The sequence below is a fragment of the Streptomyces sp. NRRL B-1347 genome, assembly GCF_000720325.1.
GTDB lineage: Bacteria > Actinomycetota > Actinomycetes > Streptomycetales > Streptomycetaceae > Streptomyces.
This window is the reverse complement of record NZ_JOJM01000004.1, coordinates 223,076-277,500: the sequence shown is the minus strand read 5'-3', so window position 1 is coordinate 277,500 and position 54,425 is coordinate 223,076. Positions and strand designations below refer to the sequence as shown.

Here is a 54,425-nt window from a genome sequence, read left to right as displayed (position 1 = left end):
CGGTCGGGGAATCGGTCCGGGACGTGCTTCGATGCGGTCGAGCCTGGCGTCGCGCTCGGGGTCAGCTCGTGTCCGGGCCGGTGCCCGTTCGCGGAGCGAGCGGAGCGAAGGGTCCGTCCAGGGCGGCCCACTGCAGGAGCAGGATCGTCTTGCCGTCGGTGATGCGTCCGTCGCGGACCATGGCGAGGGCGTCGGCGAAGGGCAGTTCGAGGACTTCGATGTCCTCGCCGTCCTCCTCGAGTCCGCCACCGGTGCCGGTGCGGTCGGCCGGGGTGTAGGGGGCGGCGTAGAAGTACAGGCGCTCGGTGACCGAGCCGGGGCTCATATAGGCGTCGAGGACGCGGGTGAGCGGGCCGAGCGTGACGCCGAGTTCCTCGGCGCTCTCGCGCCGGACGGCGGAGGACGGGTCGTCGCCGTCGAGCAGCCCGGCCGCGGCCTCGACGAGCATGCCGTCCGGGTGGCCGTTGACGTAGGCCGGGTAGCGGAACTGACGGGTGAGCAGCACCCGTCCGCGCTCCGTGTCGTACGGCAGGACGACCGCGCCGTTGCCGCGGTCGTACGTCTCGCGCTGCTGGGTGACCCAGCGTCCGTCGCGGCGCCGGTAGTCGTAGGTGGTGCGGCGCAGGACGTGCCAGCCCTGGGAGGTGAGCTCCACGTCGCGGATCACGACGTCGGGGTTGCGGTCCAGGTCGCGTCCGGCCCGGTCGAGGCCGGTGCGCCCGCGGTGGTCGGGGACGTCGACGCCGGGGCGGGGATTCACGCGGCCTCCTGCGGAGTGCGACGGGGGATCTCGGCCACGTCGTGGTAAACGGGCAGGCCGCGCCGGTGGGCGGTGGCGACGTCCTGGTCGGCTCCGGCCGAGTCGCCGGGGAGCCGGAGCGCGGCGTCGCAGTGGGCGAGCAGGCGCTCGGCGGTCGGGTAGAGCACCTGGTCGGCGAGGGGGTCGGTAGGGCCCGCGCCAGCCGAGCGCAGGACGGGCAGGGCCACCCACTCCCCGATCACCGGGAGGTGACCGGCGGCGAAGACCGGCCACGCCGCCGCTTCGAGGCGGGTGAGGTTCGCGGCCATGGCCTGCGGGTCGCCGTCCGTGCCGGAGCGGTAGGGCCCGGCGATGAGGATGAGCATCGGCTTGTCGGTCATGGCGCGCTACAGTACACGCAGAAACGTGCAAGAACAGGAGAGAGAGTGCATGCTGGCTGCTGAACGACGCGACCACCTCCTCGGTCTGCTCGCCCGCGAGCGCAAGATCGTCGCCAAGGACGTCGCCGCCGAACTCGGGATCTCTGAGGACAGCGTGCGGCGCGACCTGCGCGATCTGGCCGCCGATGGGCTGTGCCAGCGGGTCTACGGGGGCGCCCTGCCCGTGTCGCCCGCGGTGGTGGACTACGCCGCGCGGCAGACCGTGGCCCCGGACGGCAAGCGCAAGGTCGCCGCGGTGGCGGCCGGCCTCGTGCGGCCGGGTGGCGCGCTGATCCTCGACGGGGGAACCACCGCCCTCGCCGTCGCCCGCGCGCTGCCGCAGGACCTCGCCTGCACCGTGATCACCCACAGCCCGACGATCGCCGGAGCCCTGCTCGACCATCCGCAGGTGGAGCTCTTCCTGCTCGGGGGCCGCGTCTTCAAGCACTCGGCGGTCACGTGTGGTGCCACCGCGGTCGAGGCGGCGCAGAACGTCTCCGCCGACCTCTGTCTGCTCGGCGTCACCGGTGTGCATCCGGAGTCGGGGCTGACCACCGGAGACGTCGAGGAGGCAGCGATGAAACGCGCCCTGGCCGCACGGGCCGCCGACACCTACGTCCTCGCCTCGTCCGAGAAGATCGGCACGGCCTCACGGTTCCGCGTCCTGCCCTGGGAGGAGGTCAGCGGACTGATCACCGACGCCGATCCCCGCGGCGCGGTCGTCGAGCAGCTGAAGGCACTCGGCGTGGAGGTCCTGGCCGCGAGCTGAGACTACGGGCCGAACGAACGCAGGAAGACAGGAAGGCAGAATGGGAATCATGAACACTCCTACGCAGAACCGGGTTTCGGCCTACGCCGTCGTGGTGGAGGACGGGCGGATGCTGCTGGCCCGCCTGTCCGACGCGTCACCTGTCTTCGCCCCGGGGCTCTGGCACCTGCCCGGCGGCGGGATCGACCCGGGTGAGCAGCCCGTGCAGGGGCTCGCGCGGGAGCTGCTTGAGGAGACCGGGCGTGAACTCCTCGACGCCAGGCTGCTGGACGCCCGCTCGTACGCCGTGCGGCGCCACGGCATCGACTGGCACCTCGTGGGGATCTTCTACGCCGTCACCCTGAAGCCGGGGGCCACGACGGTCACGGAGGTCGACGGGTCGACCGACGCCGCGCGCTGGATGCCCCTGTCCGACCTGCACGTCTCCATGCTGTCACCGGCGGCCGCGGACGCGCTGCGGCTGGTGGACGGGGCGACGGCCCCCTCGTCTTCGTAGGCGCCCGCGCGGTCCGCTTCCTAGGCGCCCGCGCGGTCCGCTGAGCGGAACTCTCCCTTGTCCCCCGAGCACGACTGATGGGGGACGTATGCGTACACGACGATCGGCGCGGCCACCACGGCACTTCTCGGCGGCCTCGCCGCGGTGCCGGTGTCGGCCGCTTCGCCGACCGGTGCGCAGGACTCGCCGGCCGCCGGACCGGAGCGGACGGCCGTCCGGACGGATGCCGAGCGCGCGAGCTGGCGTTACGTGTGGGGCCCTTCGACGATCAGCAAGGCTTCGCCGAGCACAACCGCAAGTGGAACTCCCGCGCTACGCCGGGGCCGGCATCCCGCAGGTGAAGGTCGGCGCGGTGGAGAAGCGGTGACCGTCCGCTGAAGCCGTCTGATCCGCCGGGCACACGCCGGGCACGGGCGCAGCGCCCGTGCCCGGCGTGTGCGCCCCCCTCACGGTGCGCCGGTCGGCCTCCACCCGGTCGGGTTGCTCCGCGCGCACCGTACCGATGTGCCAACCCCCGTCCGGGCAGCATGAGTCTTCCTGGTGAGAGGGAGGTTCCCATGGTGAGACGCACGGGACGCACAGCACGGATCACACTGGCCGCCGTGGCGGTGGCGTCGATGGTCACGGCGAGCGGGCTCGCCGCCCCCTCCGCGGGGGCGGCGGCACCCGACGCGCCGGACCCAGGGCACGTACAGACCCGGGCCGCCGTGGACGCCGCCGTCGCGGGCGGCGTGCCCGGCGTCCTGGCGCAGGCGCACGACGCGCGCGGGACCTGGCACGGCACCGCCGGGGTCGCCGACCTCACCACGCGCCGCCCACCGCTGCCGGGCGACCGGTTCCGGACGGGCAGCATCTCCAAGACGTTCATCGCGACGGTCCTCCTCCAACTGGAGGCGGAGGGCAGGCTGAGCCTGTCCGACCCCGTGGAGAAGTGGCTGCCCGGCGTGGTCCGCGGCCACGGGCACGACGGCCGCAGGATCAGCCTCCGGCAGCTCCTCAACCACACCAGCGGCGTCTACGACTACACCGAGGACCCGGACCTGCACCTCCAGGGCAAGGAGTATCTGGCCCACCGCTACGACACCTGGCGGCCCGAGCAGCTCGTGGCGCTCGCCATGAAGCACGAGCCGACGTTCGCACCCGGGACGAGCTGGGGCTACACCACCACCGAGTACGTCCTCGCGGCGATGGTCGTCGAACGGGCCACGGGCCGCTCCTACGCGGCCGAGGCCGAGCGGCGGATCTTCAGGCCGCTCGGTCTGCACGCCACCACCCTGCCGGGCACGCACTCCAGGATTCCCGCGCCGAGCGGGCGGATGTACACGAAGTTCGCCGACGACCCCGAGCACGAGGTCCACGACATCACGGAGTTCAACCCCTCCTGGGGCTGGTCCGCCGGGGAAGTCATCACCAGCACCGGCGACCTCGACCGCTTCCTCGCGGCCCTGATGCGCGGAGAGCTGCTCCCGGCGGCGCAGCTCAAGGAGATGACGACCACCGTCCCCTCCCCCGACTTCGGCGACGGCCAGGACGACGGCCTGGGGATCTTCCGCGCCGAGCTGCCCTGCGGCAAGGTGATCTGGGGCCACACCGGCTTCATGCCCGGCTCGCAGAGCCTGGCCTACACCACCCGGGACGGCCGGCACCGCCTGGTGGCCAACTTCAACACCGACTGGGCGGGAGACACCGACGCCGCCGGACATCTGCTCCTGGCGGAATTCTGCGGTACCGCCCCGCCTTCTCCGACCACGGCGGCGTCCGCTGTGGTTCCGTAAGCCCGTCGGCCGCACCACGGCCGGCCGACCCCACCGCGGAAGGACGTACGCCATGGCAGATCACGTCTCCGGTACCTCACGCCGAAGGGTTCTCGGCGCCGGCGCGGCCCTGGGCGCGCTCGCCGCGCTCGGGCCGCTCACGACGGCGGCCGACGCCGCACCCGCAGGGGCCCCCTGGCCCACGGAGTTCCCGCTTCCGGACGGCTTCAGGCCCGAGGGCATCGCCATCGGGCCCGGTCCGTACGCCTGGTTCGGCTCGCTGGGCGGCGGGTCCCTCTACCGCGCGAACCTCGCCACCGGGCGCGGCGAGAGAATCGAGACCGGGACCGACGCGATGAGCATCGGCCTCAAGAGCGACCGGCGCGGCCGGCTGTTCATCGCCGGCGGCGGTTCGCGCGAGCTGCGCGTCGTCGACGGGCGCAGCGGCCGCGTCCTCGCCGCGTACGACGTCGGCAAACCCACCGTTCTCGTCAACGACGTCGTCCTCACGCCCCGGGCCGCCTGGTTCACCGACTCCACCCAGCAGCAGCTGTACGGTCTGCCGCTGGGGCCCAAGGGCGAGTTGCCTCCCGCCCGGGACGTGGTGACGCTGCCGCTGTCGGGCGAGTGGATCCAGGCTCCGGCCGGGGGCTTCACCACCAACGGCCTGGAGCGCACGCCGGACGGCCGCGGGCTGCTCGTCATCAACGTCCACGCGCACGGCGGCAGTCTCTACCGCGTCGACGTGCGCAGCGGCGACGCCCGCCGCGTCGACCTCGGTGGCAGCAAGCTCCCCGACGGCGACGGCGCCCTCCTCCTCGGCCGTACGCTCTACGTCGTCCAGCAGATCCAGAACGCCGTGGACGTGTTCCACCTGGACGCCTCGGGTCTGCGCGGCCGGGCGATCGCGCGGATCACCGACCCCCGCTTCCGCATCCCCACCACCGTCGCCGCGTACGGCAACCGCCTCTACCTGCCCAACTCCCGCTTCACCGACGAACCCACACCGACGACCAAGTACAACGCGGTGGCGGTGCGCCAAGTGCGCTAGCCGACGGGACTCACCCGGTCAGCGACGCCGGGGTCGGGCCGTCGGGGCGGACGGTGATGCTGTAGGCGGCCCTATCGGGGACCGAGTGGAAGCGCGGGGTGTGGGCGGGCAGCAGGTGTTCGAGGAGCGCGGTCGACTCCCGGAGGGCGAACTGCAGGCCCAGACAGGCCCGGCCGCCGAGGCCGAAGGGGTAGTAGCTCCCCGGGTGGGTGGGGCGTCGTCCGGGGGTGGTGAAGCGCCCCGGGTCGAACCGCTCGGGGTCCTCCCAGAGCCCGGGGTCCCGGTGTGTGAGGTAGGGGCAGACCAGGATGTCGGTGTCGGCCTCCACCTCGTACCCGGCGACGACGTCGTCCTCCGTCGCGCAGCGCGGCAGGATCCAGGCGGACGGGTAGAAGCGCAGCGTCTCGTGGACGAGTGCCTGGACGGCCTCGCGCCGCTCGGGAGAGCCCGCCGCGCCCGCGGCGAGGGCCTGCTCCCGCGCTTCCGGATTGCGGTCCAGGAGGAGGTAGAGCCAGGTCAGAGTGGTGGCGGTGGTCTCGTGGCCTGCGACGAGGAGGGTGACGAGCTCGTCGCGGATCAGTCGGTCGGTGTACTCCGGGCGCGTTCCGGCCACTTCGACGAGGACGTGCAGCAGGCCCGGCCCCGCGGGCCCGGGCTCGTCGTCGCGGGCGGCGGCGATGGCACGGCTCGCCACGGCGTCGATGCGGGCGAGGTCCGCGGCGACGGCCCCCTGGGCGGCGGCGGTGTCGGCGGGCAGGCTGGGCAGTGCGGCCACCACGGCGGGCACGGACATCAGTTCGCGCTCCGTCCCGGGGTCGAGGGGGTGCCCGGTCAGGGAGCGCCAGATGGTGTCCAGGGCGAAGCGGCGCATCTCCTCGCCCACGTCGAGGACTTCCCCGGTGCGGGCGTACTCGGTCCAGCGGGCCGCGGTGGTCCGGGCGGCCTCGGTGATCCGCGCTTCGTAGCGGCGCATGCCCCGGCCGGTGAACTGGCTCTGCAGCAACCGCCGTTGCCGCTGCCACGCCTCGCCCGTCGCGGCCAGGACGCCGTCGCCGATCAGCAGTCGGGCGCGGTGCGAGCGCTTCACGTACCGGTCGGGGTGGAGCGCGAGCACGTGCTGCACGGCCTGGGGCTCGGTGACCAGGACGGTCGGGCGCGGGCCGAGCCGGAACGCGGCGACGCCGCCGAGCTGTTCGCGCGCCCGGGTGAAGAGGTCGACGAGTTCCCCTCCCCCGGCCTGCCACTCCCGGACGACGGCGGGTTCGAGCTCGGGGATCCGGCGGCCGGTCGGGGACGGTCCTGGGCGGGCGTGGGTGGCCACGTGGCTGCTCCTGTTCAGCGGCTGTACGTCGGCACGGCGGGTGCGGGCTTCACGCACTGTAGGGGAGCGCGAGCGGTGGGCGACAGCCCGCCCCCGCGCACCCGCCACGTGCCCGGCCCTATGAACCCGCCTCGTCCCACAGGTCGGTGGCGCGCGCCCGGACGACCGCACCGACGCGGGCGAGTACGTCGTCCTCCGGCCGCGCGTCGATGCGGCGTCCGTCGCGCAGCCGCAGGGCGACCCGGTCGTCGGCGGATTCCTTGGGGCCGATGACGGCTTGGTACGGAACGAGCCTGGCCTGCCGGACGCGGGCGCCGAGGCTGCCCTGCTCCGGGCCGAGGACCTCGGCGCGCAGGCCCTGTTCGGCGCAGCGTCCGGCGAACGCGCGGGCGTTGGCCGACTCGGCGCCGGTGAGGGGCAGGACCGCAAGCTGGGTGGGGGCGAGCCAGGCGGGGAACGCGCCGCCGTGCTGTTCGATGAGGTGGGCGACGGCCCGCTCCACGCTGCCGATGATGCTGCGGTGGACCATGACCGGTCGGTGCTTGGCGCCGTCCGGGCCGATGTAGTGCAGGTCGAACTGCTCGGGCTGGTGGAAGTCGACCTGCACGGTGGACAGGGTGGACTCGCGTCCCGCGCTGTCGGTGACCTGGACGTCGATCTTGGGGCCGTAGAACGCGGCTTCCCCCTCGACCGCTTCGTAGGACAGCCCCGAGCGGTCGAGCACGTCGGTCAGCAGGGCGGTGGCGCGCTCCCACTTCTCGGGGGCGGCCACGTACTTGCCTCCGGCGCCGGGGAGGGAGAGGCGGAAGCGGGTCGGGGTGATCCCGAGCGCCTCGTACGCCCGGCGGATCATGTCCAGGGCCGCGTGCGCCTCCTCCGCGACCTGGTCGAGGGTGCAGAAGATGTGCGCGTCGTTGAGCTGGATGGCGCGCACCCGGGTCAGTCCGCCGAGCACACCGGAGAGCTCCGAGCGGTACATGCCGCCGAGCTCCGCCATCCGCAGCGGCAGTTCGCGGTAGCTGTGGGAGCGGGACCGGTAGATCACCGCGTGGTGCGGGCACAGGCTCGGCCGGAGCACGACCTGCTCGCCGCCGAGGTCCATCGGCGGGAACATGTCGTCGCTGTAGTGCGCCCAGTGCCCGGAGATCTCGTACAGCTCGCGTTTGCCGAGCACGGGTGAGTACACGTGCCGGTAGCCCGCGCGCCGTTCGGCGTCGCGGATGTACTCCTCCAAGGTGTGCCGGAGGACCGCGCCGTCGGGCAGCCAGTACGGAAGTCCCGCGCCGATGAGCGGGTCGGTGTCGAACAGGCCGAGCTCGCGGCCGAGTCTGCGGTGGTCGGGCATGGCGGTCTCCTCGCGGACGGGAGGGCGGGCGACCACAGGACGAAGCCCCGGGGCACTCACCCCGGGGCTTCGGATCAGGACGTCTGTCAGCGCGCCGGGACACTCTCCGGCGTCGTCGTCAGGTCAGCGGCGCGCTTCATGCGGGGACCGTAGCAAGCCGAGGCAGCGCCCGCACCGCGTTTTCCCGGCGGGCGCGGCCACCGCGCTCAGCGTGTCGCGATGCGTACGCGCTCGCTGTCGTGGTCCGAGAGGAACGCCGACAGGGCGCTGCCCTCCTCGGTGACGGCGGTGTGTTCGGCGCGCGAGAGGCGGCGCAGCGGGGCGACCGTCACGGTGTCGTCGTCCACGGTCCACGTCGCCGCGACCCGGCCGTCGAGCAGGACGACGCGGGCACCGGCGACCGAAAGACCGCGGTGGTCGTCGTCGATGATCCGGCCGCGGTCCTGGTAGCCGAGGATCGCGTTGTCGAACGCGGGCAGGAACCGCACCGGCGCGGGCGTGTCGGGGTCCGGGCGCGGCGCGTCGGGCAGGTCGAGCAGTTCGCGGCCCCGCTCGTCGCGGAAGGCGACGAGTTCCCCGCGGACGGCGGCCACCGCGGCCGGAAGGCCCGCGACGCCGCTCCAGGCGCGCAGGTCGGCCGTGGCGGCCGGGCCGAAGGCGGCGAGATAGCGTCGTACGAGGCTCTGGCCGACCGGATCGGAGCCCGCCGGGGACGGCGGGGCGATCTCGCGTCCCAGCCAGGTGGCGAGCGGGAGGTTGCGCACGCCGCCCTTGGTGCGCCACAGGCCGCGCGGCGGCACCTGGACCATCGGCACGAGTCCGGCGATCAGCATCTCCCCCAGCGCGCGCGGCGGTGTGTCCGGCCAGCGGTCGGCGACCGCGCGCGTGAGCTCGGCCATGGTGCGGGGCTCGCCGTCGGCCAGCGTTTTCCGGCCCGCCGCGGCGAGTTCGTCGAGGTCCACCCCGTCGAGCTCGGCGCGGTAGACGCCGAGCACCTTCTGGCGCAGCATCGCGTCGTGCCGGGACCGCCAGGCCAGGGCGTCGTCGGCGGTGACGAGGTGGACTGTGCGGCGCATGAGGTGGGTGCGCACCACGCGCCGCTCGACGAGCAGGTCCGACAGTTCCCCCGGCTCGAAGGCGCGAAGGCGTGACCAGAGTCCGACGAACGGCTCCTGCGGCTCCTGCGCCTGGAGGCCGCCGAGGTGCGCGACGGCGTCGAGGGCCGGCAGGCCGGCGCGGTCCAGGAGCAGCTGCCGGGCGAGCGTCGCGCGGCCCAGGGCGCGGGTGTCGAGCACGGTCACAGGACCACCTCCGGGCGCCGGTGTGCGGCATGGCCGTGCGCATACGACTTCACTGCTTCGCCCTCGCTTCGGATCGCGCGTCCTGCGGTCGGTGATCACAGTGCCAGGGGTTGCGGTCAGGTGGTGTCCGCTACTCGGGGGTCTCGTGCCTCCGCTCCTCACGGGCGTCTTCCGGGCGGGCCGCCGCCTTCGGCCCGGCCCGGGCCTTCGACGCGCACCCGCCCGGATCCGGCTCAGCGCACCCGGTACACCTGCCCTGTCTGCGCCCCTTCGACCGCGCGGACGTACGCCGTCGCCACGCGCGCCGCGGGGACGGGCTCCATGCCCGCGAAGAACGGCCCGTAGGCGGGCAGGGACTCCTCGGCCACCGTCGGGCTCACCGCGTTGATCCGCTGTGGCGGCAGCTCGACGGCGGCGGCGCGCACGAAGGCCTCGACCGCGCCGTTGGCCGCGGACGCGGCGGCCCCCGCCACGATCGGCTCCTCCGTGAGGATCCCGCTGACCAGCGTGAACGAGCCGGTCGCGGCCACGTGCCGGGCGCCTTGGCGGACCAGCTCCAGCTGGCCGAAGGCCTTGCCGCGGAGCGTCGCCGCGATGTCGTCCGCGGCCAGCTCGGCCAGCGGCTTGAACACGGCGTCGCCCGCCGCGACGGCCACCGCGTCCAGCGGGCCGGCCTGCGCGTACAGCCGTGCCACCGCCGTCGGATCGGTGACGTCGCAGATCAGGTCACCGCTCGTGCGGCCCACGCCGATCACCTCGTGGCCGCGCTCCGCGAGCGCCGCGCGTACCGCGGAGCCCAGCGTGCCGCCCGCGCCGACCAGAAGAATCCTCATAGCTCACCATCCGATGCTTCGAAGACGTACCCCTCGGGGAGAAACCGGAGGGGTATCCCTGGGAGTGCCCCAGAGGGAAGCCGGGTGACTCACCCGGCGCAGCCGACGCTACGGATCGCGCTCCGCGCCCGGAAATGCCGTCTGGGCAGTGACTATGCTTCGTACGCATGGATGTGGAGCTGCGTCACCTCAAGGCCCTGGCCGCCATCGCCGAGGCAGGCACCGTCACCGCCGCGGCCGCGCTGCTGCACATGACGCAGCCCGCCCTCTCCCGCACGCTCGCCCAGCTGGAGGCGCGCGTGGGGGTGTGCCTCGTGGACCGCTCGTCCCGGCATCTGGACCTCACCCCGGCGGGGGCGACCCTCCTGGGGCACGGGCGCGCCATCCTCGCCCATCTGGACGCGGCCCTCGCCGACACCCGGGCCGTCGACCGGCCGCTGCGGCTCGGCTACACGTGCGCGGTCCTCGGGCAGCAGACCGTCCCGCTGCTGCGCTCCTGGCGGCGGGGGCAGCCGCACGCCCCGCTCGAAGTCGTCCGGCAGGACAACAGCACCGCGGGCCTGGCCACCGGCGACACCGACGTGGCGGTGCTGCGCACCGTGCCCGCCGACCCGCGCATCCGCACCGAGGCCCTCTACACCGAGGACCGGGTAGCCGCGCTGCCCGACGACCATCCGCTCGCGGCCCGCGACCGGGTGCGTCTCGCGGAGCTCACCTCGGGCCCTGCGCTGCCGCTGGCCCTGTGGCCGGACACCGGCACCGCGTCGGTGGACCTCTGGCCTCCGGCGCAGCGTCCGCACCGCACGGTCGAGGTGCGCAACGTCGACGAGTGGCTGAACCTCATCGCCACGGGCGGCGCGTTCGGCGTCGGCGCCGCGGGCACGGCGGAGAGCCACAGCCACCCCGGGGTGCGCTTCGTCCCGATCGACGACGCACCCGCCGCCACGGTCTACCTCGCCCGCCCGGCCCACCCCACGCACCCCCGCACGGAGGAGTTCCTGGCGGCGGTACGCGAGGTGGTCAGCGCCTAGGCGCCGCGGGCCGGTCGCCGCGGACGCGGCCCTGGCCCGTCTGTCCGGCACGGCGGCGCCACTCCCCGGGCGGAGCCCCGTACGCGGTGAGGAAGGCCCGGCTGAACGCGGACGGGCTGCAGAAGCCCCAGCGGGCACCGATCGCGTGCACCGGAACGGCGTGCAGCGCGGGGTCCTCCAACTCGGCCCGGCAGCGTTCCAGACGGCGGTGGTGGATCGTGGCGGCCACGGTCCGCTCCCGTGCCCGGAAGAGGGTGTGGAGCGCGCGTACGGAGATGTGGTGCCGGGCCGCGACGGCGGGCGGCGTCAGGGCGTGGTCGGCCAGGTTGTCGTCGATGAAGGCGTCGATGCGGGCCAGCAGCATCCGGGTGCGGGCCTCGGGAGGCGTGCGGTCGTGCGCGTTGAGCCGGTCGGCGAGGTAGGCCACGGCCAGTTCCCACACGGCCGGTCCGAGCCGCGCCCGCTCCTGGTCGGTCATGGACGGCGCCTCCTCGACCAAGTGCCGCAGGAACCGCGCGAAGATCGCGGCCGTGCCCCGGTCCGTCGCGGTGGCGCTCGCCAGCAGCTGGTCCGTGCGCGCGTCGGAGAAGGGCAGCTCGGCCCTCGGCAGGTGCACCATGACGGCGCGGGAGGTGCCGTCGTCCGCCCCGTGCAGCCCGCGCGCGTCGAAAGGCCGCGAGGTGTTCCACAGCCCGAGGTCGCCGGCGCGCATCCTGGCTTCGTTGCGGGCCTGGGCGATCCACATGTCGCCGCCCGCGTTGAGCGTCAGCTCGTACACGTCGGGGTCGGACCTCCTGATGAGCGCGGGGGTCCGCTCGGATCTGATGGCGGGGAAGGACAGCGTGGTCACCTGGACGGCGCCCAGTCCTATGGCTCCCGCTCCCGCGGTGAAGTCCCGGGTGTGCTCGCTGGTGATGCGGGTGGGTGCGACGTCCTGGCTGATCACTTCGCACCACCAGTCGAAGCGGTGCTCGGGCGGTACGCCACTGCTGTGGAGCACTGAGAAGCTCACTGGCCCTCCCCGTGAAAGTCACCAGTCACCGCACGCGCGCACCCCAAGTCTCCTCAAGGCGCCGCGGGAGGCAAGGTGGCGCTCCGGCGAATTGGCCGACGGCCATCCGGATTCGGGGCCCGCTCCGGCCCGACGGCCGGTCCCTCAAGGACGGGCCGGGGCGTGTCACCTGGCCGCCACGCCCCCGGCGAACGGCATCGTCCGCCACTGGTCGAGAGCGGGCTTCAAGTACCCCTCAAGTACGGGCAGTTGCGGCACGAGCGTCAGGGAGGCGACCGCGCGCAGCATCCACACGGTGTTCACGAAGCGCAGGACGTCGTCGTTCAGCGGCCGCATCCCGTTGTGCCGTGCGCCGCGGTCGTAGGCGGACGCGAGGCCGGGCCCGAGGGCGGCCAGGTCCCATTCGACGGGGCCCGACGTGATCAGCTCGAAGTCGGCGTAGCGGTGCCCGTCCACGCCGCGGAAGACGTTCGCGGGCGGGGAGTCGCCGTGGACGGGCTGGACGTCGATCCCCGGGAACGCCTCCTCGAACGCCGCACGTGAGCGCACGAGAGGCGCCAGGACCTGCCATTCGCGGAGCGCGCGGTCCAGGTCGGCAGGGCCGATGAGGTCGGGGCGCACCGCGAGCCGGGCGAGGCTCTCGGTGATGAACTCCGGTTCCGCCGCGGACAGGAACGACAGGCGGCCCGGGTAGGCACGCAGCGCCGCGTGCAGGTCGGCGGTGATCTCGGAGTTCGCCACGTAGTCGGGCTCTGCGCCCCGGTCCTCCTCGACGTACTGCCAGAAGGTCATCGAGAGGCCGTCGCGCCGCACCGGCTCCTGTGCCACGAGCGGGCTGGGAGGGATCACGGGGGTGCCCCGGTCCGCGAGCCACCGCGCCACGTCCAGTTCCGCGCGCTGGCGCCGGGCCAGGGCATCGAGGCCGGTGGCGGGCGGCAGGACGGTGGGGATCCGGGCCACGACCGGCGCGGGCGCGAGGTGGACGACGACCGAGAACAGGTCGTGGAGCACCCTCGGATCCGTCACGGTGAGCCCGAGGTCGCGTCCCGCCCCGACGGCCGCGTCGACCGCGGCGGCGGTGCGGCGGGCGATGCGCTGCGGCGTCATGAAGTCCGTCACCGCCCGATCGTTCCACGCCCGCGAGGCGCTGGGAACGGTGACTCGCCCACCACGCCTGCGCCCTGCCCCTCGCCGACGAGTTCCCGTCGGACGCACTCCGGCTCCGGGTGACCTCCGTCGCGGACCTGTAATACTCAACCCAGGCATTCACTCCTATACTGCGGGGATGCAGGTGACAACCATCAGACGCGCGGTCGAGCAGGACGCTGAGCCCCTGACCGCCTTGGTCCAGGGCTCCGGTGCGTACCGGGGGCAGTACGCCCCGATGATCTCGGACTACCGGGTCACCGCCGACTACATAACTCAGCACGAGGTGTTCACAGCTGTCGGCCCGGCCGGTCAACTCCTGGGCTTCTACGCTCTGGTCCTCGATCCCGCGGAGCTGGACCTGATGTTCGTGGCGGACGCCGCGCAGGGGTTGGGCGTCGGGCGTCTCCTGGTGGAGCACATGAAGGGCCGGGCGGCGGAGGCCGGGTTGACCGACGTGCGGGTCGTCTCCCACCCCCCGGCCGAGAGGTTCTACCGCCGCCTGGGAGCGGAGCGCGTCGGAACGGTTGACCCGCTGCCGCCGAAGGTCACCTGGGAGCGACCGGAACTGCGGTTCGCCATCGCCCACTGAGGTACGGCGGCGGGCCGTGCGGCATACCTCTCGGAGCTGATGGTCCCTCAGCGGTAGGCGCCCACCGCGGTGACGTAGAGCGCGCACGCACTACCCGTGGCTCCGCCGCCGACAAGGAGGGCGTGCGCCACGGGGGTGCCGCCGCGCCAGGCGGTGAAGGCGGCGGCGCCACCGAGGTGGAGTGCGGCGGAGAAGGCCAGGAGGAGCGCGAGGAGTTGTGTGACTGACATCGGGAGGTCCTTCCGTCGGCGCCCCTGTCGCGCGGGGCTTCGCGGTGCTCGGTCGGGAGGTTGGCCGTCCTCAAGGCCCCTGAGGCCCTGAGACCCCTGAGGCCCCCCAAGGGGAGGCAGGCCGAAAGGCCGGAAGGAACACTGCGCGTCGGGAGGCGTGTCCGGCAGCCCTCCCCACGGAATCGGTCGGCCGGGCTGCGCTCCCGCTGGTGGGGAGCCTAGGCTTCGGGCATCCGGTGGTGGCCGTTCGCGACGGTCCGGCCGGTCGGTGACGGCAACGGCAAGCGGGGGCGGGCCGGTTGGAGGATGTGTTCGCGCGGTTGCGCCGGGTCGGCGCGCTCAAGCGCCATCGCCTTGGCGGCGAGCCGTCGGACCGCCGGCTCGCCCGGGCCGCCGGGGTGTCGCACGGGACGCCGGGTGCGTGGCTCGGCGGTCGGCAGCTTCCGCAGCGCGTCGATCCGCTCCTCGCGGTCCTCGACGAGGTACGGGCGGAGGCGGCCCGCAGGGGGCTCCTGGCGACTCGGGCCGACGCCCTGAGCACCGACACCGTAGGCGAGTTGCTCGACGAGCAGCGTTGGCGCGCTGCCTTCGAGGCCGAGCGGGGGCGCCGGAACGAGCGCTCCCGGCTTGAGGCGGAGCGTCAGCGAGCGCGGGCCGCGCTTGAGCGGGACGGGCTGCGGGCCCGGCAGTCGGACCTCGCGGACCGTCCTCGCTCGGTACGGGCCTGGTCCGCGGGCCGGTTGGGAGTCCACCCGGCCATCCCCGGCCGTGGCCGCAGCCGCGACTCCGCCCCCGGCCCCGGCCCCGGCCCCGGCCCGACGGGAGCCGACACCAGCGACTTCGTCCTGCCCCGCTACGTACCCCGGCAGCACGACGTACGCCTGCGCCGCCTCCTCGCCGCCGCCGTCACGGACGAGGCCCGCCCGATCCTGGCCGTGGTGCAGGGACCGTCCTGCACGGGCAAGACCCGCACCGCCTACGAAGCCCTCCGCGAGGCCGTCCCGGAGGACTTCGACCTGCTCTTCCCTGCCGACACCGACAGCCTCCTCGCCGTCCTGGCGGCGGACGCGCTCCCGCCGCGCACGGTGCTGTGGCTCAACGAGGCCCAGCACTACCTCACCGACCCCCACGGCGAGGCCGCGGCGGCCGCGCTGCTCCGCAGGCTCGACGGCGAGGGCCCGCTCATCGTGATCGCCACGCTGTGGCCCGAGCACGCGGAGGCGCTCACCCGCCCGGCGACCCACTCCAGGGACGCCCACCGCCACGCGCGGACCCTGCTCGCCCAGGCCCGTTGGGTGGACCTGCCGCGGACGTTCGCCGACGACCTGGACGCGGCCCGTGCCGCCGCGGCCGATGACCCGTCGCTGACCGAGGCCTTGGCCGCCGGTGCCGGTGCCGGTACGGGTGCTGGTGCTGGTGCCCGTACTGGTGCCGGTTCCGGTTCCGGTTCCGCCGAGCTCACCCAGGCGCTCGCCGCGGGGCCGGACCTCGTCCGCCACTACGAGCGCCCCGCGGGGCCGTACGGCCCGTACGGCAGCGCCCTGATCAGCGCGGCGATGGACGCCCACCGGCTCGGCGCACCCGGCCCCCTCCCCCTGGTCTTCCTCGAAGCGGCGGCCGTCGGCTACCTCACCGACGCCGAACGCGCCCACGCCCGCCCCGACTGGTTCGGCCACGCCCTGGCCCGTGCCCGCACCCTGATCAAGCACACGACGAGACCCCTCCAGGACGTCCCCCACCCGACCGGCATGGGAAGGCTCCCCGGCGCGGCACGCCTCGCGGACTACCTCCGGCACCACGGCCGCCACGCCCGCAGGTTCCGCTGCCCGCCCGACTCGTTCTGGCACGCGGCACGCGAGCACCTCACCCACCCCGAAGAGCTGCTCCGCCTCGGCGACGCGGCACGGTGGAGGGCCCGGTTCGCGCACGCCGTGCGCCTCTACGAAGCCGCCGCCGCGGCCGGGGAGTCGTACGCCCTGATCCGCCTCGGGCAGATGCGGAAGGACAACTGCGACATGGAGGAGGCCGAGACGCTCTACCAGCTGGCCGTCGACGCCGGGAACACCGACGGTCTCCTCCACCAGGCGGCGCTGTGGGAGGAGGACTGGTGCTGGGAGGAGGCCGAGAAGCTGTATCTGCGGGCCTCGGCGGCAGGGGTCGAAGACGCCCTCACCTACGCGGGGTTGATGTGGGACGGGGCGGGCGAGCCCGGCAAGGCCTGGGCCTGGTACGAGCGGGCCCTCCAGGCGGGCCACACCGACGTGCTCGTCTTCATGGCGCAGTCGCGGCGGCGCGAGGGCTCGCCGCAGGAGGCCGCCGACCTCTGTCGGCGCGCGATCGCCGCCGGGCACACCGACGTGCTTCCTCAACTGGTGTGCTTCTGGGAGGAGACCGGGCAGCAGGACGAAGCGGATCAGCTGCTCCGCCGTTTCGCCGATGCGGGAGACACCTCGGCGTTGATCAACGTGGCCGTCCTGACGGGCCGTTCGGGTCGGCCGGACCGTGCGGAGCAGCTCTACCTGCGGGCCGCCGCGGCGGGCGACCACCGCGGCTGGTTCCTGCGCGCGTTCATGTGGGAGAAGGCGGGCGACCTGGAGAAGGCCGAGTCGTCCTTCCGCAAGGCCGCGGCGTCGGGAGACCTCGACGCGCTGCGGCACGTGGCCCGGATGCGGGAGGCGGCCGGGGACGCCGCGGGCGCCGAGGCCCTCTACCGGCAAGCGGTCGACGCCGAAGCCGACGTGGAGGCCCTGTCGTCCCTGGCCCGGCTCCGCGAGGCGGCGGGCGACCGCGCGCAGGCCGAGCGGCTGCACCTCGTGGCCGCCGACACCGGCGACGTCCGAGTGGCTTCGTCCGTGCTCTCGCTGGCGCGTCTGCGGGGCGCGGAGGAGGAGACGTACCTGCGCTTCGGCCTGGCAGCGGACGGCTCCGCGAGCGCCCCGTGGGAGTGGCCGCTGGTTCCCTGAGTTCACACCATTGTCCAACCACCCGTCCAAACCCCCTCATTGACGGCCGTCCCAGCCTGCGATAGGAACGCCAGGCACGATCTGACAGCGTTGTCATCACTGCGGTGTGAGGAGAGACGGCCATGGAAGCCAGACCGGCGGCAGCTCCCGTTGAGCGGCGTACGTTCCTGAAGATGCTCGGTGCCGCGGGGGTGACGGTGGGCCTGGCCGGGACGGTGTCGCTCGCCGGGGCGGCCGGGGTCGCGTTCGCCGCCGAGGAGGGGCGGGCCCGGGCGCCCCACCAGCCGTTCATGCACGGCTACAACGCGGACGGCCTCAAGTCCTGGACGCCCGATGCGGATCCGTACGCGCGGTACTTCCGCTCGCGGGTGCCGCTCGCCTCGCGCATCGCCCCCTTCGCCGCGACCCAGGCGCGCCCCGCCCTGGCCTCCGAGGCCCAGGTGATGAACATGTCCTACGACTACGACAACGCCTTCTTCACGGCCTACCGCCACAACGACCAGTACGCGCGCAGGCTGTTGAGGTTCTGGCAGTACAGCGATCTGTACAGCTCCTGGCACGGCATGCCGGTGGCGGGCTCGTCCACCACCGATCCCGAGCACGGACTCATCAACCTGCCGAACCCCGCGTACACCGACGCCGCGCACCGCAACGGCGTCAAGTCGCTCGCGGGGTGGTTCTGGCCGCGGAACGGGTCGTTCTCCGCCTATCTGGAGCAGCGGTCCGACGGCTCGTTCCCCGTCGCCGACAAGCTGCTGGAGATGGCCGACTACTTCGGTTTCGACGGCTACTTCGTCAACCAGGAGGCGTCCATATCCCGCGCGGACGCGACGCGGCTTATGGCGTTCCTGAAGTACCTGCGGGCCAAGGCCCCGACGGGCTTCCACATGCAGTGGTACGACTCGCTCACCACGAGCGGTCAGCTCGCCTACCAGAACCAGTTCAACGACGCCAACGCCCCCTGGGTGCGACACCAGGGCACCGCCGTCAACGACAGCATCTTCATCAACTACGCCTGGAACGCCTCGCGGGTGGCCGCTTCCGTCGCGACCGCGAAGCGGCTCGGCATGAAGGTGCACGACGTGGTGTACCTCGGCACCGAGAACGAGAAGTACGGCTTCAACCCGCCCTACGACACCCGGCTCGTCTTCCCCGAGGGCGGCCGCGCGCAGACGAGTTGGGCCCTCTTCGGCACGCACATGGCCTGGGCGAACAACCCCGACCGCACCGACCCGGACAAACAGCAGAACACCTTCGTGCGCGAGCGCCGCTACTGGTCGGGCCCCAACGAGGACCCCACCCGCACCGGCAGGACCGAGTACGTCCCGTGGCCCGACAACGGCCGGCCCAACGACCCCGACAACCACCGCAAGTGGGACGGCGTCGCGCACTACATCGCGGAGCGGTCGGTGATCGGCTCCTTCCCGTTCGTCACCCGCTTCAACACCGGCCACGGCCGGGCGTTCTTCCTCGACGGAGTACGCCGCTCCGACCGGGAGTGGAACAACGCGGGGGCCCAGGACGTGCTGCCCACGTGGCAGTGGTGGGCGCGCGGCGAGGGCGACGGCGCCCCGGCCACCGTCGACTACGACCCTTCGACGGCGTACGACGGCGGCTCTTCCCTGCTGGTGTCCGCGGCGCGCGGGGCCGCACGCGCCACCACCGTCCGGCTCTTCAAGACGCGGCTGCGCGTCACGGGCGGCGAAAGCGCCCGCCTGGTGTTCCGCACCGAACGGCCCAGCCGGGACAGCGGTCTTGAGCTGGGGCTCGTCTTCGAGGACGCCCCGGACCGCACCTCGTGGCTCGCGGCAGGACCCGCGGCGGCCTCCGGCTGGACCACGGTCACGCTGCCGCTGGAGGCCTTCCGGGGGCGGACCGTCGCGGCGCTGCACCTGCGGGTGTCGCCGCCGTCCACGGACGCGTACCGGCTCAACCTCGGGGAGCTGGCCCTGCTGCCCCCGGGTCCCTCTCAGCCTCCTGCCCGGCCGACCGGCTTCACGGTGGAGAAGACCCATCCGGACGCGGCGCGCGCCACGGCCGAGGCCTTCCTCGCCTGGGACCTCGCGGAGTCGGGCGTCTGGTACTACGACGTGTGGCGGCTGCGCCGGGACGAGACTCCGGAGCCGCTCGGGCGGGTCTACGACGACGTGCACTACGTCAAGTCCCTGACCCGTGAGGGCGACGAGGCGACGACCACCCTGTCCCTGGTGGCCGTGGCCCCGGACGGCACGCGCTCGGCTCCGGCCACCGCGCGGGTCGCCTGGGCCTAGCAGTGGCCGTAGGCCGACGGTCCGCTCCTCGGCGCGCCCCCGTCGCCCTGCTGGGACCGGCGGCACCACGCTGACGTCCCCGCCTCACCTGCGGGGCCCCCGATCTCGGCGCTGTCGCCCCTGCCCGGCAGGGGTGTGTGTCGGCGGTGACCGGCCTCCGACTCCGCGGCTGCGGAGGCGGATGCGGAGGCCGGTCCCGGCAGCATGAGTCCGATGGCTGCCAGAGCCGTGGCCGCGGTCGCGGCGATCCCTTTGGTTCTCAGGCACATTCGCCCTCCCTCTCAGCATGGGCTGCTCCCGCGACGTGCGGGCCGGTGCCAGACTCACCGGCCCGCCATCGGCCGCTCAAGAGCCTCCGGCCGTCCCGGACAGGCGGAGCCTGTCCGGGCTGGTCGGGGCCGCTGTCCGAGGTCCGCCCGGACACGGCGGACTCGTCCCCTGACAGGGGGCGCTCACGCCCGGTGCGAGGCGGCCAGCGAGCCGAGGAGGGCGAGGGCCTCGCTGCCGGGTGAGGACGGCTCGGCGTGGTAGACGACGAGTTCCTGGCCCGGGGCCGAGCGGACGTCGAAGGTCTGCATGGTCAGCGTCAGCGGCCCCACGTCGCGGTGGTCGAAGCGCTTGCGTTCGAGAGTCTTGCCCCGGACGTCGTGGCGGGCCCACAGCTCGGTGAACTCGGGGCTGAGCTCCAGGAGTTCGGTCAGGACCTGCCGGACGCGCGGATCGTCCGGCGCCGCTCCGTGGCCGAGTCGGAAGCCTGCCACGCAGTCGCGCGCGACGTCGTGCCAGTCGCGGTAGAAGGCGCGGGCGGCGGGGTCGGTGAACACCACGTGCATGAGGTTGCGCGAATGGGCCCAACCGTGGAAGAGCGCGTCGGCGATGGCGTTCGACGCGAGGACGTCGTACGCGCGGTTGTAGACGACGGCCGGGTTGTGCGGCCAGGCGTCCATGAGCGTCAGCAGGCTCGGCTCGACCCGGTCCCGCACGCCGGCGGCACGCGCCCGCGGCCCGAGCCCGGCGAGCCGGAACAGGTGCAGGCGGCCGTCCTCGTCGAGGCGCAGGGCGGCGGCGAGCGCGTCGAGCACCTGCGCGGACGGCGAGCGCTCCCGGCCCTGCTCCAGGCGTACGTAGTAGTCGGCGCTGACTCCGGCGAGCAGGGCGACCTCCTCGCGGCGCAGCCCGGGCACCCGGCGGTGCCCCGTCGCGGGGAGGTTCACCTCGGCCGGGGTGACGTGGGCGCGCCGTGCGGTGAGGTAGGCGCCGAGCTCCGTACGTGCCATGCCGCCATGCTAGGGGCGGCACCGGGTGCTGTTCCTGGGTGCGCCGCACCCAGGAGGACGCCGCCTCTCCCGCGGCCGCTCCGGCCGGGCGAGGCTCGGCGCCGTGAACACACAGCGACTCGGTGCCATGAGCACACAGCAAGAGGAACAAGCGCCGCCCGTCCGCAAGGTCGTCCTCGTCACCGGCGCCAGCAGCGGCATCGGCGAGGCCGTCGCCGCACGGCTCGTGGCGGAGGGGCACCAGGTCGTCGCCGGTGCGCGCCGCACCGACCGGCTGCGGGCCCTCGCGGAGCGCACGGCCGGGGCGGCCGCCCGTTCCGGGGGCGCTCTGGAGCCCGTACGTCTCGACGTGACGGACCGTGCGGACGTCGCCGCCTTCGTCCAGGCGGCCCGCGACCGCCACGGGCGGATCGACGTGCTCGTCGGCAACGCCGGGGTCATGCCGCTGTCGCGCCTCGACTCCCTGCTCGTCGACGAGTGGGACCGGATGATCGACGTGAACGTCCGCGGGCTGCTGCACGGCATCGCCGCGGCGCTGCCCGTCTTCACCGCGCAGGGCTCGGGCCACTTCGTCACGGTCGCCAGCATCGGCGCCCACGAGGTCGCGCCCACCGGCGCCGTCTACTGCGGTACGAAGTACGCGGCCTGGGCGATCACCGAGGGCCTGCGCCTGGAGTCCGACCCCTCGATCCGGGTGACGACCGTCTCGCCCGGCGTGGTCACCTCCGAGCTGGCCGACAGCATCACCGACGCCGGTGCCGCGCGGGCCATGCGCGCCTACCGGGCCCACTCGATCGGTCCCGACGCCATCGCGGGCGCCGTCTCGTACACCCTTGCGCAGCCGCCCGAGGTCGACGTCAACGAGATCGTCGTACGCCCCGCCCATCAGCGCTGACGCCCGCCCGGGCCCGGCGCGGGGCCTGACATCTCCTCGGCCGTGTCCGCACCACGGCCGAGGAGACGCTGCTGCAACCAGGGGCTTTCGTGTCACGCGCTCGTGTCACGCGTTCATGTCGCGCTGTCGGTCGTGATGGCTCGCATCAGGACGGGTTGAGCTTGATCGCGAAGGCGTTGAAGATGTCCCACACGTCGACCCAGACGACCCAGGACGGGGACCCCGACCATCCTCCGCGGACGATTCCGTTGAGTTCCCGGGAGTCGGGGTGGTTAATGGTGATCACAGGACCACCGCTGTCGCCGCCGCGCGCGGCCGTGGCGCCGTCCTTCTGGACGCCGACCGTCGTGAGGACCCCGCCGTGGTCGTACTCGACGTTCGTCACGCGGATGCCGCAGACCACCTTGGAGTTGTAACCGAGCTGGCAGACCTCGTCGTTGACGATGTTGCTGCGCACTCCGTTGAGGTACCGGGTGTAGCCGGTCGCGTCGAGGCCGTCCCAGGTGTTCCGGTACGTCGGGACCTCGATGAAGGCCGCGTCCACCTGCGGGAGCACCCGCCACACGCTGCCTATGTAGCGGCCGCCGTTGGTGTGCACGTTGGCGCCCTCGGCGTAGCAGTGGCCCGCGGTCACCAGCCACTGCCGACCGTCCCAGTTGCTGATCGCGGGGATGCCGGACGTGCAGCGCGCCTCGGGGCTGCCCGCGTTGTCGAGGGCCGCGCCCGCGTAGTAGGGCGAGGAGTCGTTCTGGCGGGTGTACAGCACGGGGTCGGTGCCTCGCGGCTGGCCCTGGAGGACTTCGTAGCGCGGTGTGTCGCCGTTGGCCAGCCGGGCCGCGGGTGCGTCGGCGAAGTACGCTTTCGCCTTGGCGGCGTCACTGGCCGTGATCTTGATCGAGGTGCCGTCCACCGAGTGCCCGATGCCCTGGATCTCGAAGGGCAGCTTGGACCCGAGGCCCTTGAGGCGGTTGATGTGCCGGAGGAGTTCGGTGCGGGTCGACGGCGCGGACTTCACCTCGACGAGTCCGAGGTCGGCCTTGGGTGCGGCCCGCTTCACCCGGGCCAGGAACGCGTCCTTCTTGCCGGGGTCGGTGAGGAACAGCTCCACGGTGCGGTGGCCGGGCGCGATGCGTACACCCGTGAACACGTCCTGGCGCTGTTCCCTGCCGACCTGCTGCGCGGTACTGCCGACGAGCCGCAGCGGGTTGAGGACGGCGGCCTTCTGCCGGACCGTCATCCGGTCCAGATCCGCCTGGGACAGCGGAGCCCTGTCCGGGGATTCGGCGGACGCCGAGCCCGGTGCGAGGGAAGTCAGGAGGAGAAGCGAAAGCGCGGCGGCCGGGATCCCGAACCGCCGTAAGTCATCGTGCATGTCACCTCCATGGGGTCACTGCTCTGCTGAACTCGGCAACGGACGCTAACAGCACGGGGATTCACGGGCATCGCAGGAGCGCGCAGCTGTCTGAATGCGACACGCAGAACGACCGGGGCCCACACCGCGGTGTGTCATGAGGTGCCGCAGTGCCCCCTGAATCCCCGCGGAGCATGACCTGGTGCCCGCGCACGCACGCGAGACGCCCCGTCGGCCGCAACAGACCCTTCATCACGGTGAATTAGCGGCGATCCACCCCTTCACCACTTCTACACTGATGTAGATTCCTTCGCGATGACCCTCCGGAAGCAGTCTGCGGCGAACGTCGTCTCCGCAGGCCGGACGCGGGCACCGTCGAAGGAAGAAGCCATTGCCTCACGCCGAGATGTCGGAGAGTTCCGCCGCCCTTGAGCGCACCCTCGAACAGGCCCTGCGGTCGCGGGAGTTCAGAGACGCGGCCGGTCGCAGCAACAACGTCCCCAACGCCGTGCAGCTCCGTACGCGAGCGCGCAGGGCACGCCGCGCGATCCTGGCGAAGGCGGACGAGGAGTACTCCCGCTACGTGCGCGTCCGGGCCGCGGCGGACCGCTACAGGCACCGCAAGCGATGTGCCGGTGCGGCGTGCCGTACGGGCGGCGGTGCCGCGCTCCTCTCCACGCTCGTGCCGGTGCTCTCGGCCGTCACCGCCGAGGTGCTCCTCCTCACCGGATTGGCCCTGGCCACCTTCACCGAACGGCAGTACCTCCCGGAGGCGTTCATGACCGTGGGGCTGATCGCGGCGACCGTGGCGGTGGGGTCGGCCCTGCCGGACCTCGCCCGGCCGCAGGGGCGTGCGACGCGTCGACGCGCCGCCCCGGAGACCACCGCGCGCCGCACCCCGGACGGCACCATCGAACAGGCCCGCGCCGCCTGGCACATGGCCCTCCTCGAACGCGGTGTCATGCCGTTCCTGCTCGGCTGCCTGACCGAGGTCCGGCCCGAGGACACCGGGTAACCGTACAAAGTTCGATACGTCGTCGGCAGACGCAACCCGGGCGGTCCACCAGGCGTCCTTGCCGGAGGACGACGCACGAATGCGCGCCGCGACGAGCGATGGAGGATGAGCAGTGGGTGTTTCCCTGTCCAAGGGTGGCAACGTTTCGCTGAGCAAGGAGGCGCCCGGCCTGACCGCCGTACTGGTCGGCCTCGGCTGGGACGTGCGGACCACGACGGGTACCGACTACGACCTCGACGCATCGGCACTGCTGTGCGACGACTCCGGCAAGGTGATTTCCGACCAGCACTTCATCTTCTACAACAACCTCACCAGCCCCGACGGCTCGGTCGAGCACACCGGTGACAACCTCACCGGCGAGGGCGAGGGCGACGACGAGGCCGTCAAGGTCAACCTCGCCACCGTTCCGGCCGAGATCACCAAGATCGTCTTCCCGGTCTCCATCCACGACGCCGAGAACCGCGGCCAGAGCTTCGGCCAGGTCCGCAACGCCTTCATCCGCGTCGTCAACCAGGCCGACAACCAGGAGATCGCCCGCTACGACCTCTCCGAGGACGCCTCCACCGAGACCGCCATGGTCTTCGGCGAGCTCTACCGCCACGGCCCGGAGTGGAAGTTCCGCGCCGTCGGCCAGGGCTACGCCTCCGGCCTGCGCGGCATCGCATCGGACTTCGGCGTCAACGTCTGACACCAGGCGCCCCTCCCGTAGCACCCGGACCGGCCCACGCGCGTCATGCGTGGGCCGGTCCGCGTTTGCGGGTGGCAGCGGCGATGGCGGTGACGGTGACGGAGAGTGGCAGCGGCGGTGGCGGGCGACCGGGGCTGGCGGCGGCCGCGGCCCCCGCGATGACCGGGGCCAGCGGTGGCGGTGGCGGTGTCCGGGCCAAGCGGTGGCGGTGATGCTGACCGGGCCCAGCGGTGGCGGTGGCGAGGGAACTCGGGCGCGATGACAATCGTTGCACCGGCACACACCCCAGCACGAGGAGCCACCCCTTGTCCGCCAGACCGACGGACCCCCCGGGACACTGTCCCGGACCATCCCGCCCCACCCCGGCCGCCACGCCCCCACCGGCTGACCCGGCCGACCGCGGCACCCAGCGGGATGGTGTTCGATGAGTGCCGCGCTCGGCCTGCTCGCCGTCCTCGTCCTGACGGTGGGCACCGGCTATTTCGTCGCCCAGGAATTCGCCTACGTCTCCGCCGACCGGCTCGCACTCGCCCGCGAGGCCGCAGCGGGCGACCGCCGCGCCGCCCGCGCCCTGAAGGTGCTCGAACGGCTCTCCTTCATGCTCTCGGGCGCCCAGCTCGGCATCACCGTGACCGGCCTGGTCGTCGGCTTCCTCGCCGAGCCGTCCGTGTCCGCGCTGCTCAAGCCGCTCCTCACCGGCATCGGCATCCCCGACGGCGCCGTCACCGGCGTCTCCGTCGTCCTCGCCTTCGTGGTCGCCACAGTCGTGCAGATGGTCATCGGCGAGCTCGCGCCGAAGAACCTCGCGCTCGCCGTGCCCGAGCGCCTCGCCAAGTCCCTCGCCGCCTCCACCCTCGCCTATCTGAAGGTCGTCGGCCCCGTGGTGCGGATCTTCGACGGGGCCGCGAACCGGCTCCTGCGCCGCGTGGGCATCGAACCCGTCGAGGAGCTGCACCACGGCGCCACGCTCGAAGAGCTCGGCCACCTCATCGGCGAGTCCCACGAGCGGGGCGAGCTGCCCGAGGACACCGCCGCGCTCCTCGACCGCGCCCTGGACTTCTCCGAGCGCACCCTCGGCGAGGTCCTGGTGCCGCGCGTCGACGCCGTTTTCGTCCGCAAGGAAGCGAGCGCCGCCGAAGCCGTCGGGCTCATCGCCCGCCACGGCCACTCCAACTACCCGTTGCTCGGCGACCACCCCGACGACGTCACCGGCGTCCTGGGCGTGCGCGAGCTGATGCGGACCACCGCCGGCCGCCTCCCCGGGACGACCGCCGCCACCCTCGCCCGCCCCGCCCTGCTGCTCCCGGAGACCCTCGAACTGCCCGACGCCGTACGGCAGATGCGCGAGCGCGACGACGAGTTCGCCGTCGTCCTCGACGAGCACGGCGGCGTGGCGGGCATCGTGACGTACGAGGACATCGCCGAGGAGCTCGTCGGGGACATCGCCGACGAGACCGACCAGGTGGTGCGCGTGGCGGTCCGCGACGGCCAGGGATGGCTCGTGGACGCGGGCCGACGGCTCGACGAGGTCGCCGACGCCACCGGCATCCACCTGCCCGAGGAGGACGACTACGACACCGTGGCCGGGCTCGTCGTCGACCGCCTCGGCCGCTTCCCCGCCATCGGCGACCACCTCACCCTGCCGCTCCCGGACGGGGCGAGCGTGACCGTCGACGTCCGCACCCTGGACCGGCACGTCCCCGAGCGCGTGCGCCTGGAGCTCCGCCCCGCCCCCGACCCGAGTACCGACGAGCGGACACGCCCCGAGGAGACCCGCTCATGAGCTTCCCCATGGCGCTGTTCGTCACCGTCCTGCTGCTGATCGGCAGCGGGTTCTTCGTCGCCGCCGAGTTCGCGCTCGTCGCCGCCCGCCGCCACCGCGTGGAGAAGGCGGCGGCCGAGGGCCGCCGGGGCGCACAGGCCGTGCTCGCCGGAATGCGCGAGCTGTCCCTGATGCTGGCGGGCGCGCAACTCGGCATCACCGTCTGCACCCTGGGCCTCGGCTCCGTCTCCAAGCCCGCCATCTCCCACGAGCTCGACCCGCTGCTGCACCGCCTCGGCCTGCCCAGCGGGCTCAGCTACGGCGTCTCCTTCGCCGTCGCGATGATCGTCGTGGTGTTCCTGCACATGGTGATCGGCGAGATGGCACCCAAGTCCTGGGCCATCGCCCACCCCGAGCGCTCCGCGATGCTCCTCACCCCGGCGTTCCGTACGACGGTGAAGGCCGTACGCCCCCTCATCTGGCTCCTGAACAAGGTGAGCAACGCCCTGGTGCGCCTCTGCCGGGTCGAGCCGCGCGACGAGCTGACGTCCGTGCACAACCGCGAGCAGCTCACCCACCTCGTCGCCGAGTCCCAGCGCCTCGGCCTCATCAGCCGCGACGACTCCGAGCTGATCACCCGCTCCCTGACGGAGCCGCTGACCCCGGTGGGCGACCTCCAGACCCCGGCCGCCGACATCACCTCCGTCGACGGCTCGGCCACGCCCGAGGACGTGCTGCGCGTCGCGGCGGAGCACGACCGGACCCGGCTGCTCGTACGCGACGGCGCCCGGGTCCTCGGCTCCGTGCACGCGCGCGACGCCCTGGTCGCCAGGACCCGGGGGCGCGGCACCAGCGCGCGGGAGCTGGCCCGCCCGCTGCCCGAGCTCTCGGCGGACACCACGCTGGCCCACGCGGTCGAGCAGCTGCGCCAGCGACGCGCCTCCCTCGCCGTGGTCTGTGACGACTCGGGCCGCCTGACGGGCCTCGTCACCCTGGACGACCTCCTGGCCCGCTATTTGCAGCCGAAGCCGGCCTGATGGCCTGACCGCCTCGTAAGGAGTACACCTCGCAGGATTCCGATGCCCGCGCGTGGGCAGGTGTGCCACGATACCGGGGCTCAGTAGCTCAAAAGGGGAGCCTGGGAGGGATGGTTCGTGCGTGCCAACCTGCTGAGCGCGTGGCTCGCTCTGGGGCACGGCGCCCCCGCGCAGGACAGCGAGGCGATTCGGCTGACGGCCCTCGCCCCCGCGACCCCGCACGCGCCCTCCGCCATCGCCCTGCACCTGGAGCGGGGCCCCCTCGTCGGCCAGGTCGACTTCCGCCTCTGCCACACCTGCCGCACCGGCCGCATCCAGCGGATCTGGATCAACGAGACGTGGCAGCGCCAGGGGCTCGGACGGCAGGCCCTGCACTCCGCCCTCGCGCAGGGTCCCGACTACCGGTGGAACACGACGATGCAGTCCCGGCAGGGACGCGCGTTCTTCCGCGCCATGGCCGCGGAGACCGGCGCGGAACTCTCCTCCCGGACCCCGCCGTGCCCCCACCTCATGGGCCGCTACGACCGCCTGTGGCGCCGGGTACGCCGAGCCTTGCGGCGAACCTGAACCGGCGATCCGCCGACCCGCCAGCCCGCCAGCCCGTCAATCCGTCAATCCGTCAATCCGTCAATCCGTCGGCTCATCGGGCTCGAGGTGCTCCGGATGCACGGTGGTGGAGCCCTCCTCCCCGCGGCGCTGGGCGCCGGGCTCATCCGTACTCGGCACGTCCGCACGCTCCTCGCGGTCCGCGTGCTCCCCCTCGTCCGCCGACAGCTCGTCCTCGCCGTCCGCCTGCTGATCGGGAAGGTCCCTCGGGACGGGGTGCGGGCTCTCCCCCGGCGTCTCGTTCCTGCGATCGGTCATGACGTGCTCCTTCTCCGGCTCGGCACCCGTGTGCGCCCTGGCGCACGTCTGCACGGGGTACCACGCCGAGGCCCGCCAAAACGCACGCCACGCCCACCCCGCACCCGCCCGCAGGACCGTGAGGATGAATCCACGCGGTGCCCTTGTTGAACCGCTCGACACAGTCCGTACGCGACGACGGGATGAACTCGATGCCTCTTGAGGGCGAGTACGAGCCGAGTCCGGCGCAGTGGGTGCGCGAGCAGGTCGAGTTGTACGAGAGTTCGGGCGGTACGCGGGGAACGACGCTCTGGGACACGGGTCTGCCCGTCGTCGTCCTCACGGTGCGCGGCGCCAGGACCGGCAAGATCCGCAAGGTCCCGCTGATGCGCGTGGAGCACGAGGGGCGGTACGCGGCCGTGGCCTCGAAGGGCGGCTTCCCGCGCCACCCGGTCTGGTACTTCAACCTCAAGGCCGAACCGCACGTGGAGCTCCAGGACGGTTCCGGCCGCCAGGACATGACGGCCCGCGAGATCACCGGGGCCGAGAAGGCGGAGTGGTGGGAGCGCGCGGTCGCCGCGTACCCCCCGTACGCCGAGTACCAGGAGAAGACCGACCGCGTGATCCCCGTCTTCGTGCTGGAGCCCGTGCGGGAGTAGGCCCTGTCAGGTGCCGGGCCCCTCGGGTTTCGCCGAGGGGCCCGGTTCGAGGCATCATTCCGACGGTGCACGAGGACGAGAACCACCGCAGACGCATGCGGTACACGCTGACGGAGACGGAGCACGGACAGGCCTGGGGTGCGTGCGCCGAGGCGGACGGGCTGTTCGGGGAGCCCGAGCGCGGGATCTACGAGTTGTCCGGCTGGGTCCCGCAAGCACAAGTGCACGGCTGGGTCGGCGACCGAGTGTGGCTGGTACCGGACGACGAGACTCTTGATCCATGGCTGCTGGAGGACGCGGAGCGCATCAGGGCGCCCCGTGGGCCCCGTGGGTCAGAAGCCCTCGTGCTCTCCGGCCTGGACGACTACGAAGGCCCGCCCGAGGGGCACCGGGGCCGTGTTCGCGTGCATGACGGGCACCGCTGGCTTGGCTCCTGCCAGGAGTTCGCCCGCGTCCGGACGCCCGAGCAGGCGGCACCCCCGCTCGTCCTGCGGGGGCTCGCCCCGAGCGATCAGCTGCGCAGGGCACTCACGAAGTCCAGCCGGAAGGCGCTGGCTCTGGAGGAGGCCGCCCTCTACACACACCTGTCCCGGGCCCTGACACCGGACAGCCAGCCTCAGGGCTCTCTTCGCGGCCGAGCGAAAGCTACGTTGCGTTCAAGTCACGCTCAACTCCTGGAGAACAGCAACGCGGACATCTCTACAGCTCAGCGAGGCTTAACTGATGCATGAGCCCTGTGAGTTAATGCAATGAAGAGGCGAAGAGCATTGCAATGGAATGAATCCGAACGCACACTGGCCCGGTGTCTTAGGTACGCACGAGATGAGGATCCATGCCGGGAGCCAGACTGACGCAGCAGGACCGGCGTCACATCGCTGCAGGGTTGGCCGAAAGGCTGTCGTACTCCGAAATCGCCAAGCGCCTGGAGCGGCCGACGTCGACCATCACCCGGGAGGTGATGCGCAACGGCGGCCCCAACGAGTACCGCGCGGACCGCGCACACCGTACGGCAGGTCGCGTCCGGCGAAACCGCCCCGCAAGCGGTGGCAGGCCCGCGGTCGCCGCTCCCCCCAGCGACGCCTACGGCCGGAACATGGACGCCGTGCACGACTACGAGCAGGAGCTCGTCCAGCTCTTCATGGCCATAGGCCTGCAGCAGATGATGTCCCGCGTGCTCGCCTGCCTCTGCGTCACCGACTCGGGCAGCGTCACCGCCGCCGACCTCACCCGGCGCTTGGCCGTCAGTCCGGCATCGGTCTCGAAAGCCGTCGGCCAGCTGGAGAACCAGGAGATCATCCGCCGGGAGCGCGAGGCCGGACATCGCAACGACCGCTACATCATCGGCGACGACATCCTGTTCCGGTCCATCGTGGACAACTGCCGACGCAACGCGGCCCTCGCCCAGACCGCCTACAAGGGAGCCGGTGTACTCGGCCCTGAAACCCCTGCCGGAGTCAGGCTGACGGGCCTGGGCCAGCTCCTCGAACACGTGAGCCGCGGCCTCCTCCAGTGGATGGAGCAATGGCCACAGATCCGCGCCGCCCAGCAGGCCACACACACCGCCGGCCACACCGACTCCTGAAGGCTCCGCGCGGCAGAAACGCTCACAAGGGCGTGGCCGCGTGCAGGATCAGCACCATCGTCACCGTCGAGTTCGCCGAGGACATGGCCGAGGCCACCGTCCCCACCGCCGCCGTCCACGCGGCGAGCCCCACGGAGGTGAACACCGAGGGCCAGCTGCGGGCCGCGGGCGCCGGACGCAGCAGGGCGGCCACCCGGCGCGGGATCGGCCCGGGGGCAGCCAGCCCGGCGAGGGTCGGGGCCGGGGCACCCTTGGAGACCAGCGCGGCCTTGCCGATCGCGAGCGCCACGGCTCTGCGGTCGCCCACCGCTTGGGCGGCCTCCTCGTCGGCCCACCGCTCGGTGGTGTACGACACGGCCGTCCGCAGCGGCCGCAGGAAGGGGTTGGCGCGGGCCGCCAGTTGCACCGCGAGCAGATGCCGGTGGTGCCGGGCGGCGAGGTGGGCCCGTTCGTGGGCGAACAGGGCCCGGCGTTGCGGACCTTGGAGACAGGACAGCAGCCCCTCGGACACCACGATCCGGTCGCGCGCTCTGCCGCCCGGCAGCGCGTACGCGTACGGAACGCGGTCGTCCAGGACCACGACGGTCGTGTCGGGGGCGCCGACCAGCGCCCGGTGGGCCCGGCGGCGCACCCGGCGGTGCCGCCACAGGGTGCGTCCGCAGCCCGCGGCCACCACGAAGAGGACGGGGATGGCCACCTTGCCGACGACCTCCTCGCCCGGTACGGCCTCGCGCACCTCGGGGTCCGACCAGCCGTCGGGCAGCGGGTTGCCGGGCAGCTGCGCCGTGCCCACCACCATCAGCAGGCCCAGGCTGACCGTGCTGCAGGTCGCCATCACCACGGCCACCCCCGTGAGCAGTCGCGTGGCGAGCCGCGGGTGCAGCCGCTGCTCGGCGAGGCGCGCCACCGGCCAGGCCGTCAGCGGCAGCACCAGCGGCAGAAAGATGAAGAGCCCCATCAGGCGTCAGTCTTCCCGCCCCGTCTCGGCGTCGCGCAACAGGTCCCGCAACACCCGCTCGTCCTCGGCCGACAGGGTCGTGACGAAGCTGGCCAGGACCGCTTCGCGGTCCTGCTCGCCGTCGAGCACCTTGCGCATCTTGTGCGCGGCGAGCCCCGCCTCGTCCGATGCCGGGGTCCACACGAACGACCGGCCCACGCGCTCCCTGGTCACCGCCCCCTTGGCGAGCAGCCGGGTGAGGATCGTGATCACGGTCGTGTACGCGAGGTCGCCGCCGAGGCGGTCCTTGACCCAGGCCGCGCTCACGGCTTCGTCGGCCTCGCGCAGCGACGACAGGACGAGCAGTTCCAGCTCGCCCTGTCCGCGCCGCCGGTGTCGCGATTCGGGTTGACCACGTCCGCCGTCCGCCATGCCCAGCTCCCTTCGGCCCCGGTCCCGTATGCGTACCCGTACCCGTGCCGGTACGCGCGCTTCCCGAGGCGCGCGCACATCGTACTGATCCACCGGGAGGCGACGGGGTCGTCCGGGCCGGATTCCGTCGTGCGTGGCCGCCCGCCGCCTCACCCATCAGTTCTACATTGCTGTAGATTCTTGTGCCCGGGGCCGGCCACCAGGCCGTCGGCCATTCAACTGGGGAGTTAACCATGGGAGTTTCGCCGTGCGGAGGCGGTATCGCGCCGGACTTCGGGGCCTGTGGCTGACAGTGATGCCTCACGACGAGACGCGCCTGGAGCGCCGTTGCCGCCGGGCCCGCCGGAGACGGCCGTGACCCTGCGCCTGCGCCCGGAGGACCGGGCCGACTTCGCGTGGGTCCTCGCCCTCGCCCTGGACGTCACGGAGATCCGTACCGCCCTCGCCCAGTCCCCGGTCGCGCCCGACACGGCTCGGCTCAGGGCCCGGGCGCTGGCCGACGCGGACGGGATAGCGGCCACGGCCGCGGCCGAGTACCGGACCTATCTGCGCGCACGGGCGGACGTGATGCCCACGACCGCGACGGGCGCTCCGCCCGCCGGGAACCCGCCGACGCCCCAGGGCACCCGGGCCCTCCTGCCCGCCCTCGGTGTGCTCACCCCGCTGATCTCAGCCGTCGCGGCCACGGTGTTCCTGGTGTTCGGGTACGGGCTGCGCTTCGCCACGCCCCGGAGCCAGGCGGCGACGACGCTCGTCACCGCCGGATGGGTGTGCGCTCTCGCGACGGCGGTCAGCACCGGGATCGGGCTCTGCGCCCTGCTGGTCACGGCGCTGCGCAGCCGAGCGCGACCGCCGTTCGACCACCCTCTGCCGCTGCGCAACCCGGAGGCCGAGCAGGCCCGTTCCGCCTGGCACCAGGCGCTCCTGGAGCACGGCCTGCTGCCCTACTTGCGCCGACAGCTCACCGTCAGCCCGCCCCGCGCGGACTGACCCCGTATACGTACACGTACACCCGCACCGCACCGCACCGACGAAAGGCAGCACTCTCCATGTCCACACCCGTGAATCTGTCCAAGGGTCAGCAGATCAGCCTGAGCAAGGCCGACGGGGGCGCGCTCACCGCCGTACGCATGGGGCTCGGCTGGCAGGCCGCGCCCCGCAAGGGATTCCTGGCGAAGCTCACCGGCAGCCGCGAGATCGATCTCGACGCGTCCGCGGTGCTGTTCAGCGCGGAGGGGCAGCCGGTCGACGTCGTCTTCTTCCAGCACCTCGCGAGCGACGACGGCTCGATCCGCCACACCGGCGACAACCTGGTCGGCGGGGCGGGGCAGGGCGGTGACGACGAGGCGATCCTGGTCGACCTCGCCCGCGTTCCCGGCCACGTCCAGCAGATCGTGTTCACCGTCAACTCCTTCACCGGGCAGACGTTCGCCGAGGTGGCGAACGCCTTCTGCCGTCTGGTCGACGAGACCACCGGTCACGAGCTGGCCCGCTACACCCTCACCGGCGGCGGCAGCCACACCGCCCAGATCATGGCGAAGGTCCACCGCACCCCCTCCGGCTGGCAGCTGAAGGCCATCGGCGAGCCCGCGTCGGGGCGCACCTTCCAGGACCTGCTGCCGTCGGTCGCGCAGCACCTGTGAACCACCCCGCTTGACCGGGACATTGCAGGTCGGGTCGGTGCTCGTGGCAGAGTCCTCCGTATGGGGACATCCAGATCCACACGTACGGCCGCAACTCTCTTCCTGAGCACCGCCCTGACCCTGACCGCCTGCGGTCAGCAGGCAACCGGCACGTCGGCGACCGGCTCCACCGCCGGTCCCGCGCGGGGCGATGTGGAGCCCGACTCCCACGACGGAGCCCCGCACTACCGCGAGAACAACGGTTTCAAGGCCTCCAAGGAGATGTCCCCCGGGAGCGAGGAGACCGCCCGCAAGGAAGCCGCCCGCATCGAGCCCGTCCTCAAACGCCTCTGGAAGGCCAAGGTGTGGGACGTGAAGAGGGTGCGCGCGGCGCTGGTCGAACGGGGCTACCGGAACGTCGGCTCCGAGCAGAAACTCGGAACGCTCGCCGTGCTGACGATGGACTCCCGCTTCGAGACCGACCACTACGTCACACCCGAAGGCGCCCAGATCGCCTTCCTTGTCCGCGCTGACGCCTGCGTCACCGCGTTCACCCAGCCGACCAACTACCAGGTCGCTGTCAACGGCCCGTACCTGGAGACCGGCTGCTTCGAGCCGAAGGGCGGCCACTGAGCTGCCAAGAGGCCGGTGCTCCCCACGTCGGGACGGCGGTCGGAGGGAGTTCGGCAACGCGTCGGCCGAACTGACGGCCCTGGTACGGCGTCAGCCGTCGGTTAGTGACGCACGCCATTGGCTACTACGGTCATGGGTGGGTTCGGCAGTGAGCCCGCCTCCCGCTCCCCGTCGATGACGGGGAGCGGGGCGCGCCCGGTCCGCACCGGCCTGCGCTCTCACGCACGTAGCCGTACGGGCAGTTCCTTGTGGCCGTTGGAGATGAAGGAGGCCAAGGGGCGCAGGTCCGCGGCGGGGACGGCCAGTTCGAGGTCGGGGAAGCGGGCGAAGAGGGCGCGCAGGGCCGTGGCGACCTCCAGGCGCGCGAGGGGGGCGCCCAGGCAGAAGTGGGCGCCGTGGCCGAAGGCCAAGTGGTCTTTCAGGGCGCGGGTGACATCGAAGGCGTCGGCGCTCGGGCCGTGCCAGGCGGGGTGGCGGTTGGCGGCGGCGTACGAGGCCAGGATCGCCTCGCCCGCCGCGATGATGCCGCCGCCGGGCAGGGGGATGTCGGTGAGGGCGTAGCGCAGGGGCAGATGGGCGACCGCGGGTTCATGCCGCAGGGTCTCCTCCACGACGTCGCTCCAGTCGGCGCGGCCCGCGCGGAGGTGGGCGAGCTGTTCGGGGCGGGTCAGGAGCGCGGTGACGGCCTGGTCGATGACGTTGACGGTGGTCTCGTACCCGGCGCTGATCATGAGGATCAGGGTGCCGCGCAGTTCGTTGTCGGACAGGCGGCTGCCGTCGCCCTCGTCGTCGCGGACGTCGATGAGCAGGGAGGTCATGTCGTCACCGGGGTCGGCCCGTTTGGCGGCGATCAGTTCGTCCACCGTCTCGTACAGGCGGGCGGCGTTGGCGGTGGCCTCCTCGGTGGTCAGGGTGGTGTCGAAGACTCCGTCGACCAGGGCTCGGAAGGCGGGGCGCCGGGACTCGGGGACGCCCATGAGGTGGCCGATGACAGCGATCGGCAACGGGTAGGCGAGGTGTTCGCGCAGGTCGACGACCGCGCCGCCGGGCACGTCGGCCTGGGCGGCCAGGTCGTCGACGAGGCCGGTGACGATGTCCTCGACGGCCGGGACGAGCGCGGCGACGCGGCGGGCGCTGAAGGCCGGGGCGATCATGCGCCGCAGCCGCCGGTGATCGGCTCCGTAGGCGGTGAACATGTTCTCCACCGCGATCCAGAGCGCCAACGGCCAGGTCGCCACGGTCTTCTCGTAGTCGGGCCAGTGCGAGCGGGCGTTCTTGGACACGTCGGGGCTGGTGAGCAACGTCTTGAGCAGGTCGGGGTCGGTGACGGCCCAGGCCGTCACGCCCAGGACGTCCACGCGGACGGCGGGCCCGTGCGCGCGCAGGCGCCGGTCCTCGGCGTGGCGCTGGTTTCCGGTCGGGTCGAGCACGATCGGCTGGGCGGTCATACCGGTCTCCTTCAGCGGCGGAAACGAGGCGCGAAAGCGCCAGGCTATGCCGCTGCGGCCGATCGGCGGACGCTCCCCCGGCCAGGATGGCCGAGGGGGCGCGCACGCCCCGCGTTCCCTGGCGCGGACTTGACGGCGGGTCAGTCCGTGCGCCCGGGCGGGTCCCCCCTCCTGCGGGCAGGGGCCCCAATTGGGCATGGAAGCGGGGGCGTTGACCCGGCCGCGTCCCGGGGGGATGGCGAAGGCGGCGCCGAGTGCGGAGGCGTCGGCGTCGTACGTGCCCTGCGCTTCGGGTGCGACCGCATGGCCTGCGACGCGCCGCCATGTGCCCCGAGGGACGGAACTAGTCCGTCTCAGCGGGCCAGTTCTGCCGCCAGAGACCGCGCCCCACGATGTGCTGGATCTCCTGCACGAACTCCCGGCGCGCCTGCTCCGAGACGTGCCCGCGCGCGACCAGCCAGGTGAACCGCCCCCGGCTCTCCACCGGGATCACGACCCTGCCGCCCGGCAGCTGGTCCACGAACTCCATGTCGAACTCCGCCAGCGGCTCGCTCGACTCGCCCGGCTCACCAGTTCGCTGCGCGTCCTCGTCTGCCATCCCAGCCCCTCACGGCCACATTCGTCACCGCCGCACGGCCGCGGCCGCGAGCGGTTGGTATCCGACTGCGCCCCCCAGGCGGCGGGTCACCGACTGTGCCACACCGGGCGCCCGGCGGGCCAGAGCGAATCGCCGCGTACGAGCGCCCCGCGCTACCCCGGCGCGCCCTCACTCCGCGCGCGCCTGCGGGCGAACGACTCCGCGATGTCCGCCAGTTGCCGCCGCTCGGCGTCCGTCATCTCCTCGATGTGCGCGGCCAGTACCCGTGTCGTGCGGTCCTCGCTCCACACGTACGAGGTCATGCCGAGGAACTGCGCCGCCGCGGCCTCCTGGAGCACCCGCAGGGGCAGCGCGAGACCCACCGCGAGGGCGCGCAGCAGGGCCGGGGGCGGGGCGTCGACCGGCCGTCGCTTCTCCACCTTGGAGATCCACCCGAACCGGGCCCGTTCGCCGGCCTCCGGATCCACAGCCCTGGCCTCCAACTCCCGGAGGCTGATGCCCAGCTCGGCCCTGCGCTCGCGCACGAGGTCGTTGAAGTCCGTCCGCTCCTGCTCGCCCATGAGGCTCATCCTGCCTGCTCGTCGGCCTGCCCATGCCTGTGCGTGAGGCGCGGGGACGCCGCCCCGCACGCCATGGCGCGAATCAGCAAAGTTGTGTGTGCTTGCGTAGACATCCTGTATACGAGAAGAGCACAGCTGAGGGGCAGCCAACGCCGACGAAAGAAGCGCCGATGCCGTGGGCACAGTTCGATGCACGGTTCCCGTGGAACTGGAGGGTGCGGTTCCTGTCCGATGAGGCATTCCGCCTCTACGTCTCCGCGGTCTGCTGGTCGGCGGAGAACCTCGCCGACGGCGTCATCACCCCGGGCGAGCTGAGACACGTGGTCGACACCCGGGCACCGCGCCGGCTGGCCGAGGAACTCGTCGCGGCCAAGCTCTTCGAGGAGCTCCCCGGCGTGGGCTGGCGCATCCACGACTACCACGACTAGGGCGGGTCGCTTCCCTTCGTCTCTGCCCGCCCCTCGCGCGCATCGGCGTCACGCCCCCGTGGGCCGCACCATCTTCCGCCCGGCCGTGCTCCCGCCGTCCACGGCCACGGAGGCGCCGGTCATGTACGGGAAGTCGTCCCAAGCCAGGGCGAGGACGGCGCGGGCGATCTCCTGGGGCTCGGCCATGCGCTCCAGACCGTCGACGTTGAGCGGACCGAAGGCCTTCTTGTAGGCGGCCCAGTCCGCGTCGGGGATGCCGGGCGGGCGGACGAAGGCGGTGTCGGTGGTGCCGGGCAGGATCGCGTTGACGCGGATGCCGTGGGGGCCGTAGGCGAGCGCGGCGGATTTGACGATGCCCTGGACGGCCCGCTTGCTCGCCGTGTACGCGCCGCCGTCGGGCCGGGCCTGTTCGGCCGCCGATGACGAGGTGCAGAAGATCACCCCGTACCCGGCCTTCAGCATGTGCTCGACCTCGTACTTGCTGGTCGGCGAGGCCGAGAACGGTCAGGCCGCCGTGCGCCTGGCCGGGAGCCTCACCCCCGACGTGATCCTGATGGACCTGCGCATGCCGGGAGTGGACGGCATCACCGCCACCCTGCGCATCACGGCCGCCCGCCCCGCCACCCGGGTCCTCGCGCTGACGACGTTCGACGACGATCACCTGTACCCGGCCCTCACCGCCGGGGCCTGCGGCTTCCTGGTGAAGGACACCCCTCCCCCGCAGCTCCTGGACGGCGTGCGCCGCGCGGCCCGCGGCGAAGCGCCCTTCAGCCGGGGCGCCCTGGACCGCATCGTCGCGCGTGCCCTGCACACCGGCACGCCCCCAGCCGGCCCGACCGACGCCGCCCCTCCCGCTCTTCCCGCCGGAATCACCGCGCGCGAGCGGGAGGTGCTGGGGCTGCTGGGCCAGGGCCTCGCCAACAAGGAGATCGCCGAACGGCTGCATCTGGGGGTGACCGCGGTCAAGACGCACGTGGCGAACCTGATGGCCAAGACGTGCTGCGGCAACCGCATCCAGCTCGCGGTCCTCGCGGTCCAGTCAGGTCTCGCCGCCCCGCGGACGCCCTGATCGCCTAGACTCGGCGTCCATGGCGAGGTACTTCGACGTGCATCCGGACAATCCCCAGCGGCGCAGCATCACCAGCGTGGTCGACGGCGTCCGCTCCGGTGCGCTCATCGCGTACCCGACGGACTCCTGCTACGCCCTCGGCTGCCAGCTGGGCAGCCGTGACGGCATCGCGCGGATCCGGGCGATCCGCAACCTCGACGACCGGCACCACTTCACCCTCGTCTGCGAGAGCTTCGCCCAGCTGGGGCAGTTCGTACGGCTCGACAACGACGTGTTCCGCGCCATCAAGGCGGCCACGCCGGGCAGCTACACGTTCATCCTGCCCGCCACCAAAGAGGTGCCGCGCCAGCTCCTCCACCCCAAGAAGAAGACCGTCGGGGTGCGGATCCCCGACCACGCCGTCACCCAGGCCCTGTTGGCCGAGCTGGGCGAGCCGCTGCTCTCCAGCACCCTGCTCCTGCCGGACGAGGAGGAGCCGCTCACCCAGGGCTGGGAGATCAAGGAGCGCCTCGACCACCAGGTCGACGTGGTGGTCGACTCCGGCGACTGCGGTACGGAACCGACGACCGTCATCGACTTCTCCGACGGCGAGGTGACGATCGTGCGCCGAGGGGCGGGCGACACCTCGCGCTTCGAGTAGCGCCGGGCGGGTCCCACGACACGGTAGAGCCGCACAGGGGGCCGTGAACGGCCGAATGACGTCTGTTCACGACCGGGTGAATACCAATACCGTGTGCCGCCTTCGCGTTCTGGGGGGTCTGGTGAACGGTCTCCGTGCGGTCGTTGTCTGTCTCGTCCTCGCGTGTGCCGCGGTGGTGTCGCCGGCCGCGGCTGACGCACCGCCCACCGCGGGCAGGCCGGGCTGGTCGGACGTAGCGGTTCCGGCGGCTCCCCCGCCGGTGACCGCGTCCGACATCGCCGCCCGCGGGCCGAGCGAGGTGTGGGCGACCGCGTACGAGCACGCCTCCGACGGCCTGCGGCCGTTGTTGTACCGGTGGGACGGCTCGGCGTGGAGCCGGGACAGCACCTTCCCCGGTGCCGGAGAGCCCGGCTGGATCCGCGAGGTGGAGTTCGTCGGCGAGGAGATGTGGGCCCTGCACAACCGCGCCGGGGAGGGCGAGATCCTGCGCCGGACGGCGGCGGGCAAGTGGAGCGCCGTCCCGCTGCCGCAGACCCTGTGGACCTACCAGGACTTCACCGCCGTACCGGGCGCCGCGTGGGTGGTCGGCGAGGACTCCACCGGCCTCAAGGTGCTGCACTACGACAGCTCCGGCTGGACCACGCAGTCCACGCCTGAAGGCGTGCTGTACCTGATGGGGATCACCGCGCGCACGGCCGACGACGTCTGGGCCTGGGCGAGCACCACCACCGGGACCACCGTCCTGCACTGGGACGGCACGGCGTGGCGGGACGCGAAGGTGCCGCTGCCGTCGAACAGCAACGTGCACACCATCCTGCTCGAACCGTCCGGCCGGGCCACGCTCGGCGGCAGCCAGTACACCGACGGCGTGGCCCGCACCTACCTGATGACCTGGAACGGGAGCGCCTGGCGCACCACCTACCCGCCGCTGGGCGACACCTACACCGAGGGCATGGTGCGCGGCCCCGACGGCGCGCTGTGGCTGCCGCTGCGCAGCGACCGCGCGTTCCAGTCGAAGTACGCGCGGGTGGACGGCACCCGCGTCACCTACTCCTACGGTCCGAACCGTACGAACGCGATCGCCGTCAAGCCGCGGGCGCTGGCGCGGGTCGGGTCCTCTCTCCTGGCCTTCGGAACCGTCGAGATCTACGGCTCGAAACCGAACCTGATGAGCGAGAAGCGGGGAGGCTGACCATGGCACGCATGGCACGCAGACTGTCCGTCGCGGCCCTCGCGGTGGCCATGACCCTCGTCACCGCGTTGTCCTCGGCCGCGGCGGAGACCTCGTCCTGGCAACACGTACCGGTCCCGGCGCAGGTGCGCCCGCAGGCCGGGCTCAACGAGGCCGTGGCGGTCGGGCCCGACCGGGCGTGGGCGGTGGGTACCGACGCCGTCGGCCGTGAGGCACCGGGCTTCCCGCTGGTGCTGCGCTGGAACGGACAGGAGTGGCAGCGCCAGGGCCTGCGCGGGATCCGCTGGCAGGGAGAGCTGCTCTCCGTCGCCGCGACCGCGCCGAAGCAAGTTTGGGCGGTCGGCCGCGACTCGGCGGGCGGCTCGCGCCTGCTCCGCTCCAACGGCACCGCCTGGCGCGAGAGCCGGCCGCCGAGCGGGGTCGCCCTGACCAAGGTCTTCACGGGCGGCGGCGAGACCTGGCTGATCGGTTCGCGCGGCGGCGCGCAGGCGTTGCTGCGCCGGGACGGCCGCGGCTGGCAGGACATGCCGGTGCCGCCGGGAACCGTGTACGGGCTGCACGTCAAGGCGGCCGACGACGTCTGGGCCGCGGGCGCGAGCGACGCGGGGGCGGCCGTGTCGCACTGGAACGGACAGGAGTGGCAGCAGACGATCGTGTACGGGTTCCCGCGCGCGGCCGTGGGCAGTGTCCTCGCGGTCTCGCCGACGGAGGTCTGGGCGGGCGGCACCGGCGGGTTCATCGGCGGCCCGCCGGGCCGCCCCATTCCGCCCCTGCTGGCCCGCTTCAACGGGCAGGCGTGGAACCGGGTCGTCATGCCCACCAACTTCGGCTCGGTCACCTCGCTCACCCCCACCGCGTCCGGCTCGCTCGGCTGGGTCGCGGTGACCCGCTCGCAGAAGTTCGCCCCGCCGGGCGGCGTGCCGCCGATCGTCCCGGGGCCGGACTTCCTCGCCTGGGACGGGCAGTCCTTCACGGAGTACGACGAACCGACGGTGGCCGGGGAGAGCGACTCCTCACTGCTGCGCCTCGCACCGGTGCCGGGCACGTCGACGGTGTGGTCGGTCGGCCGCGCCGGCGGCCCCGAGAGCACCTTCACCCCACGCATCCTGCGGTTCGACTGAGCAGGACTTGGGCAAGCGCGCACAGCGCAGCGGGCCGCCGAGGGGAGGTGGCGGCCCGCTGGGGCGGAGGGGCGGGGGAACGTCAGCCGTTGCCCGCGCCGTTGCCGGACAGGGCCGAGATGTCGTCCAGGATGTGCGACGCCGGCTCGTCGCCCTTGGCCTGGGTCGCGTTCTCGGTGCACTGCTGGTTCTGCGGCGCCGACAGGACCGGGATGTCCTGGACCGCGACCGGGACGAAGATGCCCACGATCGCCCCGGCGTTGACCTTGGCGGGCAGGCCGATGCAGGGCTTGTTGAGGGTGCCCTGGGCGATGGAGCCCTGCAGGCTCATGTCGCCGTGGGTGTCGGAGTTGCCGAACGCCTCCGACGCGCCGTTGCCGCTCTTCGAGGTGGTGCCGTGGTCGTCGCCGATGGCGTTCGCGGCGGGTGCCAGCGCACCGACCATGCCCACTGCGGACGCCGTGACCGCGGTGGCCGCCATAACCTTCTTCAGCACAAGGGTTTCCCTTCTCATAAGCCGTGGCTCAGCCCCTGTCCAGGAGCACCCTGGGTAACTGCCGCGCGGGGCAGTGGTTGCTCGACTTCGCTCGGACGGCCCACCGGAGCGACCCGTGTCACCGGCGTCCGCGGCCCGGTCGGAATCCGGTTGCGGGGCGCCGGCCCCGTCATCCGAGAATGTCCGCCATGACGACTGCCTGGACCATCTCCCCCGAGCCCGCCGACTCTCCTGCCGCGCTCGCCCTGTGGCGCGCGTACTACACGGAGATGAGCGACCGCTGGTTCCAGGTGCACGAGGGGCGGGACACCCCGCCCGAGGAGCTGGAGCGCGAGGTCGTCGCGGCGAACGACCACGCCACGCTCGCCCCGCCCTCCGGGGTGCTCCTCCTCGGCCGGTACGGGGGAGAGCCCGCGGGCACGGCCGGGGTGCGCCTCTTCACGGGTGGCGGCGTGGCCGGGCAGGAACCGGCCGCCGAGCTCAAGCGGCTCTTCGTACGCAAGGAAGCCCGCGGCACCGGCGGCGGCCCGGTCCTCCTGGCGGCCGCCGAGGACGCGGCCCGGGCGCTCGGGGCCCGGGCCGTCCTGCTCGACACCCGCAGCGACCTCACGGAGGCGTGGTCGCTGTACGAGCGCAACGGCTACGAAAGGACCGCGCGGCACAACGACGACGTCTACGCCGAGCGCTGGTACCGCAAGCGCCTCTGACCGGCGGCGGGCCCGCCTCAGCGCCAGCCGAAGCGGCGGTCCACCACCGCGGAGAACTCCTCCAGGGTCAGCACCGCGTCCCCGTTCTGATCGGCGGCGTCGAACAGCGCCGAGGAGTCGTCGACGTCCCCGAGCCCCCAGAACGGCAGGTCCCCGGAGGCGGCCAGGGACGGGCCCTTGGTCCGCAAGGCGATGATCACCTCTTCGCGGGTCAGGGTCCCGTTGTGATCGAGGTCCAGTGCCTCGAACAGCTTCCGGGCCTTCTCACTCATCACTGCGCCCTCATCTCCCTCGTCGGCGGGCGAGCCCGACCCGCCGTCCTCGTGTACGACAACGTATGCCGTCCGGTGCCGGTTCCTGCGGCCCCTGCGGCGGGGCCGTCACGCGGGGCGGCCGGCGCGGGCGAAGTGCTCGGCCACCGCGTGGAAGGACTCCTTGGGCTCCCAGTGCCACCGCGCGGTCGGGTCGTCCTCGGTGCTCCAGATGGCCTTGGTGAGGCTGTAGCTGGCCATGTCCAGGTCGTAGCGCCGCTCGCGGCGGTGGGGCGACTGCGGGGACACGAACTCGTACACCATCGCCGCGTGCAGGTTCATCCGCTCGAACACGTCGAGGATCTGGCTCAGATAGCGGGCCTGGGTGCGTTCGCTGCGCCGGAGGTCGGGGCGCGTCTCCGGCTTGGGCTTGCTGTAGTCGATGGTGTTCCAGCCCATGCCGCCCGCTTCGGGAGCGCCCCGGAACGTGCAGGTGCCGCACTCGGTGATGGCCACGGGCTTGCCCCACTTCCGGTAGGGGTCGAGCTCCTTGAAGTAGCCGCGCGGATCGGCGAAGTAGGAGTAGTAGTTGACGCTGACGATGTCGAACAGGCTCCAGTCGACGGCGTCTTCGTGCGCGGCGCCGTAGGTGAGCGGTCCGTGGAAGACGCGTCGCGCGGTGCGCGCGGCGAGCGGGATGAGCCGGTCCAGCTTGCGCTGCGCCTTCTCGGGGTCCCAGTTGCCCTTGAGCATGTTCTCGACCCGCTCCAGGGCGTCGTCCCCGGGCACGATCCCGGGGACGAACAGGATGAACTCGCAGCCCACGCTGAGGTACACCCGCGCGCCCTGGCGCCGCAGCCGTTCGGCCTGTCTGCCGGTCTCGGCGAGGTGGTCGAGGATCTGGCGTTCGGGAAGGTCGGCCAGGCGCGGCTGGAGCCACACGTGCAGTCCGTGCTCGGCCGCCTCGGCGGCCGTGGCGGCCATGCGCTCGACGCCGGTGCCGTAGACCACGACCGAGTTCGCGTGCAGCGCGCGCTTGATGCTCCGCAGGTCGGAGCGCATCCGGGTGCGGTTCCAGCTGATGTCGGGCGTATCTCCGTCCCCGCACTCGTACATGACGCCCCGGTACGTCAGTCCGCGCCGGGCGGCGGCTTCCTCGGCGCCGCCCGGGTGCGGCGCGGCGGCCGCCGGTGTCCCGGACAGCGCCGGGCCCGCGAGGGCGGCGGCGCCCGCCGCCGCTGCCGCGCCGGTGAGGAATCGCCCTCTGGTCATGCCTTCGTTCCGCATCACGTGCTCCTGTTGGTCGCGGTCGGATCGCCGGTCCCGCTCGGACGGTTGGTCCCGCCCGGATGCCCGGTCGCGGTCGGATCACCCCGAGCATCGGTCGTCGGGGGTGGGCCGCTCATCGGGCATCGGTCCCGTCCCGCGTAACCAAAGTCGACATCGCCAGGGCCTGCGGACCGCCGCAAGCCGCCGCCGACCGATACTTCCGCGCCCGGCCGGTCTCCGACGCCCCCGTCAGATGTTCATGCCTGATACACGCACCTGCCCACCGCGCGTGGCAGGGAAGGCACCGGGGCCCCGTGAGGTTCACCGACAACACCCTGCGCACATCACTCCCCTCTTCCACCATCACGCACCTCACGGAGCCACCCATGGACCGCAGAACCCTCCTCGCCGCGAGCGGCGGCGCCCTGGCGACCACCGCCCTCGCCCCGCAGGCCCACGCCGTCCCCGCCGCGCACCCCGAGCGGTGGCGCGGCCGGGACGTCGTGCGGTTCAACGTCATCAGCGACATCCAGGGCGACCTGCGCGACTTCGGCCGGGCCCTGGACGACATGGCGGCCGTGAACCCGCGCAGCGCGGGCCTCGCCGTCGCGGGCGACATCACGCCGCGCGGCTACGACTTCGAGTACGCGCAGGTCAGCGCCGAACTCCGGCGGCACTCCCACCCGCGCAGCGTGTCCTGGGCGATCGGCAACCACGAGTTCTACGTGCCGAAGTGGCGCGACCCCGACACGCTGGCCCAGGACACCTGGCCCAACGGCACCACCGAGGACTCGCTCTTCCGCAGCTTCTACCGGTTCGCCGGGCGCGGTTCGGTGCACGCGGAGACGTCGTTCGGCGGCATCCCGGTGCTCGCCCTCGGCACCGAGCGGTACGCGCACTTCCACGACCCGAAGCTCTGGGACGAAGTGTGGCTCAGCGACGCGCAGTTCGCGTGGCTGGAGGACCGGCTCTGGCACTGGTCGCGGCGCCGCAGGCCGGTCATGGTCATCACCCACCACCCGCTGCCCAACACGGTCTCCGGCACCCGCAACAAGCTCTACGCGAGCGACTACCTCCAGGCCGACCGCCTGCTGGGCCTGCTCGGCCGCCACCCCGACGTGTTCCTCTTCTCCGGCCACACCCACTGGGACCTCGACCTGTCCGACTGGGTGGTGCGCCGCGTCGTGCCCGGCACCGCGAACCTCAACGGGTTCACGGTGGTCAACACGGGTGCGATCCAGACCGGCTACCGCGACGACGGCAAGGGCGGCGAGGTCGCCGTCGAGGGCTCCTTCAACCAGGGCCTCCAGGTCGAGGTCCACCGCGACTCCGTCGTCATCAAGGCCCGCGACTTCGCGCGCCGGGCCTGGCTGAAGCAGATCACGGTGCCGCTGAGCCGCTGAGGGGCGCACAAGCCCGCGAGTGACAGCTGATATGCCACCGTTTGCACCCTTCGGGGCAGGGTGATGCACTGAAACGGACACCGGTTTCGGTCGCCGGGCCCACGCGGCCCGGCGACCGAGGGCCCCGTGTGTTCACGGGCCCGCACCATCCGGCCGGTGAGGAGGCGCTGACCCATGGCGGAGTTCGACCGCGGGCCCACGGCCCAGTTCGCCGAGTTGCTGGCCCAGGTGCCCGAGCCGCCCGTCAAGGAGGCGTTCTGGTTCGACTGGGGGCCGATCTTCTACCGCGGGCGGCTCGACGGCACAGCGCGCGTACTGATCGTGGCATCGGATCCGGGCCCCACCGAGCGGATCGCCGGGCGCAGCCTCGTCGGCAACGCCGGCCAGCGCGTGCAGGGCTTCCTCACGAAGCTGGGGCTTACCCGCTCCTACGTCTGCCTCAACGCGTGGGCGTACGCGGTCCAGCCGAGCCGGGCCTTCGCGATGAAGGAGCGGCTCGCCGACCCGCCGCAGACGCAGTGGCGCAACGCCGTCTTCGACCGGGCGACGGACCCGACCCTGGAGGCCGTCGTCGCCATGGGCTTCATGGCCCAGGAGGCGGTGCGGCTGTGGACGACCCGGCCCCAGGTGCCGCTCGTCGAGGTGCCCCATCCGACCAGCCACGACCCGACGGTCCTGCTCAACGCCTGGCGCTCGGCCGTCACCCAGCTGCGGTCGATCGTGACGCCCGACCCGGACGGCGACAACACCGGGCCGAACTACGGCACCCAGTTCCTGGAGTCCGACTACGGCGCGATCCCCCGCCACGACCTGCCCTTCGGCGCCCCCGGCTTCCTCGGCGACGACGCCTGGGTGCGCGCCGGCGGCGGGACGAACTCCGTCAGCCGCCCCTCGCCCGACGACAAGCACACGCTGCTCTGGAAGGCGCCGGGCTGATGGCGCTCGTGCTGCGCGGCACGGTGGTCACCTGCGACAGCGACCACCGGATCCTCGACCCGGGCGCCGTGTACGTCGGTGACGACGGCCGCATCGCCGCGGTGCGCCCGGCCGGGCAGGCGCCGCCCGCGGGCTTCTCCGGCGCGCCGGTGGTCGACACGGGCGCGCTGATCCTGCCGGGCCTGATCGACCTGCACAACCACCTCCTCTACAACACGCTCCCGCTGTGGGAGGCGGTCGGCGTCCCCTATCTGCACCACGACCGCTGGGTCGGTGAGCAGCACCCGCCCGACTACTCGACGTCGGTCACCTGGCCCGCCAAGGTGCTCGGCCAGGCGGCGCCCGAAGCCCTGATCAAGTACGTCGAGGTGAAGGCGCTGGTCGGCGGCGTCACGGCGATCCAGGGCGCCCCGCTGTCGACGCGCCCCGTCGACGGCTGGCTGCTGCGGACCATCGACAACGAGAAGCTGCCCGCGGGCGCCGACATGGTGATGACCGCCGCGCTCCAGCTCGACGCCGAGGAGCTGCGCGAGGAGCGGGCGCCGAAGCTCGACGGCACGCGGCTGCTGATCTACCACGTCGCCGAGGGGAAGCCCGGCTCGATCGTGCACCGCGAGTTCGACGACCTCGAACCGTGTCTGAAGCCGGGCCTGATCGGCGTGCACGCCACCGCCCTGACGGCGGCCGACTTCAAGAAGTGGCAGAGCGCGGTGACCGCGATCAACGCCGCGGAGAAGGCCACCGTCGTCTGGTCGCCGTTCTCCAACTACTGGCTCTACCACGACACGACGGACGTGGTGGAGGCGGACAAGAAGGGGCTGCGCATCGCCCTCGGCTCCGACTGGTCGCCCTCGGGCACCAAGAACGTGCTCGGCGAACTCAAGGTCGCCGACGCCGTCAACCGTCACGAACTCGGCGGCCGCTTCACCGACCGCGAGCTGTGCGACATGGTGACCGCGAACCCCGGCGACGCCCTCGCGACCGCCTGGGGTCCGCAGGTGGGCCGGCTCGAACGCGGCAGCGCCGCGGACCTGCTCGTCCTCGAACGCCACGACCCGGCGCGGGACCCGTACCGCAACCTGATCGACGCGACCGAGCGCCACGTGCGCCTGGTCCTGGTGCGCGGCCGCCCCTTCTACGGCACGCGGGCGCTGATGACGGCCGCGGGGGCGACGGACACGAGCGCGCTCACGGTGGCCGGGCTCTCCCGGCGCGTGGCGGTGCGGGATCCGAACCGGACCGACGCCACCCTCGACTGGCCCGGCGTCAAGCGGGCCCTGGAGAAGGTCCGCGAGGACCCGGTGGCCGCCTGGCGCGCCGCGCAGGACGCGCTCGCGGACTGGGGCGGGCCGCTCGACGACCCCGACGCGCCGCTCGCCCTGTTCGGCGACATGCCGGAGGGCGACACGGGTGCCTTCGCCGCCGCGGGCGAGGTGCCGCTGGACCTGGTCATCCCGCGCCTCGACCCGCTGGCCCACGACGCCGCCTACTTCGCCGCCGTGGCGCGCAGCGGTGTGCCGCAGCTCCAGCACCTCGCGGACTACTACCCGTGAGGCGGACGATCGCCGAACCGGACCGGACCCTGCCGGACTCGGTCGGCCTTGCGGAGTTCATGCGGCGGGTCGAGGCCGACCCGCTGCCGCTCGCGGACCGCTACCGGCTCGTGGCCGCCGCCCGGGTGCTGCTCGAAGAGCTGTACGTGCACCTCCCGCTCAAGCGGGCGATGCACGCCACCGACCCGGTGCAGCGCCTCCGTCTCCTGGAGCGCCGCCTCGCGCCCCTCAGCGAGCTGCAGTTCCACGCCGAACTCACGGACGTCTTCCGGGGGTTGCGCGATCTGCACACCGCCTACCAGCTGCCGGACCCCTACCGGGGCCACGTGGCCACGCTCGGCTTCCTCGTCGAGCGCTACGCCGACCCCGACGGCACGCCCCACCACGTCGTCTCCAAGATCGACCCGTCGCTCGTGCACGCGGGCCTCGACGTCGGCGCCGAGCTGGAGGCCTGGAACGGGGTGCCGATCGAGCGGGCCGTCGAGCGCAACGCGGCCGCGCAGGCGGGCTCCCACCTCGACGCGCGCCTGGCCAGGGGCCTGGAGTCGCTAACGCTGCGCCCGCTGCGGACCGGTCCCCCGCCCGACGAGCACCGCGTGCTCCTGTCGTACCGCACCGCCGGGGGACGCCGCCGCGAGACGCGCGTCCCGTGGCGCGTGCGCGCGGTGGAGCAGCACGCGGGGCGCGCCCAGGACCCCGTGCCGACGTTGGCCACGAACCTCGGCATCGACGTCGGCAGCGAGGCCGTGCGCCAGGTCAAGCGCGCGCTGTTCGCGCCGCCCCGGGCGCAGCGCTCGGCCGCGCGGGCCCTGCGCAGCGTCGTCCACTACCGGACGGTGCGCGTCCGCGGTCGCTCGTACGGGTATCTGCGGATCTACTCGTTCAACGTCTCGGGGGCGCGGCCGTTCGCCGAGCAGGTGGCGCGGATCGCGGCGCGCGCTCCGGCGAGCGGTCTGATCGTGGACGTCCGCGGCAACCCGGGAGGCCATGTCCCGGCCGCGGAGTCCGCCTTGCAGGTGCTGAGCCCGCACGCCGTCGCCCCGGTGAGCTTCTCGCTCTCCACCACGCGCGCGGCACTCGCCCTCGCCCGGGCCAATCCGGGCTTCCGCGTCTGGACGAAGTCGATCCGCGCCGCCGTGGAGACCGGCGAGGTGTACTCGCAGGCCTTCCCGCTCACCGACCCCGAGGCGGTCACCGCCGGGCTTCCGCGCCACACCGGCCCCAAGGTCCTGATCACGGACGCGCTGTCGTACTCGGCCGCGGACATCTTCGCCGCCGGGTTCCAGGACAACGGCCTCGGTCCCGTCCTGGGCACCGCGCGGCGCACCGGGGCAGGCGGCGCCAACGTGTGGACGCACGAGCTGCTGCGCGTGTGGCTGCCCGAGATCCTCGGCGAGCTGCCGCGTGGTGCCGGGTTCCGTGTCGCCCTCCGGCGCGCCACGCGGGCCCGCGGCAACGTCGACGTACCGCTCGAGGACCTCGGTGTCGAGGCGGACGAGCTGCACCGGCTGACCGAGCGTGACGTCACCGGACACAACCAGGACCTCCTGGCGGCGGCCGTGGCGCTGCTCGCCTGACGTCGCGTCACCTGCTGCGCGGTGTCACTCGTCCGCGGCGGTGCCGTTGTTGAGGTGGCGGAGGGTGCCGTCGAGGACGGCGCGTGCGACGTCGAGCAGGTCGCGTTCGTGGCTGTAGGCATAGGCGCGCAGCCGCAGCAGGGCGGTCTGCAGGGGCAGGGACTGGCGGGCGGCGAGGACTCCGGTGGCCTGGTGGACTTCGGCGCGGTGCAAGGTGGTGTGGTCGTTGTCGGCGCTCTGCAACCCGACGGTGGCCTCGGGTGCCGTGAGGGCCAGGAAGACGATCGCGTTGGTGAGGGTGACGAGGTCGCCGCGTTGCGTGGTGGTCAGGGCGCCGGGGCTGGTGCGGTGGCCGGTGAGGACGCCGAGGCGGATGGCGCCGAGCGCCAGCGGCAGGGCGATGAGGGTGCGGGCGCCGAGGCCCAGGGCGGCCGGGGTGAACGCGGGCCACTGGGTGTCCGGGATGTCGGTCAGGTCGGTGTGCAGGGTGGCGAGGCCGGTGCGGGCCACGTCGGGGGTGGGTCCTTCGCCCAGGGTGAACTGGAGGTCGTCCAGGGCCGGTCCGATGTGGTCGGCGGGGCCGTGCCAGACGAGTTCGGTGAGGCCGGTGGAGGCGATCAGGGCGACGGTCAGGCCGTCCAGGCCCAGGGCCGCCGCGCAGTCGGCCGCGGACAGGCCGGGAAGCCCGGCTCCGGGGGGCGCGTTGTCCAGGGCTCGGGTGAGGGGGGTGGTGGGCGGGAGGTAGCCGGTCATGCCAGTCACCGCCTGTCGGCGGCCAAGACGTCCTGGCCGCCCGGGGAGGGTGGGGTTATGACAGAGGGCCGGTGAGGTGTTCGGCGGGATCCTCGATCACGTGGAGGGCCAGTTGGGTGAGGCGCTGCCGGTGGTGCCTGGCGTGCCGGCGCATCCGGTCGAAGGCCTCGTCGAGGCTGATCCCGGCGCGGGTGGCGAGCACGCCCTTGGCCTGTTCGATGACGACGCGGCTGTCCAGCGCGGCCTGGAGCTGTTCGGACAGCAATCGCTGGTCGTGCAGGCTGCGCTGGGTGAGGATGGCGATGGCCGCCGCGTCCGCGAGGGCCTGGCCCAGGCGCAGGTCGGCGGTGGTCATCGGCGTGGTGTGGGCGTGGAAGAGGTTGAGCGCGCCGACGGTCTGGCCGCGCAGCCTCATCGGCACGGCGGCGATGCCGACGAATCCGCACGCGAGCGCGAGCGGCGCGAACCGCGGCCACTTGCGGCCGGCCGTCGGACTGTCCAGGAGGGTGTCGGCCGTGGGGGCGCCGGTGTGGATGCAGTCCCAGCACGGCCCTTGGCGCAGCTGGATCTGGGCGAGTTCGAGGTGCCGCGTCGCCTCGGTGGACGCGGTCGCGTCCACGACCTGGCCCTGCGCGCTGAGCAGCATGGCGCCGCAGTCCGTGAGCTCCAGCAGCGCGACGGCGTGGTCGGCGAGCCGGTGCAGGAACTCCATGATGTCGAAGTCTTCGGAGACGATGTCGGCCAGGTCGATGAACGCGGCGGCCAACCGCTCCTCGCGCAGTGCTCCCATGCTCGGGCCGCCTTGGACGCGTAAGGGCTGCCGCCCGCTGACCGGCGGCAGATGGCATGGCCGGGAAAGCCCTTACACATTCCCCTGAGCGCCCCCTGAGTCGGGGCGGTCACTGTTCCATCGCATTGGGAGAAGTCCCTCTACGACCATCCTTCTGCACCGGCCGCACGGGGGCAATACCGCGAGCGGGGCGCTCCTACTGGGGCAGCGGGCGGTCGTCGACCACGTGCTTCATGACGAGCGTGGAGGTCAGGCGCTGTACGCCCGGCAGGGTGACGAGCCGCTGGTCGTACAGCTGCTGGTAGGCGGCAAGGTCGGCGGTGGCGACGCGCAGCAGGTAGTCGGGTTCGCCGAACAGGCGCTGGGCCTGGATCACATGGGGGACGTCGGCCACGCCCTCCTCGAACGCGGTGACCGTGTCACTGTCCTCCCAACGCAGGGTGACGAACACGAGCGCTTCGAAGTTCAGGCCGAGCGAGGGCGGGTCGACCACGGCGCGATAGCCCCGGATCGCCCCGGACTTCTCCAGGTCGCGCACGCGCCGGTGGCAGGGCGACACGCTGAGCTTCACGCGGGCGGCCAGCTCCGTCACCGTGAGCCGCCCGTCCTGCTGCAGCTCAGTAAGAATCTTCCGGTCCAGGGCGTCCATGCGGAAGATTATCCCCCGCCATGCCGGGTGCCGGGGTAATTACGGAAACACTTTTGGCCGAAAAGCTCCTAGCCTTCCCTCTCGGAACGACGAGGGGGAGAGGAAACGATTCTGCATGGACACGGGCACGGTGGCGGCTTTCCTGGCGGTGGACCTGCTGTTGGTGTGCACACCCGGCGCGGACTGGGCGTACGCGATTTCGGCGGGGCTGCGCGAGCGGTCGGTGGTCCCGGCGGTGGCCGGTCTGGTGGCCGGGTACGCCGGGTACACCTTGCTCGCGGTGGCGGGCCTCGTCGTGATCGTCGCCAGCTCCGGTGCGCTGCTCACAGCACTGACCGTCCTCGGCGCCTGCTACCTCATATGGCTCGGCTGGGGCGTCCTGGCCCGCCCGGCCGGTCCGCAGGCGGCCACCGAGGCCCTGGCGGACTCCCGCTGGCAGATCGCGTGGAAGGGGGTCGGCACCAGTGGCCTCAACCCCAAGGCGCTGCTGCTGTACTTCTCGCTGTTCCCGCAGTTCATCCACCCGGGCGCGGGCTGGCCCGTCGCGGTCCAGAGCGGTCTGCTCGGCTCGCTGCACATGGCCAGTTGCGCGGTGGTCTACCTCGGCGTCGGCGTACTGGCCGGTGCCGTTCTCAAGGCCCGGCCCGCGGCGGCCCGGGCGGTCACCCGGGCCAGCGGGGCGATGATGATCGGCATCGGCGCGCTCCTCCTCGTGGAACGCCTCGCCGCGTGACGCGGCCGGACCCCGAGCGCGGCCCCGCCCGCCGCGGTGGATCAAACCGCTCCGCCGACGGTCACCACGACGACCGCCGTCACGGCAAGGGCGGCGTAGACCGCGGCGGCCACGCGCAGGCCGAAGCGGAGCAGGCCCCGTTCGGTGACACCGGCCGACTTCGCGCGGTCACCGGCCACCGCCAGGATCAGCATGATCATGGGCAGCGAGGTGAAGACGGCGTGGCCCGCCGCGCTGTTCTGCAGGGCCGCGAACCAGAGGTCGAAGCCCGCGCCGTCCGGGGCGAGCCGCTCCTGGAGCGGCATCATCAGCGCGTTGCCGCCGACGTTCGAGCCGGTCAGGAAGCCGCTGAGCATGCCGAGCGCGGGTGCCGCCAGGGCGATGACCAGCGGCGGCGCCCCGGCGACCGCGGTGCCCAGCTCCCCGATCATGCCGCTGTCCGCCATCAGCCGCCCCAGGGCGACGAAGCCGGTCAGCGCGAGCAGCGGCCTGCCGACGCGGGTCAGCGCGGTGCGCGCGTCCTGGCGGTGCGGGCGGCCCCGGTCCAGGATCAGGGCCGCGGCGAGCAGCGGCAGGCCCGGCGAGCTCAGCAGCGCGAAGCTCACGTCGCCCGCGTGCAGGGTGAGGGCGGGCACGCCCGCGGCCTTGGCCACGCGCGTCAGGGCGATGCCGCCGAGGACGAGTCCGTACGCGGACAGGACCGCGCGCGGCGGCAGCAGCCGGCCGGAGCCCGCGGAGCCGGTCCGCTTCCGGCGGGCGGCGCACAGCGCGAGCCCGGCGGCGGTGGCGGCCAGTCCGGCCAGGACGCCCGCGGGCTGGACCGCGCCGATGCGGTTCAGCGCGAGGAGCCCGAGCGCGAGAACGCCGCCCGCGCCCACGGCCACCACGGCGGTGCGCAACGGCCGTCGCGGCCGGGCGAGGAGCGCGGCCCACGCGGTCACCAGGGGGAAGACCAGGGCGCTCGTGACGGCGGTGCGGGTGCCCAGTTCGGCGGTGGCGCTGCCGGTGAGGGCGGCGCCGATGACGGTGGCGAGGCCGAGGGTGCCCCACGGCATGATGTTCATGCCGAGCATGGCCTGGCGCAGCGCGGTCGCGGGCGGCGCGAGGGCGAGCAGCACCGGCACGGTGACCAGCAGCGAGACGCCGAAGCCGGTGAGGGCCTCCACGGTGGGGGCGATGCCCGCCACCACGAGGGCGATCGTCGCGGGCACCGGCAGCGGGAGGCCGCGCACCCACTCCTGCAACGACCGGTGCACCGCGCGGCGGGTGAGCACCTGGCTCAGATAGACGCCCGGGAGCATCACCGCGGCGGCGTTGAGCACCAGCAGCCCCGCCCCTCCCGCGGTCCCGGCGGCCGCGTCGCCCGGCAGCGCGAAGTCCGGCAGCCACCAGATCAGCAGGGCCGCCAGTACGGCCCCCACGACCGCCGCCCAGTGCGCCGCCCGGCGCAGCCCCGTGATCATCCCCAGGACCACGACCAGCGGGGACACCGCCATCGCCCACACCATGTTCGTTCAGCCGCCCTTCGTCTCTCCTTGTCCGGCGGGGCCAGCCTGGCGCGGCGGCGCGGTGACGGTCTTGAACGAAAGTCGCACGCCGAGGACAGCAGCCGTACGACAGGGGGCTTGAGGCGGGGAACGAACCCGGTTTACTTGAACCGTGGGCGCGCCCGACGAGGACCGAGAACGAAGCGGCACCGACAACGACATCAGCGGCCATGTCACGGGCCCGGTCGGGCAGTTCGGCACCGTGTTCGGCGATGTCCACTTCCACGAGCCGTCCGCCCCGAAGGCCCCGGCGGACACCGGGGCAGCGGCCTCCGCCGCCAGGAAGAAGGAGCCCCGTCCCCCGCGCGAACCGGGCCCCGCGCAGAGCTGCGGCTGTGCGATCAGCCACGCCGCGTCCGGCCTCGCCATCACGTTCGCGGTGACCGGCCACTGGACGTACGCGGCGATCTGCGTGGGCGTCCTGCTGGTCCTCTCGGCTCTCAAGAAACTGGGGCTCTGAGTCGTGCGCCCCGTCGGCCGCCCGCTGCCGACGGGGCGGACCCGCTGGACTACATCTCTTCCGGACGGGGCCTTTCGAACCAGTTCGCGACGACCACGCTCTGCTGGCTCAGGCGGTGCTCCCGCGCAGCCGGTGTGACGTCGGAACCGGCCGCGGGGCCGTGCCCGGGCGCGGCTGCCCGGTGCGAACTTGCCGGGGCGGTACCGCTCTCGCCCGTAC

General features: G+C 72.8%; 57 protein-coding genes and 2 pseudogenes (2 of these 59 running past the window's edge). 32 read left to right on the top strand and 27 right to left on the bottom strand.

Translation table 11 applies throughout. The features are described from left to right. The 3 genes and pseudogenes from IG74_RS53260 to IG74_RS0106690 all read right to left on the bottom strand — a co-directional run. Positions 1–63: pseudogene (locus IG74_RS53260) on the bottom strand (hypothetical protein) (its annotated part extends 241 nt beyond the left edge of the window); the annotation flags it as partial. Beyond that, on the bottom strand, positions 62–760 hold the full coding sequence (locus IG74_RS0106695) for an NUDIX domain-containing protein (RefSeq protein ID WP_037824600.1): 699 nt from the start codon (positions 758–760) through the stop codon (positions 62–64). The pseudogene IG74_RS53260 and the gene IG74_RS0106695, both read right to left, overlap by 2 nt. Further along, entirely contained in the window at positions 757–1,140 is a 384-nt protein-coding gene (locus tag IG74_RS0106690) for a hypothetical protein (RefSeq protein WP_030671155.1), read from the bottom strand. The genes IG74_RS0106695 and IG74_RS0106690 overlap by 4 nt, the downstream gene beginning before the upstream one ends. Before the next feature lie 49 nt (positions 1,141–1,189). Between IG74_RS0106690 and IG74_RS0106685 the strand changes: the two genes are divergently transcribed. From IG74_RS0106685 to IG74_RS0106670, 4 genes are all read left to right on the top strand, one after another. Then, positions 1,190–1,948, top strand: a complete 759-nt coding sequence (locus tag IG74_RS0106685) for a DeoR/GlpR family DNA-binding transcription regulator (RefSeq protein ID WP_030671152.1) — start codon at positions 1,190–1,192, stop codon at positions 1,946–1,948. Between the two features lie 49 nt (positions 1,949–1,997). Then, positions 1,998–2,444, top strand: coding sequence for an NUDIX hydrolase (locus IG74_RS0106680; RefSeq protein WP_030671149.1), 447 nt, complete (start codon positions 1,998–2,000; stop codon positions 2,442–2,444). A 557-nt stretch (positions 2,445–3,001) separates the two neighbouring features. Then, positions 3,002–4,219 (top strand): serine hydrolase domain-containing protein, encoded by a 1,218-nt coding sequence (locus IG74_RS0106675; protein WP_030671147.1) that lies wholly within the window; start codon positions 3,002–3,004, stop codon positions 4,217–4,219. A gap of 52 nt (positions 4,220–4,271) precedes the next feature. After that, positions 4,272–5,249 (top strand): SMP-30/gluconolactonase/LRE family protein, encoded by a 978-nt coding sequence (locus IG74_RS0106670; protein WP_030671144.1) that lies wholly within the window; start codon positions 4,272–4,274, stop codon positions 5,247–5,249. Between the two features lie 10 nt (positions 5,250–5,259). Here IG74_RS0106670 and IG74_RS0106665 read toward each other — a convergent pair whose 3' ends face one another. From IG74_RS0106665 to IG74_RS0106650, 4 genes are all read right to left on the bottom strand, one after another. Then, the gene (locus tag IG74_RS0106665) at positions 5,260–6,570 is read right to left on the bottom strand and encodes a cytochrome P450 (RefSeq protein WP_030671141.1); all 1,311 of its coding nucleotides are present in this window, start codon (positions 6,568–6,570) and stop codon (positions 5,260–5,262) included. Positions 6,571–6,688: 118 nt separating this feature from the next. Then, positions 6,689–7,975, bottom strand: coding sequence for a threonine--tRNA ligase (gene thrS, locus IG74_RS0106660; RefSeq protein ID WP_078868628.1), 1,287 nt, complete (start codon positions 7,973–7,975; stop codon positions 6,689–6,691). A gap of 146 nt (positions 7,976–8,121) precedes the next feature. After that, the gene (locus tag IG74_RS0106655) at positions 8,122–9,216 is read right to left on the bottom strand and encodes a winged helix DNA-binding domain-containing protein (protein WP_030671135.1); all 1,095 of its coding nucleotides are present in this window, start codon (positions 9,214–9,216) and stop codon (positions 8,122–8,124) included. Positions 9,217–9,449: 233 nt separating this feature from the next. Further along, positions 9,450–10,049, bottom strand: a complete 600-nt coding sequence (locus IG74_RS0106650; RefSeq protein WP_030671132.1) for a short chain dehydrogenase — start codon at positions 10,047–10,049, stop codon at positions 9,450–9,452. A gap of 167 nt (positions 10,050–10,216) precedes the next feature. Here IG74_RS0106650 and IG74_RS0106645 point away from each other — a divergent pair, with 167 nt between their 5' ends. Next, on the top strand, positions 10,217–11,080 hold the full coding sequence (locus IG74_RS0106645; protein ID WP_030671129.1) for a LysR family transcriptional regulator: 864 nt from the start codon (positions 10,217–10,219) through the stop codon (positions 11,078–11,080). Here IG74_RS0106645 and IG74_RS0106640 read toward each other — a convergent pair. Together IG74_RS0106640 and IG74_RS0106635 are read right to left on the bottom strand one after the other, a co-directional pair. Then, positions 11,070–12,092, bottom strand: coding sequence for a helix-turn-helix domain-containing protein (locus IG74_RS0106640; RefSeq protein ID WP_030671126.1), 1,023 nt, complete (start codon positions 12,090–12,092; stop codon positions 11,070–11,072). The two genes, IG74_RS0106645 and IG74_RS0106640, sit on opposite strands and share 11 nt — an antisense overlap. A 165-nt stretch (positions 12,093–12,257) precedes the next feature. Continuing rightward, positions 12,258–13,211 carry a phosphotransferase gene (locus IG74_RS0106635; RefSeq protein WP_030671122.1) on the bottom strand — a complete coding sequence of 318 codons (954 nt, stop codon included), beginning with the start codon at positions 13,209–13,211 and terminating at the stop codon, positions 12,258–12,260. 166 nt (positions 13,212–13,377) lie between these two features. On the opposite strand from IG74_RS0106635, the gene IG74_RS0106630 reads away from it, so the two are divergent. After that, positions 13,378–13,830 carry a GNAT family N-acetyltransferase gene (locus tag IG74_RS0106630; protein ID WP_030671119.1) on the top strand — a complete coding sequence of 151 codons (453 nt, stop codon included), beginning with the start codon at positions 13,378–13,380 and terminating at the stop codon, positions 13,828–13,830. A 47-nt stretch (positions 13,831–13,877) separates the two neighbouring features. Here IG74_RS0106630 and IG74_RS0106625 read toward each other — a convergent pair whose 3' ends face one another. Continuing rightward, positions 13,878–14,060 (bottom strand): hypothetical protein, encoded by a 183-nt coding sequence (locus IG74_RS0106625; protein ID WP_030671116.1) that lies wholly within the window; start codon positions 14,058–14,060, stop codon positions 13,878–13,880. Between the two features lie 308 nt (positions 14,061–14,368). Between IG74_RS0106625 and IG74_RS51965 the strand changes: the two genes are divergently transcribed. Then, positions 14,369–17,023, top strand: a complete 2,655-nt coding sequence (locus IG74_RS51965; protein WP_051854633.1) for a tetratricopeptide repeat protein — start codon at positions 14,369–14,371, stop codon at positions 17,021–17,023. Positions 17,024–17,145: 122 nt separating this feature from the next. After that, entirely contained in the window at positions 17,146–19,293 is a 2,148-nt protein-coding gene (locus IG74_RS0106615) for an endo-beta-N-acetylglucosaminidase (protein ID WP_078868625.1), read from the top strand. 452 nt (positions 19,294–19,745) lie between these two features. On the opposite strand, the gene IG74_RS0106610 is transcribed toward IG74_RS0106615, so the two are convergent. Continuing rightward, the gene (locus tag IG74_RS0106610; protein WP_030671106.1) at positions 19,746–20,570 is read right to left on the bottom strand and encodes a helix-turn-helix domain-containing protein; all 825 of its coding nucleotides are present in this window, start codon (positions 20,568–20,570) and stop codon (positions 19,746–19,748) included. Between the two features lie 127 nt (positions 20,571–20,697). Here IG74_RS0106610 and IG74_RS0106605 point away from each other — a divergent pair, with 127 nt between their 5' ends. After that, complete coding sequence (locus IG74_RS0106605) at positions 20,698–21,465, top strand: SDR family oxidoreductase (RefSeq protein WP_030671103.1); 768 nt, start codon at positions 20,698–20,700, stop codon at positions 21,463–21,465. A gap of 145 nt (positions 21,466–21,610) precedes the next feature. Here the strand turns inward: IG74_RS0106605 and IG74_RS0106600 are convergent, their stop codons facing one another. Next, positions 21,611–22,837 (bottom strand): trypsin-like peptidase domain-containing protein, encoded by a 1,227-nt coding sequence (locus IG74_RS0106600; RefSeq protein ID WP_030671100.1) that lies wholly within the window; start codon positions 22,835–22,837, stop codon positions 21,611–21,613. A gap of 370 nt (positions 22,838–23,207) precedes the next feature. Here IG74_RS0106600 and IG74_RS0106595 point away from each other — a divergent pair, with 370 nt between their 5' ends. From IG74_RS0106595 to IG74_RS47750, 5 genes are all read left to right on the top strand, one after another. After that, positions 23,208–23,831 carry a hypothetical protein gene (locus IG74_RS0106595; RefSeq protein WP_158857497.1) on the top strand — a complete coding sequence of 208 codons (624 nt, stop codon included), beginning with the start codon at positions 23,208–23,210 and terminating at the stop codon, positions 23,829–23,831. 112 nt (positions 23,832–23,943) lie between these two features. Then, positions 23,944–24,519: a TerD family protein gene (locus IG74_RS0106590; protein ID WP_030671093.1), complete on the top strand. Its 576-nt coding sequence runs from the start codon at positions 23,944–23,946 to the stop codon at positions 24,517–24,519. A 424-nt stretch (positions 24,520–24,943) separates the two neighbouring features. Next, positions 24,944–26,302, top strand: a complete 1,359-nt coding sequence (locus IG74_RS0106585; protein ID WP_030671090.1) for a hemolysin family protein — start codon at positions 24,944–24,946, stop codon at positions 26,300–26,302. Further along, the gene (locus IG74_RS0106580) at positions 26,299–27,318 is read left to right on the top strand and encodes a hemolysin family protein (protein ID WP_030671087.1); all 1,020 of its coding nucleotides are present in this window, start codon (positions 26,299–26,301) and stop codon (positions 27,316–27,318) included. The genes IG74_RS0106585 and IG74_RS0106580 overlap by 4 nt, the downstream gene beginning before the upstream one ends. Before the next feature lie 117 nt (positions 27,319–27,435). Then, entirely contained in the window at positions 27,436–27,885 is a 450-nt protein-coding gene (locus IG74_RS47750) for a GNAT family N-acetyltransferase (RefSeq protein ID WP_051854630.1), read from the top strand. Between the two features lie 60 nt (positions 27,886–27,945). Here IG74_RS47750 and IG74_RS50865 read toward each other — a convergent pair whose 3' ends face one another. After that, positions 27,946–28,182, bottom strand: coding sequence for a hypothetical protein (locus tag IG74_RS50865; protein WP_030671081.1), 237 nt, complete (start codon positions 28,180–28,182; stop codon positions 27,946–27,948). Between the two features lie 191 nt (positions 28,183–28,373). Here IG74_RS50865 and IG74_RS0106565 point away from each other — a divergent pair, with 191 nt between their 5' ends. From IG74_RS0106565 to IG74_RS53245, 3 genes and pseudogenes are all read left to right on the top strand, one after another. Then, complete coding sequence (locus IG74_RS0106565) at positions 28,374–28,820, top strand: nitroreductase family deazaflavin-dependent oxidoreductase (protein WP_030671078.1); 447 nt, start codon at positions 28,374–28,376, stop codon at positions 28,818–28,820. Between the two features lie 95 nt (positions 28,821–28,915). Continuing rightward, positions 28,916–29,395: pseudogene (locus tag IG74_RS53255) on the top strand (hypothetical protein); the annotation flags it as partial. Positions 29,396–29,652: 257 nt separating this feature from the next. After that, positions 29,653–30,402 carry a MarR family transcriptional regulator gene (locus IG74_RS53245; protein WP_030671074.1) on the top strand — a complete coding sequence of 250 codons (750 nt, stop codon included), beginning with the start codon at positions 29,653–29,655 and terminating at the stop codon, positions 30,400–30,402. Between the two features lie 22 nt (positions 30,403–30,424). On the opposite strand, the gene IG74_RS0106550 is transcribed toward IG74_RS53245, so the two are convergent. After that, on the bottom strand, positions 30,425–31,360 hold the full coding sequence (locus IG74_RS0106550) for a M56 family metallopeptidase (protein WP_030671072.1): 936 nt from the start codon (positions 31,358–31,360) through the stop codon (positions 30,425–30,427). 6 nt (positions 31,361–31,366) lie between these two features. Further along, positions 31,367–31,771, bottom strand: a complete 405-nt coding sequence (locus IG74_RS0106545) for a BlaI/MecI/CopY family transcriptional regulator (protein ID WP_030671070.1) — start codon at positions 31,769–31,771, stop codon at positions 31,367–31,369. Positions 31,772–32,125: 354 nt separating this feature from the next. On the opposite strand from IG74_RS0106545, the gene IG74_RS0106540 reads away from it, so the two are divergent. The 3 genes from IG74_RS0106540 to IG74_RS0106530 are packed head-to-tail and all read left to right on the top strand — an operon-like array spanning position 32,126 to position 34,026. Next, positions 32,126–32,761 carry a hypothetical protein gene (locus IG74_RS0106540; RefSeq protein WP_030671068.1) on the top strand — a complete coding sequence of 212 codons (636 nt, stop codon included), beginning with the start codon at positions 32,126–32,128 and terminating at the stop codon, positions 32,759–32,761. A 59-nt stretch (positions 32,762–32,820) separates the two neighbouring features. After that, complete coding sequence (locus IG74_RS0106535; RefSeq protein WP_030671067.1) at positions 32,821–33,414, top strand: TerD family protein; 594 nt, start codon at positions 32,821–32,823, stop codon at positions 33,412–33,414. Between the two features lie 60 nt (positions 33,415–33,474). Next, complete coding sequence (locus IG74_RS0106530; protein WP_030671065.1) at positions 33,475–34,026, top strand: hypothetical protein; 552 nt, start codon at positions 33,475–33,477, stop codon at positions 34,024–34,026. A gap of 218 nt (positions 34,027–34,244) precedes the next feature. On the opposite strand, the gene IG74_RS0106525 is transcribed toward IG74_RS0106530, so the two are convergent. The 3 genes from IG74_RS0106525 to IG74_RS0106515 form a co-directional block, all read right to left on the bottom strand. After that, on the bottom strand, positions 34,245–35,474 hold the full coding sequence (locus IG74_RS0106525) for a cytochrome P450 family protein (protein ID WP_030671062.1): 1,230 nt from the start codon (positions 35,472–35,474) through the stop codon (positions 34,245–34,247). 343 nt (positions 35,475–35,817) lie between these two features. Then, positions 35,818–36,072, bottom strand: a complete 255-nt coding sequence (locus IG74_RS0106520) for a hypothetical protein (RefSeq protein ID WP_030671060.1) — start codon at positions 36,070–36,072, stop codon at positions 35,818–35,820. A gap of 152 nt (positions 36,073–36,224) precedes the next feature. Continuing rightward, entirely contained in the window at positions 36,225–36,632 is a 408-nt protein-coding gene (locus IG74_RS0106515) for an XRE family transcriptional regulator (RefSeq protein WP_234334242.1), read from the bottom strand. Between the two features lie 170 nt (positions 36,633–36,802). Between IG74_RS0106515 and IG74_RS0106510 the strand changes: the two genes are divergently transcribed. Beyond that, complete coding sequence (locus IG74_RS0106510) at positions 36,803–37,060, top strand: hypothetical protein (protein WP_158857495.1); 258 nt, start codon at positions 36,803–36,805, stop codon at positions 37,058–37,060. 48 nt (positions 37,061–37,108) lie between these two features. On the opposite strand, the gene IG74_RS0106505 is transcribed toward IG74_RS0106510, so the two are convergent. After that, positions 37,109–37,522, bottom strand: a complete 414-nt coding sequence (locus tag IG74_RS0106505; protein ID WP_234334241.1) for an SDR family NAD(P)-dependent oxidoreductase — start codon at positions 37,520–37,522, stop codon at positions 37,109–37,111. On the opposite strand from IG74_RS0106505, the gene IG74_RS0106500 reads away from it, so the two are divergent. The 4 genes from IG74_RS0106500 to IG74_RS0106485 all read left to right on the top strand — a co-directional run bounded on the left by IG74_RS0106500 (position 37,488) and on the right by IG74_RS0106485 (position 41,082). Next, complete coding sequence (locus IG74_RS0106500; protein WP_037824596.1) at positions 37,488–38,129, top strand: response regulator; 642 nt, start codon at positions 37,488–37,490, stop codon at positions 38,127–38,129. The two genes, IG74_RS0106505 and IG74_RS0106500, sit on opposite strands and share 35 nt — an antisense overlap. 19 nt (positions 38,130–38,148) lie before the next feature. After that, positions 38,149–38,769 (top strand): L-threonylcarbamoyladenylate synthase, encoded by a 621-nt coding sequence (locus IG74_RS0106495; RefSeq protein WP_030671055.1) that lies wholly within the window; start codon positions 38,149–38,151, stop codon positions 38,767–38,769. A 121-nt stretch (positions 38,770–38,890) separates the two neighbouring features. Beyond that, on the top strand, positions 38,891–39,961 hold the full coding sequence (locus IG74_RS0106490; protein WP_030671054.1) for a hypothetical protein: 1,071 nt from the start codon (positions 38,891–38,893) through the stop codon (positions 39,959–39,961). Positions 39,962–39,972: 11 nt separating this feature from the next. Beyond that, complete coding sequence (locus IG74_RS0106485) at positions 39,973–41,082, top strand: hypothetical protein (protein ID WP_030671053.1); 1,110 nt, start codon at positions 39,973–39,975, stop codon at positions 41,080–41,082. 82 nt (positions 41,083–41,164) lie between these two features. Here the strand turns inward: IG74_RS0106485 and IG74_RS0106480 are convergent, their stop codons facing one another. Further along, the gene (locus IG74_RS0106480) at positions 41,165–41,578 is read right to left on the bottom strand and encodes a rodlin (RefSeq protein WP_030671052.1); all 414 of its coding nucleotides are present in this window, start codon (positions 41,576–41,578) and stop codon (positions 41,165–41,167) included. Between the two features lie 179 nt (positions 41,579–41,757). Here IG74_RS0106480 and IG74_RS0106475 point away from each other — a divergent pair, with 179 nt between their 5' ends. After that, positions 41,758–42,285 carry a GNAT family N-acetyltransferase gene (locus IG74_RS0106475; RefSeq protein WP_030671049.1) on the top strand — a complete coding sequence of 176 codons (528 nt, stop codon included), beginning with the start codon at positions 41,758–41,760 and terminating at the stop codon, positions 42,283–42,285. 17 nt (positions 42,286–42,302) lie between these two features. Here IG74_RS0106475 and IG74_RS0106470 read toward each other — a convergent pair whose 3' ends face one another. Together IG74_RS0106470 and IG74_RS0106465 are read right to left on the bottom strand one after the other, a co-directional pair. Continuing rightward, on the bottom strand, positions 42,303–42,557 hold the full coding sequence (locus IG74_RS0106470; RefSeq protein ID WP_030671046.1) for an EF-hand domain-containing protein: 255 nt from the start codon (positions 42,555–42,557) through the stop codon (positions 42,303–42,305). A gap of 108 nt (positions 42,558–42,665) precedes the next feature. Continuing rightward, positions 42,666–43,808, bottom strand: a complete 1,143-nt coding sequence (locus IG74_RS0106465) for an abortive phage infection protein (RefSeq protein WP_234334240.1) — start codon at positions 43,806–43,808, stop codon at positions 42,666–42,668. Between the two features lie 383 nt (positions 43,809–44,191). Here IG74_RS0106465 and IG74_RS0106460 point away from each other — a divergent pair, with 383 nt between their 5' ends. The 4 genes from IG74_RS0106460 to IG74_RS0106445 all read left to right on the top strand — a co-directional run bounded on the left by IG74_RS0106460 (position 44,192) and on the right by IG74_RS0106445 (position 49,274). Next, a complete protein-coding gene (locus tag IG74_RS0106460; RefSeq protein ID WP_030671040.1) occupies positions 44,192–45,208 on the top strand; it encodes a metallophosphoesterase family protein in 1,017 nt (338 codons plus the stop codon). A gap of 174 nt (positions 45,209–45,382) precedes the next feature. Next, positions 45,383–46,144, top strand: coding sequence for a hypothetical protein (locus IG74_RS47745; protein ID WP_051854628.1), 762 nt, complete (start codon positions 45,383–45,385; stop codon positions 46,142–46,144). Continuing rightward, positions 46,144–47,697, top strand: a complete 1,554-nt coding sequence (locus IG74_RS0106450; protein ID WP_030671034.1) for an amidohydrolase family protein — start codon at positions 46,144–46,146, stop codon at positions 47,695–47,697. Before IG74_RS47745 ends, IG74_RS0106450 begins: the two co-directional genes overlap by 1 nt. Then, complete coding sequence (locus IG74_RS0106445) at positions 47,694–49,274, top strand: S41 family peptidase (RefSeq protein WP_030671031.1); 1,581 nt, start codon at positions 47,694–47,696, stop codon at positions 49,272–49,274. The genes IG74_RS0106450 and IG74_RS0106445 overlap by 4 nt, the downstream gene beginning before the upstream one ends. Positions 49,275–49,298: 24 nt before the next feature. On the opposite strand, the gene IG74_RS0106440 is transcribed toward IG74_RS0106445, so the two are convergent. From IG74_RS0106440 to IG74_RS0106430, 3 genes are all read right to left on the bottom strand, one after another. After that, positions 49,299–50,027: an ANTAR domain-containing protein gene (locus tag IG74_RS0106440; RefSeq protein ID WP_051854627.1), complete on the bottom strand. Its 729-nt coding sequence runs from the start codon at positions 50,025–50,027 to the stop codon at positions 49,299–49,301. Between the two features lie 55 nt (positions 50,028–50,082). After that, positions 50,083–50,817, bottom strand: coding sequence for a GAF and ANTAR domain-containing protein (locus tag IG74_RS0106435; RefSeq protein ID WP_030671028.1), 735 nt, complete (start codon positions 50,815–50,817; stop codon positions 50,083–50,085). Positions 50,818–51,013: 196 nt separating this feature from the next. Then, entirely contained in the window at positions 51,014–51,466 is a 453-nt protein-coding gene (locus tag IG74_RS0106430; RefSeq protein WP_030671027.1) for an Lrp/AsnC family transcriptional regulator, read from the bottom strand. Positions 51,467–51,581: 115 nt separating this feature from the next. Here IG74_RS0106430 and IG74_RS0106425 point away from each other — a divergent pair, with 115 nt between their 5' ends. Next, entirely contained in the window at positions 51,582–52,199 is a 618-nt protein-coding gene (locus IG74_RS0106425) for a LysE family translocator (protein WP_030671026.1), read from the top strand. Between the two features lie 41 nt (positions 52,200–52,240). Here the strand turns inward: IG74_RS0106425 and IG74_RS0106420 are convergent, their stop codons facing one another. After that, positions 52,241–53,695, bottom strand: a complete 1,455-nt coding sequence (locus tag IG74_RS0106420) for an L-lactate permease (protein WP_158857493.1) — start codon at positions 53,693–53,695, stop codon at positions 52,241–52,243. Positions 53,696–53,858: 163 nt separating this feature from the next. Between IG74_RS0106420 and IG74_RS0106415 the strand changes: the two genes are divergently transcribed. Continuing rightward, positions 53,859–54,206, top strand: coding sequence for a hypothetical protein (locus IG74_RS0106415; RefSeq protein ID WP_030671021.1), 348 nt, complete (start codon positions 53,859–53,861; stop codon positions 54,204–54,206). Between the two features lie 49 nt (positions 54,207–54,255). Here IG74_RS0106415 and IG74_RS0106410 read toward each other — a convergent pair whose 3' ends face one another. Continuing rightward, positions 54,256–54,425, bottom strand: partial view of a hypothetical protein gene (locus IG74_RS0106410; RefSeq protein WP_158857491.1) — the 3' portion only. 85 nt of this gene lie beyond the right edge of the window; only the last 170 of its 255 coding nucleotides appear in the window; its start codon lies beyond the right edge, outside the window; the stop codon is at positions 54,256–54,258.

Coding starts and splice junctions, on each gene's coding strand:
- IG74_RS0106690 (WP_030671155.1), bottom strand. CDS start 1,140: ATGACCGACAAGCCGATGCTCATCCTCATCGCCGGGCCCTACCGCTCC.
- IG74_RS0106685 (WP_030671152.1), top strand. CDS start 1,190: ATGCTGGCTGCTGAACGACGCGACCACCTCCTCGGTCTGCTCGCCCGC.
- IG74_RS0106680 (WP_030671149.1), top strand. CDS start 1,998: ATGAACACTCCTACGCAGAACCGGGTTTCGGCCTACGCCGTCGTGGTG.
- IG74_RS0106675 (WP_030671147.1), top strand. CDS start 3,002: ATGGTGAGACGCACGGGACGCACAGCACGGATCACACTGGCCGCCGTG.
- IG74_RS0106670 (WP_030671144.1), top strand. CDS start 4,272: ATGGCAGATCACGTCTCCGGTACCTCACGCCGAAGGGTTCTCGGCGCC.
- IG74_RS0106650 (WP_030671132.1), bottom strand. CDS start 10,049: ATGAGGATTCTTCTGGTCGGCGCGGGCGGCACGCTGGGCTCCGCGGTA.
- IG74_RS0106645 (WP_030671129.1), top strand. CDS start 10,217: ATGGATGTGGAGCTGCGTCACCTCAAGGCCCTGGCCGCCATCGCCGAG.
- IG74_RS0106630 (WP_030671119.1), top strand. CDS start 13,378: ATGCAGGTGACAACCATCAGACGCGCGGTCGAGCAGGACGCTGAGCCC.
- IG74_RS0106625 (WP_030671116.1), bottom strand. CDS start 14,060: ATGTCAGTCACACAACTCCTCGCGCTCCTCCTGGCCTTCTCCGCCGCA.
- IG74_RS0106615 (WP_078868625.1), top strand. CDS start 17,146: ATGGAAGCCAGACCGGCGGCAGCTCCCGTTGAGCGGCGTACGTTCCTG.
- IG74_RS0106610 (WP_030671106.1), bottom strand. CDS start 20,570: ATGGCACGTACGGAGCTCGGCGCCTACCTCACCGCACGGCGCGCCCAC.
- IG74_RS0106605 (WP_030671103.1), top strand. CDS start 20,698: ATGAGCACACAGCAAGAGGAACAAGCGCCGCCCGTCCGCAAGGTCGTC.
- IG74_RS0106600 (WP_030671100.1), bottom strand. CDS start 22,837: ATGCACGATGACTTACGGCGGTTCGGGATCCCGGCCGCCGCGCTTTCG.
- IG74_RS0106585 (WP_030671090.1), top strand. CDS start 24,944: ATGAGTGCCGCGCTCGGCCTGCTCGCCGTCCTCGTCCTGACGGTGGGC.
- IG74_RS0106580 (WP_030671087.1), top strand. CDS start 26,299: ATGAGCTTCCCCATGGCGCTGTTCGTCACCGTCCTGCTGCTGATCGGC.
- IG74_RS50865 (WP_030671081.1), bottom strand. CDS start 28,182: ATGACCGATCGCAGGAACGAGACGCCGGGGGAGAGCCCGCACCCCGTC.
- IG74_RS0106565 (WP_030671078.1), top strand. CDS start 28,374: ATGCCTCTTGAGGGCGAGTACGAGCCGAGTCCGGCGCAGTGGGTGCGC.
- IG74_RS53245 (WP_030671074.1), top strand. CDS start 29,653: ATGCCGGGAGCCAGACTGACGCAGCAGGACCGGCGTCACATCGCTGCA.
- IG74_RS0106550 (WP_030671072.1), bottom strand. CDS start 31,360: ATGGGGCTCTTCATCTTTCTGCCGCTGGTGCTGCCGCTGACGGCCTGG.
- IG74_RS0106545 (WP_030671070.1), bottom strand. CDS start 31,771: ATGGCGGACGGCGGACGTGGTCAACCCGAATCGCGACACCGGCGGCGC.
- IG74_RS0106535 (WP_030671067.1), top strand. CDS start 32,821: ATGTCCACACCCGTGAATCTGTCCAAGGGTCAGCAGATCAGCCTGAGC.
- IG74_RS0106530 (WP_030671065.1), top strand. CDS start 33,475: ATGGGGACATCCAGATCCACACGTACGGCCGCAACTCTCTTCCTGAGC.
- IG74_RS0106525 (WP_030671062.1), bottom strand. CDS start 35,474: ATGACCGCCCAGCCGATCGTGCTCGACCCGACCGGAAACCAGCGCCAC.
- IG74_RS0106520 (WP_030671060.1), bottom strand. CDS start 36,072: ATGGCAGACGAGGACGCGCAGCGAACTGGTGAGCCGGGCGAGTCGAGC.
- IG74_RS0106515 (WP_234334242.1), bottom strand. CDS start 36,632: ATGGGCGAGCAGGAGCGGACGGACTTCAACGACCTCGTGCGCGAGCGC.
- IG74_RS0106510 (WP_158857495.1), top strand. CDS start 36,803: ATGCCGTGGGCACAGTTCGATGCACGGTTCCCGTGGAACTGGAGGGTG.
- IG74_RS0106505 (WP_234334241.1), bottom strand. CDS start 37,522: ATGCTGAAGGCCGGGTACGGGGTGATCTTCTGCACCTCGTCATCGGCG.
- IG74_RS0106495 (WP_030671055.1), top strand. CDS start 38,149: ATGGCGAGGTACTTCGACGTGCATCCGGACAATCCCCAGCGGCGCAGC.
- IG74_RS0106485 (WP_030671053.1), top strand. CDS start 39,973: ATGGCACGCAGACTGTCCGTCGCGGCCCTCGCGGTGGCCATGACCCTC.
- IG74_RS0106475 (WP_030671049.1), top strand. CDS start 41,758: ATGTCCGCCATGACGACTGCCTGGACCATCTCCCCCGAGCCCGCCGAC.
- IG74_RS0106470 (WP_030671046.1), bottom strand. CDS start 42,557: ATGAGTGAGAAGGCCCGGAAGCTGTTCGAGGCACTGGACCTCGATCAC.
- IG74_RS0106465 (WP_234334240.1), bottom strand. CDS start 43,808: ATGACCAGAGGGCGATTCCTCACCGGCGCGGCAGCGGCGGCGGGCGCC.
- IG74_RS0106460 (WP_030671040.1), top strand. CDS start 44,192: ATGGACCGCAGAACCCTCCTCGCCGCGAGCGGCGGCGCCCTGGCGACC.
- IG74_RS47745 (WP_051854628.1), top strand. CDS start 45,383: ATGGCGGAGTTCGACCGCGGGCCCACGGCCCAGTTCGCCGAGTTGCTG.
- IG74_RS0106450 (WP_030671034.1), top strand. CDS start 46,144: ATGGCGCTCGTGCTGCGCGGCACGGTGGTCACCTGCGACAGCGACCAC.
- IG74_RS0106440 (WP_051854627.1), bottom strand. CDS start 50,027: ATGACCGGCTACCTCCCGCCCACCACCCCCCTCACCCGAGCCCTGGAC.
- IG74_RS0106435 (WP_030671028.1), bottom strand. CDS start 50,817: ATGGGAGCACTGCGCGAGGAGCGGTTGGCCGCCGCGTTCATCGACCTG.
- IG74_RS0106430 (WP_030671027.1), bottom strand. CDS start 51,466: ATGGACGCCCTGGACCGGAAGATTCTTACTGAGCTGCAGCAGGACGGG.
- IG74_RS0106425 (WP_030671026.1), top strand. CDS start 51,582: ATGGACACGGGCACGGTGGCGGCTTTCCTGGCGGTGGACCTGCTGTTG.
- IG74_RS0106420 (WP_158857493.1), bottom strand. CDS start 53,695: ATGGCGGTGTCCCCGCTGGTCGTGGTCCTGGGGATGATCACGGGGCTG.